The 57,671-nt window shown below is 41.3% G+C and carries 50 protein-coding genes; 28 read left to right on the forward strand and 22 right to left on the reverse strand.

Annotated elements, in window-relative coordinates:
* The first annotated feature begins 113 nt into the window (after positions 1 to 113).
* The 3 genes from H6G75_RS25425 (at position 114) to H6G75_RS25435 (ending at position 2,672) form a co-directional block, all read left to right on the forward strand.
* On the forward strand, positions 114 to 398 hold the full coding sequence (locus tag H6G75_RS25425) for a Uma2 family endonuclease (protein ID WP_190982704.1): 285 nt from the start codon (positions 114 to 116) through the stop codon (positions 396 to 398).
* A 164-nt stretch (positions 399 to 562) separates the two neighbouring features.
* The gene (locus H6G75_RS25430; protein ID WP_190982705.1) at positions 563 to 1,330 is read left to right on the forward strand and encodes a DUF1350 family protein; all 768 of its coding nucleotides are present in this window, start codon (positions 563 to 565) and stop codon (positions 1,328 to 1,330) included.
* Between the two features lie 205 nt (positions 1,331 to 1,535).
* Entirely contained in the window at positions 1,536 to 2,672 is a 1,137-nt protein-coding gene (locus H6G75_RS25435) for a SpoIIE family protein phosphatase (RefSeq protein ID WP_190982706.1), read from the forward strand.
* Here the strand turns inward: H6G75_RS25435 and H6G75_RS25440 are convergent, their stop codons facing one another.
* The 4 genes from H6G75_RS25440 to H6G75_RS25455 all read right to left on the reverse strand — a co-directional run bounded on the left by H6G75_RS25440 (position 2,673) and on the right by H6G75_RS25455 (position 5,157).
* Positions 2,673 to 2,999, reverse strand: coding sequence for an STAS domain-containing protein (locus H6G75_RS25440; RefSeq protein WP_062291568.1), 327 nt, complete (start codon positions 2,997 to 2,999; stop codon positions 2,673 to 2,675).
* 560 nt (positions 3,000 to 3,559) lie between these two features.
* The gene (gene grpE, locus H6G75_RS25445) at positions 3,560 to 4,222 is read right to left on the reverse strand and encodes a nucleotide exchange factor GrpE (RefSeq protein WP_190982707.1); all 663 of its coding nucleotides are present in this window, start codon (positions 4,220 to 4,222) and stop codon (positions 3,560 to 3,562) included.
* Positions 4,223 to 4,303: 81 nt separating this feature from the next.
* Positions 4,304 to 4,795: a Dps family protein gene (locus H6G75_RS25450; RefSeq protein WP_062291575.1), complete on the reverse strand. Its 492-nt coding sequence runs from the start codon at positions 4,793 to 4,795 to the stop codon at positions 4,304 to 4,306.
* A gap of 98 nt (positions 4,796 to 4,893) precedes the next feature.
* Positions 4,894 to 5,157, reverse strand: coding sequence for a ParB N-terminal domain-containing protein (locus tag H6G75_RS25455; RefSeq protein ID WP_190982708.1), 264 nt, complete (start codon positions 5,155 to 5,157; stop codon positions 4,894 to 4,896).
* Positions 5,158 to 5,272: 115 nt separating this feature from the next.
* Between H6G75_RS25455 and H6G75_RS25460 the strand changes: the two genes are divergently transcribed.
* Positions 5,273 to 6,940 carry a SpoIID/LytB domain-containing protein gene (locus tag H6G75_RS25460; RefSeq protein ID WP_190982709.1) on the forward strand — a complete coding sequence of 556 codons (1,668 nt, stop codon included), beginning with the start codon at positions 5,273 to 5,275 and terminating at the stop codon, positions 6,938 to 6,940.
* A 176-nt stretch (positions 6,941 to 7,116) separates the two neighbouring features.
* Here H6G75_RS25460 and H6G75_RS25465 read toward each other — a convergent pair whose 3' ends face one another.
* Together H6G75_RS25465 and H6G75_RS25470 are read right to left on the reverse strand one after the other, a co-directional pair.
* On the reverse strand, positions 7,117 to 7,413 hold the full coding sequence (locus H6G75_RS25465; protein WP_190982710.1) for a ferredoxin: 297 nt from the start codon (positions 7,411 to 7,413) through the stop codon (positions 7,117 to 7,119).
* Between the two features lie 413 nt (positions 7,414 to 7,826).
* Entirely contained in the window at positions 7,827 to 8,126 is a 300-nt protein-coding gene (locus H6G75_RS25470) for a ferredoxin (RefSeq protein ID WP_190982711.1), read from the reverse strand.
* A 384-nt stretch (positions 8,127 to 8,510) separates the two neighbouring features.
* Between H6G75_RS25470 and H6G75_RS25475 the strand changes: the two genes are divergently transcribed.
* Positions 8,511 to 9,485, forward strand: coding sequence for a Gfo/Idh/MocA family oxidoreductase (locus H6G75_RS25475; protein ID WP_190982712.1), 975 nt, complete (start codon positions 8,511 to 8,513; stop codon positions 9,483 to 9,485).
* 5 nt (positions 9,486 to 9,490) lie between these two features.
* Positions 9,491 to 10,261: a type I methionyl aminopeptidase gene (gene map, locus H6G75_RS25480; protein ID WP_190982713.1), complete on the forward strand. Its 771-nt coding sequence runs from the start codon at positions 9,491 to 9,493 to the stop codon at positions 10,259 to 10,261.
* A 128-nt stretch (positions 10,262 to 10,389) separates the two neighbouring features.
* Here the strand turns inward: map and H6G75_RS25485 are convergent, their stop codons facing one another.
* Positions 10,390 to 10,560 carry a hypothetical protein gene (locus tag H6G75_RS25485; protein WP_190982714.1) on the reverse strand — a complete coding sequence of 57 codons (171 nt, stop codon included), beginning with the start codon at positions 10,558 to 10,560 and terminating at the stop codon, positions 10,390 to 10,392.
* A 36-nt stretch (positions 10,561 to 10,596) separates the two neighbouring features.
* On the opposite strand from H6G75_RS25485, the gene pruA reads away from it, so the two are divergent.
* Both pruA and H6G75_RS25495 read left to right on the forward strand, forming a co-directional pair.
* The gene (gene pruA, locus H6G75_RS25490; RefSeq protein ID WP_190982715.1) at positions 10,597 to 13,578 is read left to right on the forward strand and encodes an L-glutamate gamma-semialdehyde dehydrogenase; all 2,982 of its coding nucleotides are present in this window, start codon (positions 10,597 to 10,599) and stop codon (positions 13,576 to 13,578) included.
* A 314-nt stretch (positions 13,579 to 13,892) separates the two neighbouring features.
* Positions 13,893 to 14,195, forward strand: a complete 303-nt coding sequence (locus H6G75_RS25495; protein ID WP_190982716.1) for a PadR family transcriptional regulator — start codon at positions 13,893 to 13,895, stop codon at positions 14,193 to 14,195.
* An 11-nt stretch (positions 14,196 to 14,206) separates the two neighbouring features.
* Here the strand turns inward: H6G75_RS25495 and H6G75_RS25500 are convergent, their stop codons facing one another.
* The gene (locus H6G75_RS25500; RefSeq protein WP_190982717.1) at positions 14,207 to 14,632 is read right to left on the reverse strand and encodes a fused DSP-PTPase phosphatase/NAD kinase-like protein; all 426 of its coding nucleotides are present in this window, start codon (positions 14,630 to 14,632) and stop codon (positions 14,207 to 14,209) included.
* Positions 14,633 to 14,760: 128 nt separating this feature from the next.
* Between H6G75_RS25500 and H6G75_RS25505 the strand changes: the two genes are divergently transcribed.
* The gene (locus tag H6G75_RS25505; RefSeq protein WP_190982718.1) at positions 14,761 to 15,975 is read left to right on the forward strand and encodes a chromate transporter; all 1,215 of its coding nucleotides are present in this window, start codon (positions 14,761 to 14,763) and stop codon (positions 15,973 to 15,975) included.
* Between the two features lie 165 nt (positions 15,976 to 16,140).
* On the opposite strand, the gene H6G75_RS25510 is transcribed toward H6G75_RS25505, so the two are convergent.
* The 4 genes from H6G75_RS25510 to H6G75_RS25525 form a co-directional block, all read right to left on the reverse strand.
* Positions 16,141 to 17,103 carry a ribonuclease Z gene (locus H6G75_RS25510; RefSeq protein ID WP_190982719.1) on the reverse strand — a complete coding sequence of 321 codons (963 nt, stop codon included), beginning with the start codon at positions 17,101 to 17,103 and terminating at the stop codon, positions 16,141 to 16,143.
* A 263-nt stretch (positions 17,104 to 17,366) separates the two neighbouring features.
* Complete coding sequence (locus tag H6G75_RS25515; RefSeq protein WP_190982720.1) at positions 17,367 to 17,798, reverse strand: hypothetical protein; 432 nt, start codon at positions 17,796 to 17,798, stop codon at positions 17,367 to 17,369.
* Positions 17,799 to 17,927: 129 nt separating this feature from the next.
* On the reverse strand, positions 17,928 to 18,485 hold the full coding sequence (gene cobU, locus H6G75_RS25520; protein WP_190982721.1) for a bifunctional adenosylcobinamide kinase/adenosylcobinamide-phosphate guanylyltransferase: 558 nt from the start codon (positions 18,483 to 18,485) through the stop codon (positions 17,928 to 17,930).
* A 181-nt stretch (positions 18,486 to 18,666) separates the two neighbouring features.
* Complete coding sequence (locus tag H6G75_RS25525) at positions 18,667 to 21,597, reverse strand: calcium-binding protein (RefSeq protein ID WP_190982722.1); 2,931 nt, start codon at positions 21,595 to 21,597, stop codon at positions 18,667 to 18,669.
* 349 nt (positions 21,598 to 21,946) lie between these two features.
* Here H6G75_RS25525 and H6G75_RS25530 point away from each other — a divergent pair, with 349 nt between their 5' ends.
* The 4 genes from H6G75_RS25530 to hpsU all read left to right on the forward strand — a co-directional run bounded on the left by H6G75_RS25530 (position 21,947) and on the right by hpsU (position 25,845).
* Positions 21,947 to 22,759, forward strand: a complete 813-nt coding sequence (locus tag H6G75_RS25530) for a hypothetical protein (RefSeq protein WP_190982723.1) — start codon at positions 21,947 to 21,949, stop codon at positions 22,757 to 22,759.
* Positions 22,760 to 23,063: 304 nt separating this feature from the next.
* Positions 23,064 to 23,996 carry a glycosyltransferase family 2 protein gene (locus tag H6G75_RS25535; protein ID WP_190982724.1) on the forward strand — a complete coding sequence of 311 codons (933 nt, stop codon included), beginning with the start codon at positions 23,064 to 23,066 and terminating at the stop codon, positions 23,994 to 23,996.
* A 15-nt stretch (positions 23,997 to 24,011) separates the two neighbouring features.
* Positions 24,012 to 24,953 carry a glycosyltransferase family 2 protein gene (locus H6G75_RS25540; protein WP_190982725.1) on the forward strand — a complete coding sequence of 314 codons (942 nt, stop codon included), beginning with the start codon at positions 24,012 to 24,014 and terminating at the stop codon, positions 24,951 to 24,953.
* Positions 24,954 to 25,254: 301 nt separating this feature from the next.
* Positions 25,255 to 25,845: a hormogonium polysaccharide biosynthesis acetyltransferase HpsU gene (gene hpsU, locus H6G75_RS25545; protein WP_190982726.1), complete on the forward strand. Its 591-nt coding sequence runs from the start codon at positions 25,255 to 25,257 to the stop codon at positions 25,843 to 25,845.
* A 105-nt stretch (positions 25,846 to 25,950) separates the two neighbouring features.
* Here hpsU and H6G75_RS25550 read toward each other — a convergent pair whose 3' ends face one another.
* The gene (locus H6G75_RS25550) at positions 25,951 to 30,816 is read right to left on the reverse strand and encodes a GAF domain-containing protein (protein ID WP_190982727.1); all 4,866 of its coding nucleotides are present in this window, start codon (positions 30,814 to 30,816) and stop codon (positions 25,951 to 25,953) included.
* 287 nt (positions 30,817 to 31,103) lie between these two features.
* Here H6G75_RS25550 and H6G75_RS25555 point away from each other — a divergent pair, with 287 nt between their 5' ends.
* Positions 31,104 to 32,549 carry a sensor histidine kinase KdpD gene (locus H6G75_RS25555; RefSeq protein WP_190982728.1) on the forward strand — a complete coding sequence of 482 codons (1,446 nt, stop codon included), beginning with the start codon at positions 31,104 to 31,106 and terminating at the stop codon, positions 32,547 to 32,549.
* On the opposite strand, the gene H6G75_RS25560 is transcribed toward H6G75_RS25555, so the two are convergent.
* The 4 genes from H6G75_RS25560 to H6G75_RS25575 form a co-directional block, all read right to left on the reverse strand.
* Complete coding sequence (locus tag H6G75_RS25560; protein WP_190982729.1) at positions 32,546 to 32,803, reverse strand: hypothetical protein; 258 nt, start codon at positions 32,801 to 32,803, stop codon at positions 32,546 to 32,548. The two genes, H6G75_RS25555 and H6G75_RS25560, sit on opposite strands and share 4 nt — an antisense overlap.
* A 210-nt stretch (positions 32,804 to 33,013) precedes the next feature.
* A complete protein-coding gene (locus H6G75_RS25565) occupies positions 33,014 to 34,279 on the reverse strand; it encodes a DUF4255 domain-containing protein (RefSeq protein ID WP_190982730.1) in 1,266 nt (421 codons plus the stop codon).
* Between the two features lie 101 nt (positions 34,280 to 34,380).
* A complete protein-coding gene (locus H6G75_RS25570) occupies positions 34,381 to 35,064 on the reverse strand; it encodes a response regulator transcription factor (RefSeq protein WP_190982731.1) in 684 nt (227 codons plus the stop codon).
* Between the two features lie 110 nt (positions 35,065 to 35,174).
* A complete protein-coding gene (locus H6G75_RS25575; protein WP_190982732.1) occupies positions 35,175 to 36,365 on the reverse strand; it encodes a sensor histidine kinase KdpD in 1,191 nt (396 codons plus the stop codon).
* Between the two features lie 445 nt (positions 36,366 to 36,810).
* Between H6G75_RS25575 and H6G75_RS25580 the strand changes: the two genes are divergently transcribed.
* The 14 genes from H6G75_RS25580 (at position 36,811) to H6G75_RS25640 (ending at position 51,596) form a co-directional block, all read left to right on the forward strand.
* Entirely contained in the window at positions 36,811 to 37,353 is a 543-nt protein-coding gene (locus H6G75_RS25580; RefSeq protein ID WP_190982733.1) for a Pvc16 family protein, read from the forward strand.
* 129 nt (positions 37,354 to 37,482) lie between these two features.
* Positions 37,483 to 39,150: a phage tail sheath C-terminal domain-containing protein gene (locus H6G75_RS25585; protein WP_190982734.1), complete on the forward strand. Its 1,668-nt coding sequence runs from the start codon at positions 37,483 to 37,485 to the stop codon at positions 39,148 to 39,150.
* Between the two features lie 87 nt (positions 39,151 to 39,237).
* Positions 39,238 to 39,723 (forward strand): phage tail protein, encoded by a 486-nt coding sequence (locus H6G75_RS25590; RefSeq protein WP_190982735.1) that lies wholly within the window; start codon positions 39,238 to 39,240, stop codon positions 39,721 to 39,723.
* 55 nt (positions 39,724 to 39,778) lie between these two features.
* Positions 39,779 to 40,243, forward strand: coding sequence for a phage tail protein (locus tag H6G75_RS25595; RefSeq protein WP_190592553.1), 465 nt, complete (start codon positions 39,779 to 39,781; stop codon positions 40,241 to 40,243).
* 222 nt (positions 40,244 to 40,465) lie between these two features.
* Positions 40,466 to 40,957 (forward strand): phage tail protein, encoded by a 492-nt coding sequence (locus H6G75_RS25600; RefSeq protein ID WP_190592554.1) that lies wholly within the window; start codon positions 40,466 to 40,468, stop codon positions 40,955 to 40,957.
* Between the two features lies 1 nt (position 40,958).
* Positions 40,959 to 41,267, forward strand: a complete 309-nt coding sequence (locus H6G75_RS25605) for a hypothetical protein (RefSeq protein WP_190592555.1) — start codon at positions 40,959 to 40,961, stop codon at positions 41,265 to 41,267.
* 41 nt (positions 41,268 to 41,308) lie between these two features.
* Positions 41,309 to 41,680, forward strand: a complete 372-nt coding sequence (locus H6G75_RS25610) for a phage tail assembly protein (protein ID WP_190982736.1) — start codon at positions 41,309 to 41,311, stop codon at positions 41,678 to 41,680.
* On the forward strand, positions 41,677 to 41,823 hold the full coding sequence (locus H6G75_RS33800; protein WP_313934910.1) for a DUF6760 family protein: 147 nt from the start codon (positions 41,677 to 41,679) through the stop codon (positions 41,821 to 41,823). Before H6G75_RS25610 ends, H6G75_RS33800 begins: the two co-directional genes overlap by 4 nt.
* Before the next feature lie 1,730 nt (positions 41,824 to 43,553).
* Positions 43,554 to 44,606: a response regulator gene (locus tag H6G75_RS25615; RefSeq protein ID WP_190982737.1), complete on the forward strand. Its 1,053-nt coding sequence runs from the start codon at positions 43,554 to 43,556 to the stop codon at positions 44,604 to 44,606.
* Between the two features lie 32 nt (positions 44,607 to 44,638).
* Positions 44,639 to 45,016, forward strand: a complete 378-nt coding sequence (locus H6G75_RS25620; RefSeq protein WP_190982738.1) for a PleD family two-component system response regulator — start codon at positions 44,639 to 44,641, stop codon at positions 45,014 to 45,016.
* A gap of 4 nt (positions 45,017 to 45,020) precedes the next feature.
* Positions 45,021 to 45,518 (forward strand): chemotaxis protein CheW, encoded by a 498-nt coding sequence (locus H6G75_RS25625; protein WP_190982739.1) that lies wholly within the window; start codon positions 45,021 to 45,023, stop codon positions 45,516 to 45,518.
* Between the two features lie 61 nt (positions 45,519 to 45,579).
* Entirely contained in the window at positions 45,580 to 47,874 is a 2,295-nt protein-coding gene (locus H6G75_RS25630; RefSeq protein ID WP_190982740.1) for a methyl-accepting chemotaxis protein, read from the forward strand.
* Positions 47,875 to 47,955: 81 nt separating this feature from the next.
* Positions 47,956 to 51,021, forward strand: a complete 3,066-nt coding sequence (locus H6G75_RS25635; RefSeq protein ID WP_190982741.1) for a hybrid sensor histidine kinase/response regulator — start codon at positions 47,956 to 47,958, stop codon at positions 51,019 to 51,021.
* Positions 51,022 to 51,317: 296 nt separating this feature from the next.
* Positions 51,318 to 51,596, forward strand: coding sequence for a hypothetical protein (locus H6G75_RS25640; protein WP_190982742.1), 279 nt, complete (start codon positions 51,318 to 51,320; stop codon positions 51,594 to 51,596).
* Between the two features lie 59 nt (positions 51,597 to 51,655).
* Here the strand turns inward: H6G75_RS25640 and H6G75_RS25645 are convergent, their stop codons facing one another.
* The 5 genes from H6G75_RS25645 to H6G75_RS25665 all read right to left on the reverse strand — a co-directional run bounded on the left by H6G75_RS25645 (position 51,656) and on the right by H6G75_RS25665 (position 57,668).
* Complete coding sequence (locus H6G75_RS25645) at positions 51,656 to 52,570, reverse strand: ion channel (protein WP_190982743.1); 915 nt, start codon at positions 52,568 to 52,570, stop codon at positions 51,656 to 51,658.
* Between the two features lie 275 nt (positions 52,571 to 52,845).
* On the reverse strand, positions 52,846 to 53,985 hold the full coding sequence (locus H6G75_RS25650; RefSeq protein WP_190982744.1) for a hypothetical protein: 1,140 nt from the start codon (positions 53,983 to 53,985) through the stop codon (positions 52,846 to 52,848).
* Positions 53,986 to 54,362: 377 nt separating this feature from the next.
* Entirely contained in the window at positions 54,363 to 55,223 is an 861-nt protein-coding gene (locus H6G75_RS25655) for a nitrate ABC transporter ATP-binding protein (protein ID WP_190982745.1), read from the reverse strand.
* A gap of 99 nt (positions 55,224 to 55,322) precedes the next feature.
* Positions 55,323 to 55,643 (reverse strand): hypothetical protein, encoded by a 321-nt coding sequence (locus H6G75_RS25660; protein WP_190982746.1) that lies wholly within the window; start codon positions 55,641 to 55,643, stop codon positions 55,323 to 55,325.
* A gap of 21 nt (positions 55,644 to 55,664) precedes the next feature.
* Positions 55,665 to 57,668, reverse strand: coding sequence for a nitrate ABC transporter ATP-binding protein (locus H6G75_RS25665; protein ID WP_190982747.1), 2,004 nt, complete (start codon positions 57,666 to 57,668; stop codon positions 55,665 to 55,667).
* Positions 57,669 to 57,671: the final 3 nt, after the last annotated feature.

The raw sequence follows: 57,671 nt of genomic DNA on the forward strand, positions 1-57,671 counted from the left end.
CCCAGAGTGATTAGTGTTCGTCGTTCGCGTAGCGTCTCGCAGAGAAGACGTTGGCGCAGCCATCGCCTGTTTATTCCTGATTTTCCTTCCTACATTGTTTGTCTAATTTGTCAATGCGTAACTCCTATGAACTTGATGAAACTCCTCCCATATTGGTAGTAGAAGTTGTCAGCGAATCGACTCAAACGACAGATTATCGCTACAAGCGTTCTGAGTATGCTGTACGCGGAATTCCTGAATATTGGATTGTTGATCATCTTCAACAGGTGGTAACAGTATGTACGTTATTAGAAGGTTTCTATGATGCTGTTCCATTTCGAGGAGAGGAACGGGTTATTTCTGCGACTTTCCCTGATTTGAATTTAAGTGCTGCACAAATTTTGGCAGGAAGGAACTGAGTTACATGAGTTGAGTAAATCTGCGATCGCACCTTTTTTCTTTTGCTCAGTCTGCAAAGCTCAGTATTTCTCTGATTTTAATTCTTGAATTCTGCTATGTTACCCCAGTGTCGCGGTTCCCAGTCTAATATAAAGAAGTGTAAATTAAGCGATCGCCTACAGGCATGGACTGGAAAGAAATTAGAGGTAACTGGGTACTGATTCCCAAAAATCCTATAGGTATTGTCCATTTTTTAGGGGGTGCTTTTGTGGCTACTGCACCGCACCTAACTTACCGCTGGTTACTGGAACAGGTAGCCAGTAAAGGATATCTTGTGATTGCGACTCCTTTTGTGAATACGTTAGATCATATAGCGATCGCCCAATCTGTTTTATTAAACTTTGAGCGCACTCTTGAACGCTTACACGACTCAGGTTTATTGCGTAAGCTGTATCTTCCTACTTACGGTATTGGACACAGTATGGGTTGTAAACTCCATTTACTCATCGGTAGTTTATATCCTGTAGAAAGAGCCGGAAATATCTTAATATCCTTTAATAATTATGCAGCTAGAGATGCTATTCCTTTAGTTGAGCAATTAAATTCTAGTTTGGCAATTGAGTTTACTCCCTCGCCATTAGAAACAAATAAGATTGTCCAAGAAGGTTATAAAATCCGCCGGAATTTACTAATTAAATTCAATAACGATAACCTCGATCAATCAGCAGCTTTAACCAAAATCTTACAGCAACGCTTTCCAGAAATGGTTACAGCACAAACCTTACCTGGAACTCATACAACTCCTCTCGGACAAGATATTCAATGGCAAATCGGTGCGTCATTTACTCCTTTTGATGCCTTGGGACAATGGTTTAAGCAAGAAGTTTATCGGGATTTACATCAGCTTAAGCGTGCTGTTCTCCTATGGATGAATCCTTTATCGCCACCTTAATTCTTGATATGTTCCAGATCAGATATAGCATTCATAAATCATACATTAACAACACGATACCCGATTTTTTTGAGAAGTCGGGTATCTGAGGCTAGGAAGTTTTACAAGTTACAGAAGATAACTTTAGTAACATTGAGAAAATTTAAATCTGTTAGTTTTCTGATTTTTTATGATATCAAATAATAATTAATTATATCAAAATTTTATGTTACAAATATTAGTAATCGATGATGATCCAACCATAAAAGTATTTCTCAAAAGGCTGTTAGAAAAACAAGGGTATGAGGTAATTACTGCCTGTAATGGAGAAGAAGGCATTGAGAAAGCGATCGCTTACCATCCAGCCCTAATTATTTGTGATTGGATTATGCCCGGATTAAATGGGCTAGAAGTGTGTAATTATATTAAGAATGATCCGAACTTATCCACCAGTTTTTTTATTTTATTAACCTCTTTAGATTCGGTTGCCGATCGAGTTAAGGGTTTAGATGCTGGGGCTGATGATTTTATCACTAAACCTATCGAGCAGAATGAATTAAAAGCTAGAGTTAGAGCAGGATTACGCCTACATCAATTAAGTCGAGATTTACAAATTCAAAAGCAGCTTTTAGAAACAGAATTAGCACAAGCGGCTGAATATGTGCGCTCACTTTTACCCTTACCAACCACGGAACCATTCAAAATTAATTCCTGCTTTATTCCTTCACGGCAATTAGGTGGTGATTGCTTTGATTATTATTGGTTAGATGATGATTATTTGGCAGTTTATTTATTAGATACAGCCGGACATGGACTGAAAGCGGCTCTCCCATCTATTTCGGTGTTAAATTTACTGCGATCGCGGGCTTTAAAAAGTTTAAATTACTATCAACCTAGTGATGTGCTGCGGGGATTAAATGAAACATTTCAAATAAATTATCAAAATGATAAATACTTTACAATTTGGTATGGAGTTTATCACCGAATTACCCAGCAGTTAGTTTATGCTAGTGCTGGACATCCACCAGCCGTGTTAGTATCTGGCAAATCACCGAAAAATACCGAAGTGCAACTATTGAGAACTCCTGGTATGCCAGTGGGGATGTTTCCCGAAGCAAAATATGTTGATGCTTGTTGTCAAATTGTCGACTTTAGTAATCTTTATATTTTTAGTGATGGAGCTTACGAAATCACTAAATCTGATGGAACTCTTTGGAGTTTAGATGGGTTAATTCAAATATTAGTAAGCATCCAAAATACTTTTGATTGCCCACTAGAACAAGTGTTAAATTACCTAATTGCTTTAAACTCCAAAGAGAATTTTGATGATGACTTATCAATCTTACAAATTCAATTTCACTAATTAATTTTTAGAAAGCACAACTTGATGAAATTCATCTTGGCTAGGAAAAATTTCAAAAACTTTATCCATACCAGTCAATTCAAATAAAATTCTCACTTGTTCATTAATCGAACAAAGCACTAATTTTGTGCCTGTAGCTCTTAATGTTTTGAAAGCTAAAACTAAAGCGCCCAAGGCTGAACTATCCATAAATGTGACATCTTGGCAGTCAACTAGCACAATTTTGGCACCAGTTTCTTGAAGTTCAGTAATATTTTCTCTAAGAGTTTGTGAATTGTTTGTGTTGATAATACCGTTAAGCTTCACAATTTGTACTTGATTATCCATAATATTTCCTCATTGTTGTATGAAAAGATGCTGATTTTGTTAGTATTATATACTAATAGACATTTTGAGCAAAAAACTAGCAAAATAAAAGTCATAATTACTAGTATTTGCTAAATTGATGTCACTACTTTTTCGAGGTGAGTGTTGATAATACATCTTCAATTCAACTTAAGAAGTATCCATAATTTCATTTATCAAGGTTAAGAAATACCCAAGCATTACTTTCTCTATTTGACCGTAACGTAAATTACAAAATTATCTTTTTGGAATTAAGTTGCTCCAAACTACCCTCAAAGAGTTAGATATAAGAACATAACTGAGAATTAAAAGTAAGTTTTGTATCAATCACACCAGAATACCTAGCAATCTTGTTTGATTTCTCAACTACTCCTTTAGGTAGAGAAGCAGGAATCTTAAAGTCAATAAAATCGTAAGTCCCTGAATAAATTTACGGAGATTTGCAGTAGCGATCGCCTAGACTTTATTAGTATTCCCAATATTTGTAATTTTTTTCACAAAAGTTAGTTCAGCAATTAATGAGGAATTTAAATATAATTGCGTCAACTTGACTCAATTAAACTAACTTTTGCTCGATAAAGCAGTTTATCGCCTTGTAAGTAACCACTGTAGCGGACTTTAACTAATTCGCCAGGCTTTACTGTTCCCGCCATTAATTGATGCCTCTGGGGATCATAGGGGATTTCTGCACCGATTGGTGCGATCGCTTCTATCCCCCAGGCTTGTAACAGTTTTTTGAGTGAGTTTTCGATTAATGGTAGTATCTTCACCGCTTCCAACTGGGGATTTTCCCGTGCTTTTTGAGCAGCAGCCGGAAATTGCAATAATAAAGATTCCAGCAGTTGCAAACTCGACTGCTGGAATTCTTGGAGTAATAACTCTCGTTGTTGTTTGATTTGTAATTGCGATCGCTGATATTCGGTCTTTAAATCAGCAATCTCTTGCAACATCTGTTGAGTCGATACTTGTTCAGCTTGATTCAACTCTCGTGATGAAAAAGCTGTCACCAGTTCATTTAAAGATACTTGGAGAACTGAAGTCAACTTTAACAACACATCCACTCTGATTTGTTCTACCTCTCCCCGCCGTAACCGCAATATTTGTCGTTCGGAGACACCAGTCGCTTTACTCAAAGCTTTAAAACTTGTAATCCCGACTTTTTGGGATAAATCTTGCAGTTTTTGCGTGAAATCAAGATTTGCCATCGCTCAGGAAAGAATAAAGGCTTAAGGATGAAGTATGAAACTCATACTTAAAAATACTTCACGCTCCATCCTTCACATTCCTTATTCTTCCAGCAAACTTCTCAACATCCAAGCAGTTTTTTCATGGACTTGCATCCGTTGAGTTAACAAATCGGCGGTTGGTTCGTCGTTGACTTCATCTACTATGGGAAAAATCGATCGCGCAGTTCGCACTACCGCTTCTTGTCCTTCCACCAGTAACTGAATCATATCCTTAGCTTTTGGTACCCCAGGGGTTTCGGGAATAGAACTGAGTTTGGCATATTCGCTATAAGTTCCAGGTGCAGGATAACCCAAAGCCCTGATGCGTTCAGCAATTAAATCTACGGCTAAAGCTAATTCTGTATACTGAGTCTCAAACATCAGGTGTAATGTTTGAAACATTGGCCCAGTAACATTCCAGTGGAAGTTATGGGTTTTGAGATACAGTGTGTAGGTGTCTGCCAATAGGCGGGACAATCCTTCGGCAATTTTGGTTCTATTTTCTTCGTCGATGCCAATATTTACATTTTTTACTGTTGCTTGAGATGACATAATTTTCTCCTAAACTTATTATTTGAGGATGAGGGGCTAAGAATGATGAAGTTTAAAGGCTGAATTATGAAATTTCATACTTCACACTTCATACTTCTTTACGCTAAGTGCATCTTGAGAACGCTGCGCGGAGCTTTACGGACTCTGGCTAATATGGTTTCTTGTCCTAAACGCTGACAAGCTTCATAACGATGGCAGCCAGAAAAGCCATAATATTGGCCGTCTACTTCTAAAACATCGATGGGTTCTTGCTGTCCAATCTCCGCAATCGATTCCATTAAGGCTTTAACCTTGTTGGGATCGTTGGCACGGGGTAGGGGACGTTTAATTTGATTTAAGGGAATTTCTTGGACTTTAGCCATCAGGAGTTAATCCAACTAATTCTGTTCTGTGCCTATAGATAAATCATAGTCGTTATGACTTTGATTTGCAAGTAATTTAGGTAGCTAAATTGGCAATGGTACTATTGGAGCATTCATGCGACAAAACCACTACGCTACAAAGCAAATGGTAACTCTGCCCCAGCGCAATACGAAAAGGCAGAATCAAGTCAAAGTCGAATTTTCGTTTTGGCGTTTGTCTTACACAGTAGTAACGACATTTTGCCTATTGGGGCTGACAGCCGCATCTGGGCCGGGAAGCAACAGCCAAGATGTAGAGTTAAGAGTCGGAATTATCCAGAGATTTGGCGAAAAATCCACAGCCAAGCTACAACTAGAACCGACAAAAGGCGATCGCTTGCGGTTAAGCTTTCCTCTAGGCAATAAGCAACAGACCATAGTCACCGACAAACCTGTAAAACTAGAAACAGTGATGCAAGCTGTAGCTAAACCTGTAGTTCAGGAAGTAGTGGTTTTAGGGACATACCGTACCTTTGAAACAGCAGAAGACAGTGCCAACAAATGGCGTTCTCAAGGGATAGCAGTAGAGATTTCCCAGCCAGAACGCTGGCAAGTTTGGGCCAAGCGGGATGTTTACAGCACAGCTTTATTGCGTCGCTTGCTATTTGAGAACTTGCAGGCATCTGGCGCAAAAATGGCATATATCGATACTAAAGTGCAGAAAGAAGTACCGCAGATCAGTTGGGTAGTTAATGGCAAACGTTACAACCCGATGAACTTAGCCATCCGCGCCGATAAAAACTTAATTCGCGTCAACAAAGGTGAAAAATCGGGAACTGGGCGGGTGTATGCGGGGCGACTGGCCTTGCAGCCCAATGCTTACGGCACATATACATTAGTCAATGAAGTCTCCTTAGAAACTTATTTACGTGGTGTTGTTCCCAACGAAATTGGTTCAGATGCACCAAAAGCAGCTTTAGAAGCCCAAGCAATTTTAGCTCGTACCTACGCTTTAAGAAATTTGCGGAGATTTGCTGTTGATAACTACCAATTATGTGCTGATACCCACTGTCAAGTTTATTATGGGCTGAGTGGGGCAACTAGCAAAACAGATCAAGCGATCGCTGCGACTAGAGGCATGGTAGTAACTTATAACAACCAATTAATTGATGCCTTGTATTCTTCTACCACTGGTGGTGTCACAGCCTTTTTTAGTGATGTTTGGAATGGGGAAGACCGTCCTTATTTAAAACCAGTAGTTGATACGCCGATTAATTTTTGGGACTTATCACAACAGAGTTTGGCTGATGAAAATAACTTCCGCAAATTTATTAACATGAAGCAAGGCTTTAATGAAAGCAACTGGGATGTGTTTCGTTGGAATAAAGAAACTTCCCTGGAAGATATAGCCAAAGATTTACAAAAATTCTTGCGTGTCAAAAACAGCCCCTACGCTAAATTTAAAACAATTGAAGCGATCGCAGTCACCAAGCGAAGTCACAGTGGGCGCATCCTCGATCTAGCAGTCAAAACCGATATTGGCATATTTACCTTACACAAAGACGAAGTACGCAGCGCCTTCGCTGCACCTGTGAGTACATTGTTTTACTTACAACCTTTAAATAAAGGTAAAGCCGAATTATGGGGTTACGCCTTTATTGGTGGGGGACTAGGACATGGTGTCGGTTTGAGTCAGACTGGCGCACAAAACTTGGCCAAACTAGGTTGGGAAACGTCAAAGATTCTTCAGTTTTACTATCCAGGGACGAAAATTCAAATCTTCAACGACAACATTAAGTTGTAAAACTTGCCAAGTCAGATCAACTCACACTTTAATGACCTAAGCAAGCAAAAGAAAAATACAGATTTGGTAGAAGGGTGTAAGGATGTAGGGGTGTATGTATTTAAAGCCCTTACACCCCATACCCTTATATCCCTACATCCAATCTGCACATCCAAACTTTGTGCGTAAATCCTCTATTAGTAGAGGTCTTCTTCTTTGTGAGTTTCGATTACAACGTCAGATGTAGGATAAGCTACACAAGTCAGAACATAGCCCTTTTCGATTTGATCGTCATCCAAGAAAGACTGATCAGATTGATCAACAGTACCAGAAACAAGTTTACCTGCACAGGTGGAGCAAGCACCAGCACGGCAAGAATAAGGTAAATCCAACCCTTTGTCTTCAGCAATATCTAGAATATATTCATCATCAGGAACTTCAATTTCAGTTTTATTACCTTCTTGATCGATCAGTGTAACTTTGTAAGTTGCCATTTCCGTATTCCTCTCTTTATGCTAACGGCAGTATAAGTTATGCTAAAGCAGTACTTACGGCTTAACTTATAGAATTAGCCGCTCATGAAAATTTACTTCAATTCTGATACTACGGGAAAAACTTAACTATATAACCGGAAATTCAACGCGATTAGTAATGAAATTTAGTCACATCAAAACAATAAGTTTAATTTATACCTGTTGAGCAACGAAATCAAATGGGTTCCTATAAAACTCGCCTCATTACCTTGCTATATGGTTAATGGCAACAATAGTTGATGAAAAAATAGGAACGCACCTTGTGATTAGAGTACGTTCCTAGTGATTATTATTTGCTCTAATACTCAAGTCCTTACGTTGTAGTTACACATCTCACTTAACCAATAACCTGTAAGGATTGTTAGAACCTAATCTTAGTAGAGTTCTTCTTCTGTGTGAGTTTGGATTGTAACGTCAGAGGTAGGATAAGCTACACAAGTTAGGACATATCCAGCCTCGATTTGATCGTCATCCAAGAAAGATTGATCGGACTGATCTACAGAACCAGAGATGATTTTACCTGCACAGGTGGAGCAAGCACCAGCACGGCAAGAGAAAGGTAAATCTAAGCCTTTTTCTTCAGCAATGTCTAAAATATATTCATCATCAGGAACTTCAATTGTTTCGTTTAAACCTTGCGATTCGTTGATCAGTGTAACTTTGTAAGTTGCCATTTCCGTATTCCTCTCTTTTATCAACGGCAGTATAAGTTATGCTAAAGCAGTACTTACGGCTTAACTTATAGGATTAGCCGGTCATGAAAATTTACTTCAATTCTGATACTACGGGAAAAACTCAACTATGTAACTGGAAATCCAACGCGATTAGTAATGAAATTTAGTCACATCAAAACAATAAGTTTAATTTATACTTTATCGTAAGAATCGAAGCGTGGGGAGTACGGATATTAGGGAACCGTGGACAAGCATTTAAACTCCGTTCGAGGCAACTATATTTTTTATCTACCTCCACGAATGAATTTAATTTTGTGCCACAACTTAGGTAATTGACCATTAACAATCATGTATAATTCAGAGGCAGTTTTGGGACAAGCATAAGTGCGCGTCGGCTTGGTAGGGACTGGGTATGCAGCAAAACTCAGAGCAGAAGCACTGCTGCAAGATGAGCGAACGCATCTCGTCGCGGTGGTTGGTCATACCCCAGAAACAACAGAAATCTTTGCAAAAGAATATCAAACCTCAGCTTTAAATTCTTGGCAAGAGTTAGTAGTACGGGAAGATGTGGACATGGTGGTGATCTCCACTGTCAATCGAGATCATGGAGCGATCGCCCGTGCCGCCCTCACCCACGGCAAACATGTAATTGTAGAATATCCTTTATCGATAGATTTAGCAGAAGCAACAGAACTGATTGCTTTAGCCAAAACCCAAAATAAATTGCTGCATGTAGAACATATAGAACTTTTGGGTGGCTTACACCAAGCTTTAAAACAAAACTTAGATCAAGTAGGGGATGTGTTTTATGTGCGCTACAGCACTATCAATCCTCAAAATCCGGCACCGCGTAAATGGACTTATAATCATGAATTATTTGGCTTTCCTTTAATTGGGGCAATTTCGCGGCTGCATCGTTTGATTGATTTGTTCGGACAAGTCTTTACAGTTAACTGTCATCAGCGATATTGGGCAGTAGAATCAGAGTACTACCAAAGCTGTATGTGTATGAGTCAACTGTGCTTTCACAGTGGATTGTTAGCACAGGTAATTTATGCCAAAGGGGAAACAATTTGGCAGCCAGAGCGCAAATTTGAAGTTCACGGCGAAAAAGGCGGTTTAATTTTTGATGGTAATACTGGATACTTAATTAAATCTGGAGAAACTACAGCAATAGATGTGGGAACGCGCCGGGGTTTGTTTGCCAAAGACACAACTATGGTCTTAGACCATCTTTTTGATGGTACTTCCTTGTATGTCACCCCAGAAGCAAGTTTATACACCCTCAAGGTGGCTGATGCTGCCCAAAGAGCAGCAAACACAGGGTTAACTATATTTTTGAATGATGCTTTAGATTAATGCCCATGAAAACCGAAACAATCGTTATATTATCCTCAAGAGAAATCGAAAAAATGCGTCGGGCAGGACGCTTGGCGGCTAAACTTCTAGAGCATCTGGAACCACTAGTAAAACCTGGGGTAAGTACACTGGAACTCAATGATGAAGCTGAACGTTGGACACAAGCCCACGGTGCAAAAAGCGCACCCCTTGGTTATAAAGGTTTCCCGAAATCAATTTGTACCAGTGTGAATGAGGTCATCTGTCATGGCATTCCCAATGCTAAACAAATCCTCAAAGACGGCGACATTATTAATATTGATGTTACGCCGATTGTAGATGGATATCACGGTGATACATCAAAAACATTTATTGTGGGTAATGCGTCTACTAAAACGCAAAAGTTGGTAGAAGTAACTCAAGAGTGCCTATATCTTGGGATTGCGGAAGTCAAACCAGGCGCAAAGGTTGGGGATATTGGCGCAGCAATTCAGGAGTATGCAGAATCTCAGGGTTTTTCTGTAGTGCGGGATTTTGTTGGACACGGCATTAGTAATATTTTCCATACAGCGCCGGACATACCCCATTATGGGACTCGTGGCAAAGGTAAGCGTCTTAGACCTGGAATGGTATTTACCATTGAGCCGATGATTAACGAAGGTACTTGGGAAGTAGAAATGTTGAGTGATGGTTGGACTGCTGTAACGCGCGATCGCAAGTTGTCAGCCCAATTTGAACATACAATTGTGGTGACAGAAGATGGGGTCGAAATTTTAACTCTGCCTGAAGCTGAGTAAAGCGCAACTAACAGAAGTTAGTAAACAGCGATTGTTTATCTTACTACTTGCTTTACCAACCTCAACGGGAGTCAGTCTGATTGAGATAAATTTTTAATTAGTGAATCAGTAAGTAAAATTTCCTAGTCCTATTTGCGTGAGGACAGATTAACTTCATCACCAGAGAAAAAACTTTGATGTTTGATGACAATTTTTCCATGCTTAACTAGTCCATAGCCGCTAATTCCTAGCCTCGAAAATGCAACAAAACTGGTAGCAACAAAATCTAAAAGCCACAATAGAAGACGCGGACTGTCCACAAACAGTTATGCACTAAATTAAGGAGATTACTATCTGTGGTATTACAAGTACAAACCAGCATCTACGAACCTAAAACCCAGGAAATTGCTAAACAACTGTTAACAGCTACCCAAGAAAATCGTTCATTTTTAGCTTCCTTGCGTGACCAGATGCGCTGGGATGATAAATTACTCGCTTGGGCGATGAGTAATCCTGGTTTACGGGTGCAACTTTTTCGTTTTATTGATACTCTGCCAGCATTACGCAGTAAGCCAGAAATTGCCGCGCATTTACAAGAATATTTAGGGGATGAAACTGTCGAATTGCCAGCCGCTTTGAAGGGGATGTTAAATTTTGCTAACCCCGATTCTATGCCGGGACAAGTGGCTGCAACAACTGTCTCGACTGCGGTTGAAACTCTAGCACATAAATATATTGCTGGCGAAAATATTAAACAAGTCATCAAAACAGTTGAACGCCTGCGGAAAGAAAAAATGGCGTTCACAATTGATTTACTTGGTGAAGCTGTAATTACAGAAGTCGAAGCGCAGTCTTATCAAGAACGCTATCAAGAATTAATTGCACAGTTGGTAGAAGCATCGAAAAATTGGACGCATATTCCGGCTATTGATGAAGCTGATGGCGAAAGGCTACCAAAAGTCCAAGTTTCTGTAAAATTAACGGCGTTTTATTCGCAATTCGACCCTTTAGATGCTAAGGGTAGTGAGGAAAGAGTTAGCGATCGCATTCGTAATTTATTACGTTATGCCAAAGAATTAGGCGCAGCTATTCATTTTGATATGGAACAGTATGCGTATAAAGATTTAACTCTGAATATTTTGCAAAAGTTATTGTTAGAAGATGAGTTTCGCCAACGTACAGATATAGGCATCACAATCCAAGCATACTTGCGTGATAGTGAGCAAGATGCGAGAAATGTGATTGCTTGGCTGAAACAGCGCGGATATCCGTTAACTATTCGCCTGGTGAAGGGTGCGTATTGGGATCAGGAAACTATCAAAGCTGCCCAGAAGCATTGGCCACAGCCTGTTTACAACGACAAGGTGGCGACAGATGCGAATTTTGAAGCCATAACCCAGTTGTTGCTAGAAAATCATCAATATGTCTATGCTGCCATAGGTAGTCATAATGTGCGATCGCAAGCACGGGCAATTGCCATAGCGGAAAGTTTAAAGGTTCCCCGCCGTTGTTTTGAAATGCAAGTTTTGTATGGGATGGGCGATAAGTTAGCTAAGGCTTTGGTGGATAAGGGTTATCGCGTTAGGGTTTATTGTCCTTACGGTGAATTATTACCGGGGATGGCGTATTTGATTCGGCGTTTGTTGGAGAATACGGCTAATAGTTCGTTTTTGCGGCAGAATTTGGAGAATCGGCCTGTGGAGGAACTACTAGCACCTCCGGATATGTCTCGCGCAAAGGCGCAAAGGCGCAAAGAAGAAGAGGATGGGAGATTTGAGGGTGCGGCGGATAGTGATTTTGCGGAGGACGAAAGGAGGAAGAAGGCGGCGCAGGCTTTTGAAGGTGTGCGTCGGGAGTTTGGGAAGAGTTATCTACCTCTAATTAATGGGGAGTATGTGAATACTCTGGAGGTGATTGATTCGGTTAATCCTTCTAATTACAGTCAGGTGATTGGTAAGGTTGGGTTGATTAGTGTGGAACAGGCGGAACAGGCGATGCAGGCGGCGAAGGCGGCGTTTCCTGGGTGGAGGAAAACGCCTGTGAAGCAACGGGCTGATATTTTACGCAAGGCGGGGGATTTGTTGGAACAACGTCGGGCGGAAATGTCGGCTTGGATAGTGTTAGAGGTGGGTAAGCCTGTTAAGGAAGCAGATGCAGAGGTTTCGGAGGCGATAGATTTTTGTCGTTACTACGCTGATGAGATGGAACGGTTGGAACAAGGTATTAATTATGACGTACCTGGAGAAACTAATCGTTATATTTACCAGCCACGGGGAATTGCGGTGGTGATTTCGCCGTGGAATTTTCCGTTGGCGATCGCCTGTGGAATGACTGTGGCTGCTTTGGTTACAGGTAATTGTACGCTGCTCAAACCTGCGGAAACATCTTCGATTATTACTGCCAAACTCACAGAAATTTTGGTTGAGGCGGGGATTCCTCAAGGCGTTTTTCAATACGTGCCTGGTAAGGGTTCGCAAGTCGGTGCTTATTTGGTAAGTCACCCTGATACTCATGTGATTGCTTTTACTGGTTCTCAAGAAGTGGGTTGTCGAATTTACTCAGAAGCGGCAACATTGAAGCCATTGCAAAGGCACATGAAGCGGGTAATTGCCGAGATGGGCGGTAAGAATGCCATCATTGTCGATGAAAGTGCTGATTTAGACCAAGCAGTTGTCGGGGTTGTGCAATCAGCCTTTGGTTACAGTGGGCAGAAATGCTCGGCTTGTTCGCGGGTGGTGGTTGTGGAATCAATCTACGATACTTTTGTGGCGAGGTTGGTTGAGGCGACAAAATCCTTAAATATTGGGGAAGCTGATTTACCAAGTACCCAAGTAGGGCCAGTGATTGATGCTAACGCCCGCGATCGCATCCGGGAGTATATTGAAAAAGGTAAGGCAGAAGCAAAACTAGCACTAGAGTTACCATCACCAGCCCAAGGTTATTTTATCGGCCCTGTTATCTTCAGTGAAGTGCCACCCGATGGCATCATTGCCCAACAAGAAATCTTCGGCCCTGTGTTAGCTGTAATTAAGGTGAAGGATTTTGCCGAAGCATTACAAGTTGCTAACGGGACAAATTACGCCTTAACTGGTGGTTTGTATTCCCGTACACCTTCCCATATTCAGCAAGCCCAAGAAGAATTTGAAGTCGGCAACTTGTACATTAATAGGAATATTACAGGGGCGATCGTGGCTCGCCAACCCTTCGGCGGCTTCAAACTTTCTGGCGTAGGTTCCAAAGCAGGTGGCCCTGACTACCTGCTACAGTTCCTCGAACCACGCACAATTACAGAAAACATTCAGCGCCAAGGTTTTGCACCTATCGAAGGCGCAGATTAATCTCGTCAACACACTCCACGCCTCCGGTTACTGAGCGACTTACCCTGAGCGCAGTTGTTCGAGCCGAAGTATGCGCCTGGAGTGTGAGCTAATCATAACGACATAATATGAGCATAAAAATCAGGTGGGTAATGCTCACCTGACTTTTTTGTTAGGTTCAGACTCAGTACTTGAAGGTATGTGTAAAATTCATCACCTACTGTCGATTTTGTTCTCCATCTAGATGCAGAGGATGTTGGTGTAGGAAAACCCAACAATACCTAGCTCAATATTAGGTGAAAATAAAATTTTGAATTTTACAAAAATATTGTCTGATGGATGGACGACAGTTTTACTCTAGCTTGATTCGACTTCACATTCTGCATCATGCAGTGAAAGAACCAATTTTTGGACTCGGCATTATTGAGGAATTGGCACGTCATGGCTATAAACTCAGTGCCGGAACAGTCTACCCAATGCTGCACGATATGGAATGTAAGGGATATTTATATTCTGTTGAGGAGAAATCAGGACGGCAGCACCGACGACTTTACCGAGCTACCGATTTAGGAAAAATTACCTTAGAAGATGCCAAACAAAAGGTAAGGGAATTATTTGGCGAATTGTTTGAGGAGTAGTGATATCATCCTCACGAAAGGTTTTCTAAAAACTGCTTGAGATGAGCTTGCTCTGGGTTGATACCCTGTTCTTTGGCTTTTGCCAAAACCTCTTCACGGTTAAGTTTTTGTTGAGTTGCAAAAGCAATCAGTGCCAGGGCGCTGGCTCGTCCACCTGCACCACAATGAAAATATACCGGAGTCGGCAATTCTTCTAGTTCTGAGAGAATTTTTGTCGTCAAATTATTGTCGGCTTCTGTTGATTTGAGTGGAATGTTGATATATTCCAGACCTGCGGCTTGAGCTTGTTGCTGTTCGTCATCTAAAACACCAACTTCATCAGGCGATCGCAAATTCACTACAGACTTATATCCCTCATCAGCCAGATGTTTTAGCGTCTCTGGGGTTGGTTGTCCACCCGCGAAAAACTCATTACTCACTTTTTTGATATCACTCATACATACTCCAACAAATCGATTGATTTACAGTATTTAATATTAACTGGATAGTAACATGGATTATTTCTAACGTTATCGAAATCCGATATATTAATTTTGTCACCATATCAAATTTTTGGAACACTACAGTGACACAAGAAGCTGAGGATATTCAGGAAGAGCAAGAAGAAAATTCCGCTAAGGCTCTGACTCAAAGGCAACAGAGGCAGCGATTAACTGAACTAGCAATAGTGTTTTTGCGGCTGGGGACGATCGCCTTTGGTGGCCCGGCTGCCCACATCGCCATGATGGACAATGAAGTAGTTAATCGTCGCCAATGGATGAGTCGAGACAAACTGTTAGATTTACTAGGGATTACAAATTTGATTCCTGGCCCCAACTCGACGGAATTAGCCATTCACATTGGTTATGAACGCGCCGGATGGCGTGGATTACTGGTTGCAGGAAGTTGTTTTATTTTGCCTGCTATGCTCATTGTTTGGGCATTAGCCGCCATTTATGCTCGCTATCAAACTGTTCCCCAGGTAGAATGGTTGCTTTATGGAATTAAACCAGTAATTATTGCTATCGTGCTTCAGGCTGTGTGGAATCTAGGTAGAAAAGCAGCCAAAGACTTACCGACAATCATTGCAGGGATAGCAGCGATCGCCGCATACTTTATGGGCATTAATGAAATTACCGTGCTGATTTTGCTAGGTATTGCTGTGATGCTAATTAAGAATTGGCAAACTAGAGGGCGCACAACAGGCGCATTCCTGTTGCCCTTGTCAGGTATGCTGGCGCAGGTTGGTAGTACAACAGCCGCAGTGACATCAGTTAGTTGGATCAGCGTCTTTATCTTCTTTCTCAAAATTGGGTGCGTTCTCTATGGCAGTGGTTACGTGTTGCTGGCATTTCTGCAACGAGATTTAGTAGAGCGTAACCAGTGGCTGACATCACAGCAGCTTTTAGATGCTGTGGCGATCGGGCAGTTTACACCGGGGCCTGTTTTCACCACTGCAACATTTATTGGTTATTTATTAGCAGGAAATATCGGGGCGATTGTTGCTACAATTGGCATTTTTTTACCAGCTTTTGTGCTGGTGTGGGTGGTGAACCCTTGGGTTACTAACTTACGGCAATCGCCTTGGGCTAGTGGATTTCTAGATGGTGTGAACGCAGCTTCTTTAGGATTAATGGCCGGAGTCAGCTACACATTAGGACGAGCCGCACTGGTGGATTGGTTAACAATTATTTTGGCAATTTTGAGTGCGATCGCTGTGTTTCGATTCAAAATCAATTCTGCTTGGTTAGTGCTGGCAGGCGGAGTTGTCGGACTTACATCACGCATATTATTAGGCTAGAGGTGTATTGCAGTAGAGCATATTCTACTAACTATATTTATCTAGGTTTTGACTACTCTTATTCAGAAATTCAGGGCGAAATTTTCTGATTTTTAGTACATTGTCATTATCTCTTGACTTAAGGTGATCACTTGATTAACTATTTGAAATCGTAACGCGATCGCATTAACTTACAGGTACTTCTTTTAACTCCACTTCTCGCCGTCGTGGCACATCATAAGTCATAAAATCATAAGCCATATCTGTCTTAGGAAAAATCGCCCGCGCTTCTTGAAGCAAATCTTTCAACTCTATGGGGTTGCCAGGAGCGTAGCGAGGACTAAAATGAGTCATGATTAACCGATGGGAACCAGCAGCTAAAGCTGTTTGTGCTGCCATTGTGGTTGTTGAATGTAATCTTTGAAAAGCCATCTCTGCGTCTTGATGAGCAAAGGTCGCTTCGTGAATTAACACATCCGCATCTTTAGCTAGTTCTACAGCCCCTTCCGTATAAATTGTATCTGTGCAGTAAGCAATTTTGCGGCCAATTTCTGTGGGGCCACAAAGTTCAGCACCGTTAATTACTCTCCCATCATCCAAAGTAACAGTTTCACCCCGTTTGAGTTGACCGTAAATCCGTCCCGCAGGAATTTGCAGTGCTTTGGCTTTTTCGACATCAAAACGTCCGGCGCGGTCTTTTTCAGCAACTCGATAACCAAATGCGGTAATGCGATGATGCAACTGGCCACAGGTGACAGTAAATTCCTGATCTTCGTAAATTACTCCCGGACGGATAGCATGAACTTTAATCGGGTAGGAAAAGTGTGTATGAGAATATTTTGATGCCGAATGGATGTATTCATTTAATCCCGGCGGCCCGTAAATATCAATTCTGTCCACATTGCCAGCTAAACCACAACTAGCCAACAAACCCATCAAGCCAAAAATATGGTCGCCGTGCAGATGGGTAATAAAAATTCGGGAAAGTTGACTGATTTTTAGGTCACTCCGCAAAATTTGGTGCTGAGTACCTTCACCACAATCGAATAACCATAGCTCTGCCCTTTGGGGTAATCTTAGGGCGACACTAGAGACATTACGCGATCGCGTTGGTACACCGGAACTTGTCCCTAAAAATGTTATCTGCACAGCGTTTTTTGTTTCCCTATGACTGATTTTGGCTCTTTGTTCTATATCGTGACATAACAGAATTCAGAATACAGAACCCAGAAGTCAGAATTGTGAAAGAGTTTGAAAACCTATATTCTCAAAATTGAAAAATTTCTCTCTGACAAACTCCTAATTTATTCATACTTCTGAATTCTGACTCCTGAATTCTTATATAAAAATACCGCAGTTTTGCTGATAAACCACGGTTACAAACCTTTTGTTATGAATTGCCTAACTCAAGTTTATTTACTGTTGGCGGAAAGATTTTCTAACAAGCGATCGCGAATTCCCATTAGTCTGGCTTGATTATCAATTGCCGAGCGTGGTGCTGGTAAATCAGTATTCGGCCAACCAGGTAAATCATTGCATGGGCAAGCTTCTGCGGGCATTCCTACGTTTCTCATTGGAACCGGCATATTGCAACGGCTACAAGGCGATACTTCCCATGCAGATGTCAGCAATTCTGCAATGGTTTCGTGAGTCCCTTCTAGATAACAATCACCTGATTCTGGCGAGATAATTTTCTGCCAACACTCTTCAAATTCCTGGCTATAGTGATCGCCTCTATATACGGGTTGAGGCAACAAGCTTGCTACCCCATTGCCAATCACTACTTTCTTACCCAACTGAAACCAGTAGGCAAGATACTTTTTTACATCTTCTGTGTTTGCCATACCACGATTGTACATTCGGCATGAGGAGACTTGGTTTGTATATAGTATTAATTTTCTATTAAAAATTTAACCCTCCATCGGTAGACAAAATAATAATCAAGCTCTCTTAATTTTTCTTAATTTAATGCTTTACAATTCCTCATTTATCGCTTTTGGTATTGGTGTACCCAACACACTCAAATTCAATATATGACCACCAACTACTAGATAAACGGTGTCGCAAACAATACCTAATTGACGCACCAAAGAACCCAGGCGATCGCGGAATTGTCTGCCAATGGGATAAGCCGGAACCACACCCCAACCAACTTCTTCCGCCACAAACAGCAGATCGGCGGCAACTAGTTGTACTGTTTCTAAAAACTCGGCAATTGTATTTTGCCAACTCATTTCATCTTCATCTAAAAGATTTGTCACCCAAGTTCCCAAAGAATCAACTAACAAACAACTCTGGGGTTTAGCATCAGCCAAAGTAGCTGATAACTCTCTAGGTACGGCTAAAGTTACCCAGTTTTGCGGACGGCGTTGTTGATGTGCCGAAATGCGTTTTTGCCATTCAGGATCATCAGGATTTTCTGTAGCAGTGGCAACATAAACTACTTGTTTACCTGACTGCTGGGCTAAGTATTCCGCCCATTCACTTTTCCCTGACCGAGCAGCACCTGTAATTAAAATGACTTTACCCACAAATTTTTCCTAGAAAATACTTAAGCAAAAAGATGTAGAATTTTACTTCTACATCCTTTCATTTTCCAATCCTTTGATCACAACTATTTGGAAGAGGCTAAAGAGGTATAGAGCAATACAGTTAAGTACAGCCTCACACCCATTCTTAACAGACAACCTCTGCACTTAAGTTCTATACCTGTTAAGCAATCACTAGAATGTCATTGGATGTCAGAGTTGGTGCGGGAGTGAGACTAGCAATTTGCTGTTGTGCAGCCCCACCATTACCGTCAATATCAAAGAATAGTCCACCAGTAATACTGTTATAAATAAATCTCTGATCTGCGGTTGTTGCACCTGTACCGACAAAGAACTGAAGGCTCGAAAGCACACCCAAGGATAGACCACCACCAAAACCAGAAGCAGAAACTGCGATTGTATCAGGAACAGAAGCAAAATCAGTGATGATATCTACACCTTCCTCAGGTTTTAAGAAAGTGAACTGATCATTGCCAATACCGCCAGTTAAGACATCTGCACCACTACCACCGATGAGATTATCATCACCAGCACCACCTACTAATACATCATTGCCAGCACCACCATTGAGAGTGTTGTTAGCAGCATTACCAGTAATGGTGTCATTATTCGCAGTACCTGTGACATTCTCAAAGTTACTGACAGTGAAATTGAGGCTAGTAGTTACACCACCAATCACCACATTGTTCACAGTCAAGCTATTGCTACCCAAGTTTGTGGTAATGGAGGTGCTACCCGTTGCTGCTGAGGCATTAATAGTATCATTCAGCAAGTTAGACGCAACGATCGCTTCAATACCATTTAACTGGTCAGTCCCTCCACCAGATTTGCTGACTGTACCTGTGGGGCCAAGAACAATGGATTGCCCTAGTCCACTGTAGTTTACCGTGTCAGTGCCGGCATCACCATTGAGGGTATCATTGCCACTACTACCACGCAACACATCATTGCCAGCACCACCACTGAGAATGTTGTTAGCAGCATTACCAGTAATGGTGTCATTATTAGCAGTACCTGTGACATTCTCAAAGTTGTTGACAGTGAAGTTGAGGTTGGTCGTCACACCACCAATCAATACATTATTCACTGTCAAACTATTTGTACCCAAGTTGGCGGTAATACTGACGCTACCTGTTGCTGTTGAGGCATTAATTGTATCGCCGAGTAAGGTAGAGGCTGTGATGGTTTCAATTCCGTTTAATTGGTCAGTCCCTCCACCAGATTTGCTGACTGTACCTGTGGGGCCGAGAACGATAGTTTGTCCCAACGCACTGTAGTCTGCTGTGTCAGTGCCTGCATCACCGTTGAGGTTATCATTGCCACTGCTACCACGCAACACATCATTACCAGCACCAGCACTGAGAATATTATTGCTATTATTGCCAGTGATGATGTCGTTGCCAGCAGTACCTGTGACATTCTCAAAGTTACTGACAGTGAAGTTGAGGTTGGTCGTCACACCACCAATCACCACATTGTTTACAGTCAAACGATTGGTACTCAAATTTGCTGTAATACTTACACCACTGCTTGCTGTCGAAGCATTAATAGTATCATTCAGCAAGTTAGACGCAACGATCGCTTCAATGCCATTTAACTGGTCAATCCCTCCACCGGATTTGCTGACTGTACCTGTGGGGCCTAGAACAATGGATTGACCCAATCCACTGTAGTTTACCGTGTCAGTGCCGGCATCACCGTTGAGGGCATCATTGCCATTACTACCACGCAACACATCATTGCCAGCACCACCATTGAGAATGTTGTTAGCAGCATTACCAGTAATGGTGTCATTATTAGCAGTACCTGTGACATTCTCAAAGTTGTTGACAGTGAAGTTGAGGTTGGTCGTCACACCACCAATCAATACATTATTCACTGTCAAACTATTTGTACCCAAGTTGGCGGTAATACTGACGCTACCTGTTGCTGTTGAGGCATTAATTGTATCGCCGAGTAAGGTAGAGGCTGTGATGGTTTCAATTCCGTTTAATTGGTCAGTCCCAAATCCACCGCCTTTGGTGACTGTACCTGTGGGGCCGAGAGTGATGGTTTGTCCCAGCGCACTGTAGTCTGCTGTGTCAGTACCTGCCTCACCGTTGAGGTTATCATTGCCACTGCTACCGCGCAATACATCATTGCCAGCACCACCATTGAGAGTGTTGTTAGCATTGTCACCAGTAATGCTGTCGTTTTGGTTTGTACCTCTAACATTCTCAAAACCACTGACTGTAAAATTAAGGGTTCCCAAACCAGGAACATTATTTACAATCAGGGAATTGGTTAATAAATTAACAGTTATAGAAGTTGGTGCGGTAGCATCTGACGCATCAATCCAGTCGTTGAGTGATGAAGTCGCAAAAATTCTCTCAATTTGAACTAGTTGGTCTGTACCAAAGCCAACTCCTTTGGTAACAATCCCAGTGGATTTTAAGGTGATTGCTTGGCTTAAAGCACTGTAGTCAGCTGTATCAATGCCAGTTTCACCATTCAGCAAACTGCTACCACTGGCATCTAATACATAAAAGTAATCATTACCAGTACCACCAATCAGATTATCACTGCCTGCATCATTAAATAAAATGTCATCGCCGCTTTCGCCAAAGACAGTATCGTTACCGACTCCACCAAGGAGGATATCATTGCCTTTGCCGCCAAACAGAAAGTCATTCCCACCTTCTCCGAATAACAGATCATTACCACCCAGACCAAAAATATAATCACGGGTGGCTTTACCGATCAAAATATCATTACGCTCAGTACCAAGAATGATGTGAACTAGCTTACTTACTAAAGTGGCTGTCTCAGAATTAGCAGCCAAGAATACTTTAAAGGCGATCGGGTCATTTGCGACATCAGGTGCAAACTTGACTACAAACTCAGTTGCAGCATCAATAGTAGTTTCAATAATTTCAGCAGGTGGATTGGCTAATCGAGTTGCTTCTACAACATCTGTCTTACTGAATAAACGAGCGAAATCCGCAGCAGCTATCTTGCCTGAAACTAATTCTTGACTCAAGGTATTCAGGTCGAATACAAGCGAGTTTGTCAAGACCTGATCTTGATTTATTAATAATTGCACAGGTGTAGTCATGTATTTGGATTTCCCTTGGTGAAATATGTCTTGAAATTTGACCTAAGACAAAAGACCTTAACAAATATAAATAAATCATTAAATTGTTCGGCATGAACGTTTGCTTAAATACATTGAATATGAATTTTTTGTGAAGAGATGTGCTGTAATCGCAAATTGCCATCAAAAACAGCTTCAAAGCCCTATACCTGGGGATGATAATTTTAGGTGTGTTTGTTGCAAATATCTTTTAAAAGATAAAATTAGCACCAGATTAATTTGTGCCAAAATTGGCAAAAGCCAAAACTCCCAACAAACCTTTGTGAAAAATTAAACACCACAAAGGGCAGCAAACTCACAGGATATGCTTATGAAAACAGGGCTAAAACGGATTGAAGCGACTCTACACGATCTCGGACATCGAGACAACGCCACAGTCGAAGCAGGAGATTCGCTAAAGCAGCCAGTATCTTTTAGAATTAGTGTTTCTAGCAAAGCGGCTACCCCAGATGTAGATATATCTGATGAGCAAAGTGTGACATCAGAACTCGCAGAAAACCTAGAGAGCAATTCTGAAAATGACAGCAGTGTTGAACAGCATTTATTTGCGGAAAATCCGGCTGTAGATACATTTTCTGCTAAAGAAATAGGTAATAAAACTCCCAGCCTACCCAAGTTTAAAACTCCTAGCTTTAGTAACCATCGCCACGGAGCTAACCCAGCCTTAGCCATGAATTTGCTGCAAGAAATTCAAATTCATGTAGCGGGTTGGCAACAAGAACTGCAACAAATCCTGCAACAAATCCAAGAGCTATATTTAGAAGGGCCGATAGTAAATGGTTGGTTAGAGTCTAATCCCAAAGAACCAGAACAGCCAGGAACCGCTACACTACGCCACGCCGAAGTTGACCGCTTGATGAACTATGTCGAAGAAATCTGCACTACTGGGAATAAAGACGCTTATCAATTTTCGCGTACAGGATATCGGCTATGTGGCTTGGATGGATCTGGTAAAGTTTGGTCACGTCCCTGTCCACCAGATCAAGTACCGACGGTGAGTATGGCGATCGCACGGCATCAAAAACTCCGGCAATTATTAGCACGCAAACAATATCTCGAAACCCGCCTGAGTCAATTAGCCGAAACTCTCGTAGTTTTACACAGCCATATTCAACAAGCTTAAAGAATTCAAGACGATTTCCGAAGAAACGCGGTTGGTGGGTTGGAATTTTTTGTTATAGATTAGCACAGAGCAGGCGACCGTTGGATAGAAGGCTGTAGTCTAAAATCCAAGGGTGACAACTTAAAAAAGAATACAGAATGCAGAATTCAGAATTCAGAAGCAATGAGTAATAGGTATAATCCTGCACTGATTGTTCATCCACTGAATCTTTGATGAGTGTGTGGTGTTTCACTGTTAATACAGTAACCATCCACCGCACTGCCTCCTCCTGAGTCCTGAATTCTCTGTTGTTAAACTTAATCCTATGTCAGACATCCAAATCTCTGCCATTATCTGTACTCACAATCGAGATACCTATTTAGGTGCAGCAATTGATAGCCTGTTGGCGCAGGACTTTGCCGCCGATTTTGAGGTGATAGTGGTAGATAACAACTCCAGCGATCGCACTCGCGAAGTTGTCGAACAAAGAGCCTGCAATCCCCGTTTAAAGTATATCTTTGAACCCACCACCGGCTTATCGGTTGCTCGGAACACTGGTGCTAAAGTTGCGCGTGCCGAAATTCTGGCTTATTTAGATGATGATGCTGTCGCCAGCGATCGCTGGTTGCAGGTATTGTATTCTGCCTATCAAAGCAACCCCAAACTAGCGATCGCGGGTGGCAAAGTCACACTTTTATGGCCGCCGACAGTTCAAGCACCTAAATGGCTATCTTCTGGGTTAGCCGGCAATTTGGGAGCTTATGATCTAGGTGACAAAATAGTTTATATCGATCAACCAGGCTTAACCCCTAGAGGCTTAAATTATTCCATCCGACAGAGCTTTTTGGCAGAAATTGGCGGTTTTGACCCCCATCTTGGTAGAGTTGGCAAAAACTTGTTATCTAATGAAGAATTGCAAATGACAGAATTTGCACTTCAGCATGGTTGGCAAGTTGCCTATTTGCCAGAAGCTTTAGTTGCTCATAACGTTGCACCCGAACGGCTCAATCGCTCTTGGTTTCTGAATCGTGGCTGGTGGCAAGGTATCAGTGAATGCTACCGAGAACAACTTGCAGGCAAAACGGGGAGCAGTCAGTTATTACGCGGTAGTGAGCGTTTGATTCGGGGTTTATATAAATCATTACAGTATTTTTCTGACCCAGCAGAACGCTTCGACAAACTTGTGTATACATATTGTCAAATAGGTTATTTAAATGCTGCTATTCAGGGTCTGCTGTCTACATCCCATAAAAAATAACAAATAACAACATATATGTCCTCTAAAATTCCAGTCTCCGTCTTAATTCCCGCCAAAAACGAAGAAGCCAATTTGCCGGCTTGTTTGACCAGTCTCCAAAGAGCAGATGAAATCTTTATTGTCGATTCTCAAAGCACTGATAAAAGCTTGGAAATTGCTAATAGTTACGGTGCTAATGTTGTACAGTTCCATTTCAATGGACGCTGGCCGAAAAAGAAAAATTGGTCTTTAGATAACTTACCTTTCCGTAACGAATGGGTACTAATTGTGGATTGCGATGAACGCATTACTCCCGAATTATGGGATGAAATTGCTCAAGCAATTCAAAATGAAGAATATAGCGGTTACTATCTCAATCGCCGCGTATTTTTCTTAGGTCAATGGATTCGTCACGGTGGAAAATATCCCGATTGGAATTTGCGTTTGTTTAAACACAAAGCTGGTCGTTACGAAAACCTCAACACCGAAGATATTCCCAACACTGGTGATAACGAAGTTCACGAACATGTAATTTTGCAAGGTAAAGTGGGATATCTAAACAATGATATGCTCCATGAAGACTTTCGTGATTTGTTCCACTGGCTAGAAAGACACAATCGCTATTCTAATTGGGAAGCGAGAGTTTATTACAATCTGCTCACTGGTCAGGGTGACACAGGTACAATTGGCGCTAACTTATTTGGTGATGCCGTTCAACGTAAACGTTTCCTCAAGAAAGTCTGGGTACATTTGCCTTTTAAACCAATTTTACGGTTTATTTTGTTCTATATTATTCAGCGTGGTTTTTTAGATGGCAGAGCCGGATATATTTATGGCCGTCTACTAAGTCAATATGAATATCAAATTGGCGTGAAACTGTATGAATTACGCAATTGTGGCGGTAAATTAAATACAGCCAATACTGCTAAATCTGCTCCGCCATCTCTCCCCCAAAAAATTGAGCAAACGGCAGTTTAAGAAGTATGAATTCTGAAATAAAGAAATCTGTCTAGTTTGCTGGATAAGGTGTCTGAAAAGTATTAAATATTTTGTTTGATCCCCCCTAGCCCCCCTTAAAAAGGGGGGAATTTATATTAAAGTCCCCCTTAAAAATGGGGATTTAGGGGGATCTATCAGTCTCAAATACAATACCAAAAAGTTTTCAGACATCCTCTAAAAGTAATTGATCATCGGTGCTTTATTTAGATGCGAGAGACTGGGAAAATCATACTACCCAGTCTCTTTAATTTATTGACGAATAACAAATAACCAATAACAAATGACAAATAACCAATCCTTTGTAGATTTACGCAAGTATGACCAATCCTGGTTTGATCGTGGTCGTCCAGGCTGGTATGTTTTGTTGTGGTGGTTTGTACAGGCGATCGCCTTTCCCTTAACTCCACATCCTTTTAATAGTTTGCGTTGTTCTTTGCTGCGACTATTTGGGGCGCGGATTGGTCAAGGTGTATTAATTCGGCCCACAGCCCGCTTTACTTATCCTTGGAAAGTTACCATCGGTGACTATAGTTGGATTGGTGATGATGTAGTTTTATACAGCTTAGATAAAATTAATATCGGTGAACACTGTGTGATTTCCCAAAAGACCTACTTATGTACAGGTAGCCACGACATCCAAGACCCGGCTTTTGGGTTAAAAACAGCACCAATTACTATTAATAATGGGGTATGGATTACAGCCGATTGTTTTGTTGGCCCTGGGGTAGAAATTGGTGCCAATGCTGTAATTGGCGCTCGTAGTACAGTATTTGCTAATATTCCCCCTGGGCAAGTTTGTTGGGGTAGTCCTTGTAAACCACAGTATGCCCGGTTGAAAAATTCAGCCAATTCATCAGAAAGTTTGGATTGACAAAATTTAAACTCAAGTTCCTGATCTCCCTTGTCTTCCTTGTCCCCCTTGTCTCCTACTGCTCCCCCTAGCGATATTTTTAGTTGAAAGTCCCCTGACATAAAACTAAATTACCTCTTCACCGGTGAAAAACTTTTTAATCAAGGCTGCTAGTTGCTTGAGTTTGACAGGTTTGCTGAGGTAGTCGTTAGCGCCTGCGGCTATACAGCGATCGCGATCGCCACTCATAGCCAGGGCTGTCAGGGCAATAATGGGAGTATTGATGAATTCAGGATCTTGGCGAATTTGCCTCATTGCTTCTAAACCATCCATTCCTGGCATTTGAATATCCATCAAAATTAAGTCAGGATGGTGTGCTTTTGTCGAGTCAATGGCTTCTTGACCATTTTTCGCCAGTACAATGCGATACCCCTTGGCTTCGAGGTAGCTAGAAACTGTACTAATATTGGCTTCGTTATCTTCTACCAACAATATGAGGGGGGTAAGACTTGATGATTCATCAGTGGTGCAGCAACAAGCTTCTGGAGTATTAATTACTTGATAATTGGTTGTGAGTTCCGGTACTAGATCAGAAATAGGATCACAGGGCAGATCGATTGTAAAACAACTACCCATACCTAATTCACTTGTCAGTCCCACCCGGCCACCGTGAAGTTCGACAATTTGTTTGACTAATGCCAGCCCTAAACCTGTACCTGTATATTGACGATTTAAGGCACTGTCAATCTGTACAAAAGGCTGAAATAGTTTCTGGATATTTTCTGGTGAAATTCCAATGCCAGTATCTTGGATGGCGAAGTGCAAGAAGTGTTGCATCGTTGCATCGCTAGTTAACATTGGGCAAGAAATTTGCGTCACTTCCAAGGTGATGCGTCCACCATCTGGAGTAAATTTGACGGCATTGTTCAGCAGATTCAACAACACTTGACGAATCCGCCGTTCATCTACAAGTATTTCTGGGAGATTAATTGGCAATTTCAGTTCGACTTGAATTTGCTTGCGTAATGCTTGCTGTTTAATAAATGCCAGACTTGATTGGCACAGATGATTGACTGAAGTCAAGCGATAGTCAAGTTTGATCTGTCCAGCTTCAATTTTGGCTAAATCTAAAATATCGTTAATCAACTCTAGTAAATGGGAACCACTGCGCTCAATAGTTTGTAATGCTTTGAGTTGTTGCTCATTGATAATCCCAAATACTTCCTCTTGTAGCCCTTCAGTCATCCCCAAAATGGCATTGAGAGGAGTACGGAGTTCATGACTCATGTTGGCTAAAAATTCATCTTTGAGACGGGTAGCGCGAGCTAGTTCTTCGTTGGAAATTGCTAGTTTTTGGTTGCTTTCAGTGAGTTTTGCTTCTGCTTGCTGGCGTTCGGCAAGTTCTAGTTGTAATTGTTGAAATAAACTCGCTTGCTGAATTGCGATCGCTAACTGATTGGCAATTTGTTGTATGAGTTGTGCTTCCGAGTCTTTCCAAACGCGTTTTTCTTGGCAAGCATGAACCACTAAAACTCCCCAGAGTTTGTTATTGGCCCAAGGAGTTACCCAGCGATGATATTCGCTGTCTCGCACTTCTTGAAGAATTGGTGCGACGATTTTGGACTGAATTTGACCTGTCTGGGAGTATTCTACTAAGCAATTTGTCCAGATATCTTGCATAACATCGGGGACAATGCGCGGCTTGCCTTGCCAGTAATAATCTAGGATTTCTTGAGACCAAGTTTCATCTTCCCAGTGTTGGTCTTTGAGTCTCGGCAATCCCTCAGATATAGCTTCTTCGACAATTTGGCTCTTACCGTTAGCAAACAGCCGGAAGACGATCACACGATCGCAGTGTAATACCTCTTTCACTTGTTGAGTTACCGTTGCCAGGATTTCGTTAATATCTAAAGATTCCCGAATTTTTTGGACGATAATTTCCAGGGTTTCTTGTCGCCGCAGTTGCAACGCAATTTTAGCTTCGGCTTGTTGGCGGACTAACAATTCCGCCTGAATTTGTTCGTAGAGATTGGCTTGTTGAATGGCGATCGCTAACTGGTAGGACAATTCTTGGGTAAACTCAATCTCAGACTGTCGCCAAGAGCGAGTTGTGCCACATTGATGAATACACAACAAACCCCACAATTCATCACCACACAGTAAGGGCATCACCAAATTGCTCCGCACCTGAAACTCAGCCAAGATATCGCTGTGACAGGTACTCATTCCACCTTTATAAATATCATCAACCGCAAAAAATCGACCTTTAGCATAGAGATATGAATAATTTTTGCCAAAGCAGTGATCATGTATGGGAATGGCGACGACTGAACTAAAACGCTCACCTACTGATTCCGCCACAAATTCGCCATCGTTATAGCTGGAGTTGGGATAAAACTTGAAAATACACACCCGATCAGCCTGAATCACCTGGCGGATTTCCAGACAAGCAGTATTGAAAATCGTTTGCAAGTCTAAAGATTCACGAATCCTTTGGGAAATTTCTCGCAGTAATTTTTCCCGTTGTATTTGGAGATAAATTGTTTTCTCGGCTTGTTTACGAGCGGTAATATCTCGAAAGATACCTTGTGTGGCGATCGGCAGTCCATTTTGCAATTGACTATTAACATTCCCTTCAACAATAATTTCTCGCCCTTCTTTGGTGAGAAATCTGGTTTCGATCCCTAAACACAAAGTTCCCGCAAACAAGCTGTGCATTGCTGTCTGGAAATATGCCAATTCATCGGGATGAATAACTTGGAAAATCGATAATTGCTCTAAGTCGGTATCATCATATTCCAAGGTTTCTTTCCAAGCTCGATTCACAAATAAAATGCGACCATCAGGGGCAATGCTTTGAATTAAATCGGTGGCGTTATCAAAGAAATCTCGCAATTGTGCCTCTCGCGTTTGCAGTTCTTGGGTGCGCTGTGCAATTTTCTGCTCTAAGTCTTGGTTCAACCGATGTAGTGCATGATTGGCGGCTTTGCGTTGTAATTCTGCGGCTGCCCTGGCTGCAAATACTTGGAGAATTGGGATGGCTTCAGCATATTGATTTTCCTGGATGGGTTGTAAATCGAGAATGCAAAGAGTCCCAATTGCATTACCTTGATCATCTTTGAGGGCAATTCCTAGATAACTCTCGGCTTGTATATTTGCTAAGTCTAAATTGTCAGGGAAAAATGCCTGGACTTGGCTTTGGCAATAAAATTCACCGTTGTTGAGGGCATATTCGCAGGGAGTTAAAGCAGAATTGTAAGCAATGGTGGGTTGTAAGGCTCCTTTTGCCCAAAAGCCCAAGGTATGTAGTTGATTATCGAGTTTCTCGGTAACAAGCACATAGGAGACATTTAAAGCTTCGGCAATGTGGCTGACTAAGGCGGGAAAAAATTCCTCACCAGTGACGGCGGCTGTACCTTCAACCAATTTTTGTAAAGTCAATTCAATGCGTTGCCGATCGCGCAGTTCATCTTGGAGTTGTTGGTGGGTTGTGGCTTGCTGAAGTGCGATCGCTAAATGCACTGATAACATTTGCAAAAGTTCAACTTCTTCTGGTTGCCACTCACGGGTATGTTTTTCTGTCGCATTCAGCAACCCCCACAATTGATCACCGCACAAAAGTGGCACTAAAATTTTGGCTCTTGTTTGCAGGCGAATCAACATCTCGCGGTGACAGTCAGATATTTGGGTTGTGTAGATATCTGAGATAACACGAATTTTTCCCTGGCGATAACTATCGGTGTTAGTTAGCGGAAAGCAGGGGTCATGAATTTGTTCACCCACCAGTGATAGCGATGAGTTGGTAGACTCGGCAACCACTATCATTTGCCCATCAACATCAAATTGCCAAATATTGACGCGATCGCAACCCAATAAATGCTGTACCTTTTCGACTGTAGTATTTAAAATTGTTTGCAAACTCAAAGATGAGCGAATTTGAGCAGTGATCTCTGCAATTAATTTCTCCTGTCTAACCTTAGCTTGCAGGGCGCTAGTGCGTAAGTCAACTTGTTGTTCTAGTTCAACGGTGCGACTTTCTAAAATAGCCAGATGTTCTGCTTCTAACTGCACCACCCGTTTTTCTAGTATTGCTGCTAAATTGTAGAGTTCCAAGGGGTTGAGAGCTTGTAGCAGATTGCTTTGGGTAACAATTCCCAAGAGTTCACCTTGTTTGCCAATAACTGCCAATCTTCTAATTAAGCGTTGTTCCATGATTTGCTGCACCACCAACAAAGAATCATGGGGTTTTACCGTAAACATTGGTGAACTCATGACTATCTGCGCTAGGCAATGTTTTAAGTTCAAGCCCAAAGCTTGAAACTGCACAATGTCACGCTCGGTAATAATTCCCAGCGGAAATTGTAGCGGTTGAATTGGGCTACCACCAGTGTCTACAATCATTACCGAACTAATCTGATGTTGAGACATTAGTTGGGCGATCGCTAACATTGAACTATCAGGAGAGGCACAAATGACCTCTGTGATCATCACCTCCGACACCAACCGCAACCGCAATAAATCCACCGGACGACAAGCATGACTCAGACTTTCATGAGTTACTAACCCTATCACCTGCTCCTGCCCATTCAAAATCGGTATATGGCGGATATGGTACTGTTGGAGCAAATTCACTGCCGAAAGTAAATCTGTAAAATCAGATTCGTGTAGGGTGACGACTGGAGAAATCATCACTTCCCGAATTGCCAAATTTGCTAAAGAATGCTGTTCTGCACTCAACCGCACAACATCTCTTTCTGTGAAGATACCGATTAAGCTGCCATCTTCTACTATTAACACGCAACTAGAGCGTGCCTCTAGATATAACTTATCTAGTTGCCCATCCTGACTTTGAGTAGTATCACAAATATTTCGGATACCACTCATTTGGGTAATTACTTCTGTTACCAATGTCTCTGGTTTGACTATGAGCGGATGAGGCACGATCGCAGATTTCAGTTCTGATGCCGTGAAAGATGTTGTTTGGTTAAGCATTCATGTATTGAGCAAGGAATTGATGCTTTATTGTTCCCATTACTATCTAGTTTTATCTATGGCATTTTTCGGGATTTTCATTTCCGTCAAACACATTCTCTTCCTGTAACCTATAACCTATAACCTGTAACCTGTAACCTATAAAATGTAATGTAAAATTTTCCTAGTTGACGGGGAAATTGCGCCCATCTTGTTCGGTTATACGACTGTCTGTTGTACACAAATGACTATAACCTCTTAAGTAGTAGTCAAAATTTAGTCGCTCTTCAACCAAGGGGTGAAAACCTGTGTACGAATGGATCTTGCCAAGTCTGAGTGAAGTTTTAGCCGACAGTCAATCAACTATGGCTGAATGTTCACCAGCCAAGGCAGAGCGACAGTGGCGCACGAGTTTAGCAGCAACAGAACATTTATTAATTGAGAGTTTAGCAACAACTTCTCCGGCTTTATCAGCATTAGTATTAGCTGCACCAGCACCTTTATTTAGTCAACCTGTATTAACTCAAAACATCCAGACGGTTACTTTTACAGCCAAGCCGTTTAACCCTTTGGCTTTGATGCCGTTTCAAATGCCAACCACAACCACGGTAGCCGAAGAAAATTCTTTTCAAGAAGCTGTGCTGCCGATACTACCTGCTGATCCCCTAGTTGCCGAGCAGTTTTGTTTGGTATTTACCGAGAAATTCCGATTAGTCTTGGTTTTGGCAGAATGCAAAAATGGCAACAAAAGATTTTCCTTTTCCTTTGAACCCCAGATAGTTCAGCAAGCATGGCGAGCGATCGGAGCGCGGGTGATGCTGGCTAATCCTGACTTTTGCGCGGAACTTGATGGATTAGTGCAGCAATATGCACCAGTAGCGCCTGATTATCGTATTGCGATGCAGTTTAGTCAGTTGCTACTTCAAGAATTGCCAGAACCAGAAGTTGCTAAAGAGTCGGAAACTGCAACCAATATACCTCATCCCCAAGAGCCAATTTCCAATCCTCAACACCCAGTCCCAGATGTTGAATTGCTGCAAGCTTTTGCTCATGAGGTTCGCACTCCCTTAACTACCATTCGCACCATGACACGTCTGCTACTGAAGCGGCGTGACTTGCCTGCGGCTGTGGTGAACCGCTTAGAAATTATTGATCATGAGTGTACTGAGCAAATTGATCGGATGGAGTTGCTGTTCAAGGCGGCAGAATTAGAAACTTGTGCTGCTACAAAAGCGGCTAATACTCATCTTACGCCGATGTCTCTGCATCAAGTTCTGCAACAGAGTATTCCTCGTTGGCAACAAGCTGCATCTCGACGCAACCTCACCTTAGAAGTGGTGGTTCCCCAACAATTGCCCACAGTAGTCAGTAATCCAACAATGTTAGACCGGGTACTGACGGGATTGATGGAAAATTTTACCCGTAGCTTACCTGCTGGGAGCCATATTCAAGTGCAAGTTATTCCTGCCGGCGATCAACTCAAGCTGCAATTATCACCGCAACTCCAGTGCCAAGACTCAGAAGCGGCAGATACATTTGTTACACCACCGATTCGGAAAGCTCTGGGTCAATTGCTGATGTTTCAGCCAGAGACAGGGACAATTAGTTTAAATTTAAATGCCACTAAACACTTGTTCCAAGCGATTGGCGGTAAGTTGATTGTGCGTCAAAGACCGCAATATGGCGAAGTGTTGACGATTTTCTTACCTTTAGAAGTTAGCCATCAGCAAAAGTTAGAAATGAGAAAAAATTAGTGGATAAATAGGCAGGCGATCGCAATTATTGGTTTTTGAGTAAATCGCCTGCGTTCACGGCTGATAATAATGAGGGGACTGGAGATATTTGTCATCAAACGAGCGATCGCACTTTCTTTGGCAGCATCGCTACTATCACTTTCCTCACAATCTAATAGTAGTGCGCTGTTGGTGAGCATAGATTCTCGATCCCACAGTCGCAATAAATCATTGATTTCGTTGGTTCGCAGGTTAGTAATTGCACCTGCTGACATAATGTATAAATTAAGTTTAAGTAACTGACAAGCTACAGAGGCGATCGCTTTTTTACTACTTAAGTAGAGCGGTGCAAATAAACCGAACTATGTAACGAAAAGTAAATCGGCTTGAAAACCTCTTTCCTCCTGCCTTGCCATAACGACAATTTTTAACACCGACCTACTTATAGCAGCCTGCATAATTATGTTGTAAGTAACATAGAAAATTTAAGAAATAACAACTACTGGCCCGATATACTGTTCAAATGTTGGACTGTTCGAGTCTGTATCAACTGTGAATAAACTTTCTGCACCATCTACAATCAACCGGACTAGATAATTCCCTGGTAAACAATCATGAATTGCAAAGGTAATTGAGTTGGAACTATTACGGCGATTTTTGGTTTGCTCAGTAGAATAACCAGTAAGTTGGGTGAGGGAAAGTTCTGTTAAAACTAAGGTTACTTGTTGTGTTTTCTCAATATTCAAGTTAACAGTAATAGTTATATCAGCCGATCGCGGTTCATTGCCTCTACCATGTACATTAGATACAGTGATGTCTAAAATAGTCGGGCGTAACAAGAAAGGTACAACATTAGAACTCACCTTGCTTTGGGGATGAATTACTTGTAAACTCTGAACACCAGCCCTCAGAGATTCTACTGCGATAGTAGCTAGATTTAAGATAATTTGCTTGTCTGTCACCTCTTGGGGAGTGGTTGTGATATCACCGATGCGGACTTGGGTAATATCTGCGCTTAATTTGTTTCCTTGAATTAATAAGGTACTGTCAGCCAGAATTAAGGATGTAGCTGCATATTGAGTTTGCCAAATTTTTGCTAGTTCTTCTACTACTTTGATTTGGGCGATCGCAGGTTGATATGGTGTAACATGACGCTGAAGATTGCGAACAGGTAAGGGTTTTTTCGGAAGTTCGCCGCTATCGATTAAGACCACACTGGCTTTATAAGCTAATGATAGAGCGTAGGGTGTTTGAAAAAATACCGTCCAAATTTTCGAGATTTCTTCGATATTCAAATCAACGGGAGAAATGGCGATCGCTTCTACTTGTTCGGCTAAATTAGAATCAGCTAAAAACGTAAAAGTTGCATCGCTGACGGTTTCCTGAATCATTGCTTGGGTAAGAATCGATTTGCTGTTGAAGGTGCGAACGACACTACCAATTAGGCGCTGCGGTTCTAGTTCTACATCATTCCCGTAACAAGTCAGCAAGTAGTACAAATCTAAACCTGTTTGCTGTCGCTTAGTATATTTCTCATCAGAATAGCGTTGTCTTAAATCAGCACTCCGCCAAGCACTATTCAGCAGAATATCGTAAAGATAGATGTTTACTCCTGCTTCTGGTGTAGCATTATTCAGGCGGTCTGGTCTGACGGTTGTTACCCGCGCACCATCCACATCTACTTGAACACTGGCTTGCAATGTTCTTTGCAAAGTTGCGGTGACAGTGGCGATGGCTAAATGGTTACTCATTTGTTATTGGTCATTTGTTATTAGTCATTTGTCATTTGTTATTTGTTAAAAGCGAAAAAACTCTATAGTCATATTCACACTTCACACTTCACACTTCAGTTCTATGGACAAACCAAACCGAGTTTTAAGGCTTTGACAATGGCTTGGGTGCGGCTGGTGACGCTTAATTTTTCAAAGATTGCTGTTAAGTGTGCTTTGACTGTGGCGACTGTAATATATAAATGTCCTGCGATTTGTTCGTTAGAAGCACCTTGTACTAACCAATTTAAAACTTCTTGTTCTCTTTCGGTGAGATGAATACAATGATTGCCAAAGTTTAATGAATTGCCTGTGTAGTAGTGAAATAATCTAAAGAAGGCAGTGGCGACGGCTGGTGGTAAATAAACTTGATGATTAATTACAGTATTGATGGCTTCACACAATTGCGTTGCTAATTGGTCTTTAAATACATAACCACAAGCGCCGGCCTGCATAGCACGAAATATCCATTCATCTTGTTGATGAGCAGATAATATTAATACTTTGCCGTTATAAGATAATTCTCCTAGACGGTTTAGGGCGGTAATGCCGTCTTCTGGTGGTAATTCTAAATCTAGTAAGATTAAGGCTGGATGTTGTTCAACAGTTAATTTTAGTGCTTGTTCAACAGATGCAGCTTCTCCAATGACATTCAATCCTAGACTGCTACTACTTGTATAAAAGTTTAATAAGGTACGGATACCTTGACGAAAATGCGGTTCGTCATCAACAAGTAAAATCGAGATTACCTCTTTTTTAGAATTCATGGTAGTGTGCCTGGGATGTTAAAGAAATGTCTGAAATCTGAGTCAGCCAACCATCTGAAATTGTGAAAAACTGTCAATATTAAGTTTGTTTACTGTTGACTTTTACCTTTTTACTTTTGCCTTTTATAAGGTAATGTAAAGGAAAATTGAGCGCCACCTGTGGGGAGATTTTCTGCCCATAAGTTGCCTTGATGTGCCAAGATAATTTTTTGTGCGATCGCGAGTCCTAAACCTGTACCACCTACACGCCGAGAATAATAAGGCTTAAATATTTGCTTCAATTCCTCCGGTGCAATTCCCGAACCGCGATCGCAAATTTCTATTATTACTTCATGACTATAGGTGTACCAATTGCAAGTTATTGTCCCACCACATGGACTAAAATGAATCGCATTTCCTAATAAATTATCAAACACCTGTTTCATCTGCCAGTTATCTACGGTGACATATACAGGTTGCTGCGGATAGTTAATTGTTAAGTTTTTTTCTGCTAATAAGTGTTGTAAACTTTGAACACATTCCCCAATAATTGTTTGCAAATTATATTTTTTTAAATTTAGGTTTGCCCGTTGTCCACGGTAAAGCAAATCAGTTAATTTAGCACTTAGTTCATCTACTTTTTGCCGAATTAGGAGAGCTTGTTCTTGTAAACTCTCCTCTGGTAATGCCAAACGCAGATTTTCAGCATAGAGATTAATCAATGCTAAAGGATTTCGCAATTGATGTTCGGCTTGCCCGAGAATTTGAGATAAAGCTAAGATTTCTTGTTGTTGTTGCGATCGCTCTCGACAAATTGCTAAATAATTACTGAGTATTTGAGCATTACCCAGCAGTAATTGTTGCTGTTCCACAGACAGCAACTTGTGAGTACATATCAATATATATTCGCCAATAGCCAAACTCTGTCTACTAATTCGGCAAACATAACTATGATAAACATCTGATACTGTTAATTCCGTAACTTTCAAAACTGGTAAATCATCTCGCCACCAAGTTTCTGCTTGCAAATATGCCAAATCTGGAGATAATTTTCCAGATACAAAGGAATTTGTGGTCAAATCCTGTGGAATCTGCACAGAGCATAACTTTTCTGAGCTATACTCATCCACTATATGACGTTTTTCTTCTTCTAAATCGTGATAAACAATCCAGATAGCCGCAATCGGGAATAAGGTCTTTAATTGTTGAATAGTCAGCCGACAAATTTGATGAAAATTTAACTCTGGTAGTTTATTTTCTGAACTGTTTACCAACAAAGGTAGCGGCAATTGAGAGGTTAATTTTTGTGTAGCCACCCTCATCCTGTTTTACACTCCGAAACACTCTAAACCACTAAGAAGCATGAGAAATGCTACCCAATCTCAAATATTTTTGCTTGGAGAAATTATGCTTCTTACTGTATAAATACGGACGAGATTAGCTTACTCTACAGCTTGTAAATTTGGGAGATTTAAAACAATAATTTTACAATATCGACCAAAGTCTAATAAACGCTAGACATCTAGATCCCTAAGCTAGAAAGAGTTAGCCCAATAGTGGCAAATTAGCCAACAAAAAAGCCTAATTCCAAGGTTTATTTTGTGCTGTCAGCCCTCCACCTTCCGTAAGTTCGGTAGCAAAGTAGTTACTTTCTGCTTGCGGAACTCTGGTAAGAACGCTTCAACCTCCGTAGATTCATGCTGGCGGTAAAAATCTACCAGCCAGAGTAATTAAGGGAGCATTTCAGTCACCCTGCTGTTGTGTTTTATGATCCCAGCTGCTACCCAGACTTTAGCCAAAATTTTAGCTGGCGGGATTTCCCTGCTCAGTACAGAGCAAATTGATTTCAACCATCCTGGTGTGAAACAGAATATTAACCCTAGGCTGAATTTATATTGTTACAACATTCAAGAAAGTGTTGACAAACAACAGTCTAATTGTCAGCAACCCGCAGACAAAAGGAAATTACTCTTATTAACACCAAGGTGGTTTGATGTCTCATTTTTGGTAAGTGCTTGGGATTTCACAAGTTTGAGTGAACAGCGTATCTTATCCGAGGCATTAATACTACTTTTGCATCATCACTCATTACGAGAAGAAGTACTGGCTCCAGCACTGCGAGGTCATGGCGAATTAGCAATGACCGTTTCTGCTATTCATCCTTTGGATGCTGCGGCTTTGTGGAATGCTCTAGGAGTACCATTACGTCCAGCTTTGTATGTGACATTAACAATTCCCCTAAACCTGGATAGTAATTTTGTCACTCAGCCAAGTTTGATTGACTGTTCAAAATCAACAAAAAAAGTATGAAGTAAGAAGGCAGGAGGCAGGAGGCAGAAGGCAGAAGGCAGAAAGAAAACATGATTTTAATTTCGGACTTCACACTTCAGACTTCACACTTCAGACTTCACGCTTCAAAAAATAGGAAAACCAAGTGTTATGCCAAGATTAGATTATTTTGCACCTGGTGTCTACGTTGAAGAAGTAGACCGAGGTAGTCGCCCCATAGAAGGGGTAAGTACGAATATCGCCGGCTTTATCGGTTTTACCGAAGATGTCAGAGGCGATGCGGAATTGTTTAAACCGATGCTGGTGACATCGTGGAACGAATATTTAGAATACTTTGCTAAACAAGGTTCTGATGGTTACACCGATTTTGATGCTTATTTACCTTTTGCAGTAAATGGTTGGTTTCTCAATGGCGGTGGACGTTGTTGGGTAGCGAGTATTGGTACGAAACTTCCTGGTTCTCAGCCACCACCACCAGAAGAAACCGCCTTAAAAATTCGCACCACTGGGAACCGTCCTGCTTTAAGTTTTGCCCTCAAGCCAGCTGAAGATGATGATGATGGTGCAGAAGGTAGAATTAACGTTTCTGTAACTGAAAGTGAACCGCGTCCGCCAGAAAGCCCAGAAGCAGAACCACCCGCAAATAGTGGTGAATTTTTCAAAGTCATAATTAGCCGCAATGGTGAAATTCTGGAAGAATACGACCACTTATCTATGAACCCACAAATTGATGCGGCTGTGGGTAGTTATGCGGTGACAGCGTTGCAAGACTCGCAATTTGTCACAGTTGCAGACTTGGAAACACCAGGACAACCCCTGTCTCGTCGTCCTGCTAACGGTAATTACGAAGTCAGTCCGCCGCCAGTAGTTTCCACCCCTGACCGTTTCCCCAGAGATGTGCAAGGTGTCAGAGACGATCGCACCGGGATGCAAGGTATCTTTGAAATTGATGAAGTTACCATGATTGCTTTCCCTGACTTGATGCGGGCTTATCAAAACGGCATCTTGGATTTGGATCAAGTCCACGGCATCATGGAAGCGATGGTGAGTCTGTGTGAAAATACTGCCCCTAACCGGATGGTAGTATTAGACCCGCCCCCATGTAAAGGTGGTGGTGCGGCTGTGCCTCCCACCCAGGTGAAGCCCCAGCATATGGCTCAGTGGTTGAGTGCATTTAATAGGCGATCGCAATTTGCCGCCCTCTACTATCCTTGGATTAAAGTCCCCAACCCCCGCAACGGTGGCAGACCCATTTTAATTCCTCCCGCCGGTCACATGCTGGGCGTTTGGTGTCGCACTGATGAAACTCGCGGTGTCTACAAAGCACCCGCCAACGATACACCCAGAGGAGTCATTGGATTAGCCTACGAAACCAACCTGCGCGAACAAGAATTACTCAACCCCCTGGGTATTAACTGTATCCGTACTTTCCCCAACCGTGGTATCCGCATTTGGGGCGCTCGCACATTGGTAGAACCAGATAACGTCCAGTGGCGTTATATCAGCGTCCGTCGCTTGATGAGCTATATCGAGAAATCCGTAGAACTCGGTACTCAATGGGTAGTCTTTGAACCCAACGACCAAGATTTATGGGCGCGTGTGACTCGTACCGTCAGTAACTTCCTAGAAAGACTCTGGCGGGAAGGTGCTTTATTTGGCGCTTCGGCGGCGGAAGCCTTTTATGTCAAATGCGACTCCAGCATCAATACCCACGAAACCATGATGTTGGGGCGGTTGTATATCGAAGTTGGTGTTTGTCCTGTACGTCCGGCGGAATTTGTCATCTTCCGCTTTAGTCAATGGTCTCCTAACCAATAAAAGTAGGTGCAGAGGTGTAAGGGAAACCATACTCCCCTACACCCTCACACCCTTATACCCTCTATTGCAAACTAAGGAACTACAAAGATGCCTGAATTAAAACCAATTGCTGCTAGTAACTTTTACTTTGAAATTGATGGCATGACCGATATGGCTTTTAGCAAAATTGGCGGTGTCAAATTTGAAGCTAAAGTCAAAGGTCAAGATAAACCTTTAATGTCTACAAAAGGCGGTGTTACTGTCAGACAAATTAACTCTGCTGGATTTGAAGGACTATTTACAATTGACGTTTCTACCCTCATGAGTGGAGATAGTGATAGCACCAGCAAAAAAATGTATGAGTGGTTCAAAAAATGTATGCCCAAAACTGAAAAAGGCGAAGGCAAATGGGCAGACAGTAAAAAAACAGGCTCAATAGTTGCCTACGATACTGATGGTAATGAAGTAATGCGTTGGGAATTAAAAGAAGCTTGGCCTTCGCAATACAAAATCGGAGATTTAGATGTGAATGGCAACGATTATATTGAAGAAACTTACACCTTAACTTGTGAAAATATGAATCGCAAAAAATAGATTTTGCCTAATTTTTAGTTAATTAATTATTACCAATTTATCTGGAGGTTGATTTATGCCAGAGTATATCTCTAATGCCAAGTTTTACTGGGAAGCTGACGGACTGACGGAAATTTTGATTCAGAAAATCAGTGGTATGCAAATGAAAATGATAGTTGCAGGTGGAGATGCACCTATTGGTGTCACTAAGGATGGTAAAACTCAAACCCAAGCTACTATCGGTGGTGTAGAATGCTCAGAAATCACCATTGAGTGTGTAGCAACTGCTGATTCTAAACAACTGCTTGATTGGTATAACAAATGCCATGCTGAAGCTCTTTCAGGTGGTAAATCAGAAGGACGCAAGAGCCGGAAATTAGGTAAACTTTCTATCTACGATGGCGAGCAAGAAAAAATTCAATACGAATTTACAGATGTCTTTCCTACCAGCTACGGAACAGGCGATTTTACAGCAGGTAGTGGTGATTTATTAACCGAAACAGTCACCGTTGGTTTTACTTATTTTGAAAGGAAGAAGTAAGTAGAAGGCAGGAGGCACTCCGGCAAAGCCGGAGAAGTCAAAAGTAAAAAACCAAAAGTCAAAAGTATTCTTCATTTTTGCCTTTTGACTTTTGCCTTTTTACTTACCGCTACGCGGTTGAAGCAGGAGGCAGGTAAAAATAACGTTATTTTAAATTTATATCCGCGTCTTCTTCTTACCCTCATCTACTTCAATATCAAGTCTTTTAAAAACCTAAATTTTATGGCTGACTTTCCCGAAATTTTGACGAATAGCCGATTTTATCTGGAATTAAAGCTTACTGGTAGCCAAGAACCTGTAGATGGCTATTTTATGGAATGCCAAGGTTTTCAAACTACACAAAAAGTAATAGAAATTTCCGAAGTTACTCCCCAAACTTGGGGTAAAAGTGGTAATACAAGTGGTAGAATTATCACTACAAAAATCCCTGGTAATATATCTTATTCTAATATTGTGTTACGGCGTGGTTTAACTATTTCTATGACTATGTGGAATTGGTTAGCGGCTGTACAAGAAAGTAAATGGGGTGACGAAAGACGTGATGGTTCTTTGGTCATTTATAATCAAGCTGCGGAAGAAAAATTTAGATTAGAATTTAAAAATGCTTGGCCTGCTAATTATAAAATTAATGATGTGAGTGCCTCTGGTAGTGAACATGAAATTGAAGAAATAGAAGTAGTAGTAGAAGAATTAAAACGAGTAAAAGTAGCATAGAATGTTGCAAACTGAATTTGAATTTACTTTACCGAAAGGGTATCTTGATGCAGATGGTAATTTACACCGTAAAGGTGTGATGCGTTTATCCAGAGCGATGGATGAAATTATTCCTTTACGTGACCCCCGTGTAAAATCAAATCCAGCTTATGCAACAGTCATTATTTTATCTCGCGTCATTACTAAATTAGGTGCTTTAGATGAAGTGACACCTGCGGTTGTGGAAGATTTTTTTGCCTGTGATTTAAGCTATTTACAAAATTTTTATCGTCAAATTAATGAATTAGAAGAAGTGGGGAGTGGTGAGTAGGGAGTAGAAGAAAATCACAAATGACAAATAACAAGTGACTAATGACAAACATTTATACAGAATTTAACTTTACCCTTCCTAGAGGTTTATTAGATGCTGAGGGGAATTTACATCGCCAAGGTGTGATGCGGTTGGCGACAGCAAAGGATGAAATAATTGTCCACAAAAATCGGGCTGCTCAGGAAAATACAATTTATGCTGCAATTGTTATGCTCTCACAAGTAATTACTCGTTTGGGCGATTTAACAGAAGTTACTCCGAGTTTACTGGAAAATCTTTTTTCTAAAGATTTGGCATATTTGCGAGAGTTTTACAATCGAATTAATCAGCAAGGTGATGCAGAAATTCCTGTCCACTGTCCCCAATGTCAGACTAAGTTTCAAGTGGAGTTGGCTTTAGCGGGGGAATCATAGGCTACCCCTCAGATTTACTACACGAGGAGGTAGCCTGTATTGCGTTTCATTTCCATTGGAGTTTAGCAGATATTCTCACTTTAGAACATTCTGAGCGTCAACGCTGGGTGAATGAAATCGGTAAAATAGTGCAGCCAGAATAACTGAGAAAGTTTATATCATACAAGCAAATTTTTGGGTACATACTTTAGGAAGATGCCCCAATATTTAACTCAGTCTAAATTTATTTTGGTGTGTCAAATAACTGCTTTCTACAGAGGTTTAGCCTTGAGCTAAACCTTTTTTATAATTGATATTTTTTAAAAACTAACTGCTACAAAATATTAGGTTATTTCAGAATAAATATTACCATAAATATCCGAAGAAGCTAAATTTTTTCTATCCTGAGACAGATAGGTGAAATAAATTATGCTCAAAATTAATAGAGCAATTATCAATCATTGATAAACATCTCTCTTCCTTGTCTATTATGTCCTCCTTGTCTTCGTAGTTCACATATCATAGTTTCTAATTTTTGTACACAACTAGAAGGAAGATGAACTGCATCTACTAAAGAGATAAATTATCTAGGTATGGTAAACACCTGGTATATATGGGCTTGGTTAATGTCCAAGCCTTTTTCATATTTTTGAGACAAATAAATTTCTCTTCAAATTAGTAATTATTAAAATATTTACTGGATTTATATTATGTATTATGTCCGCATTTTATGTGTTATTTGAATATGGCTTATTTTAGCTATAATCTCATATCAATTTGTCTGTTGTTTAGGTACATCCTCAAGATAGATGAAGTGTCAAGAGGAAAGTAATAAATTAATTTAGTACGTTGTTAAGCACAGCAATTTTTAAGGTTTGGCTCTTGACCAAACCTTTTTTGTGACTTCATTTTTTGAATAAAATTTTATGGTTATTTATAAATAGTTTAAGCATAAAAAATAACTGTTGATTTGGGCAATATCAGTTATTTAATCATTTGTATACATCCTTTAGAGAGATGAACTAACGGATGACCTGAGATAAATTAAGCTTGGTGTAGTAAATGCTTGGTATACATAAAGGCTTGGTTCACCCAAGCCTTTTTTTGTACATTTTTTCAGCATCATATTATTACAAAATCTTATCGTATTGGTTTGGCGATCGCATATAAGTCAAAAGTGTAAAAACTCTCTACAGCTTGTTTGGGATGTCATCTACTCACCCCCAACCTGAATCTCTCTATCAGTTACACCGAAAAAATTTGCTTAAAAATATTGTGTCAGTAACTTTGTCTGGGTTTACCAAAAATTGTTGAAATACTTACATTTTGTCATATAGTACTACGTGTCAGGCTAAGAGCCTAGCAAGTAAACTGTTGAAGTTTCATTAAGAAAACCAATATTGGGACTTTCCGTGGGAATTATATGGACAATTGCACTAACAAAGACTAGAGGTGATTGCATCCAATGAATTTATGTAAATTCCCGGTAATCTTACTTAACTAAACATTACATTATGTCTGATTTGGGCAAAGCTGATTTTTTTTAAGTGTAACTACTGAGAAAAATCTAGTTAAATTTTGCTAATTTAGCAGTGTTCTTTAAGATTTGCTTATCTAAAAGTTGATGAAAAGCAAGGGGATAGTTTTCATGTTTACTGTTTATAAAGTTAACTCTCCTGACGCTGATCAAGTTCAACGGCAGTAATTAATTTAACTTTTCATTACTCATATAAATAAAGATGTAAATGCCAAAAGCCATAGCATCAAGTTACGATACCCCAAATTTAAACTTTAGTATTTGTAGTATTCTTGACACAAACACTGAGTTGTCTGGAGAAGAGTAACTAAACCACGTACGAATTTATATGACGCGTCTTGAATTTAGCTTAAGTAAATGCAAAATCTAACTCCTATGAGTAGTCATCGGTTAATCCAAAAACTACATCCATTATCTTTATTAGCACAGCTAACTAGTCGGCGTGCGACGGGTTGCTTACGTGTATTTACGGGTTCAACCTCATGGTCAATTCATCTTGAAGAAGGTAAACTTACTTATGCTTCTTCATCTGATAAGGTGTTTGAGAGGCTTGATAATCAGTTACGGCGCTTGAGTTTAAATATTCCCGCTCTCAACAGTGCGACTCGTGTACAAATGCGACTGATGTTTGAACCAGCCAACGAAAGTCTGTCAATTCCATATCCAGATTACCAAGCTATTTGTTGGTTAGTAGAACAGCGTTACATTAGTTCCATGCAAGCAGCTACTTTAGTAGACGAATTAGCTAAAGAGGTGCTGGAATCATTTTTAATTTTAAAAGAAGGAACCTACGAATTTTATCCTGATAGTTCATGGAATGAACTACCGAAATTCTGCCAGTTAGATTTGCGTTTACTAGTGGAATATTGTCAAAGACAATTACGACATCGTTACCATGTGCAGCAACCAACCAATGCTGCTAAAGGTTCACCAGTTTTACCAGCAATCAATTCACTATCGCATAACAAGACATTAACAAAAAATAACAATATTGACTCTGGTGAAAATAGCAATCAGAAACATATCAAGTCACGGGAAAGAAGTAGTTTATATACAGTAGCCTGCATTGATGATAGTCAAACTGTGTTAAATTCGATCAAATTATTTTTAGATGAAAATACCTTTTTGGTAGTGACAATTAATGATCCTGTTAAGGCATTAATGCAGATTCTCCGCAGTAAGCCTGACTTGATTTTGTTAGATGTCGAAATGCCCAACTTAGATGGATATGAACTTTGTTCATTATTACGTAGGCATTCAGCATTTAAAAATATACCTATCATTATGGTGACGGGAAGGACAGGATTTATTGATAGAGCGAAAGCTAAAATGGTCAGATCATCGGGATATTTGACTAAGCCTTTTACTCAATCAGAATTACTGAAAATTGTGTTTAAACATATTAAATAATACTGTCTTTCCGACAATAAGGAGAATGAGGAGTGAGTTTGACTTTGGTTGGCACAATTTTAATTGTTGAAGATTCGCCCAGCGAACTAGAATTGATGAGCCATTATCTCAAAGAAAGTGGCTATAACGTGATCAAAGCCAGTGGTGCAAAAGAAGCTTTAGAGCAAGCTATTGCACAAACACCAGATGTAATTGTAACTGATGTTGTTATGCCAGGAATGAGTGGTTTTGAGTTATGCCGTTCCCTGAAAAAAAATCCAGAAACCCAAAAGTTACCCATAGTTATTTGTAGCTCAAAAAATCTCGAAATTGATAGATTATGGGCTATGAAACAAGGTGCAGATGTGTATCTGACTAAACCATACACCAGAGAACAGTTATTAAGAGCTATTAAATCAGTGGTGCTTTAAATCAATGAATCATCCTAACGTCATCCTTGCGGAAAAACCTCTCCAAAATAATCTAGGAGATGGCTATTTAAAGTTTCAGCTAAATCAACAAACGGCGGCAATATTAGCAATGAATCACACTCAAGAAGCTGTGATTTTGCCTGTAGAAGCAATAACTCCAATGCCCAATATGCCAGGATGTATTTTAGGCTTAATGAATTGGCGCAGTCGGATAATTTGGGCAATTGATTTACCCCGAATGCTCAATTTAGAAGCGATAGATACAAGAAGGCAACAGTATAATGTCATTGTGATTAAGGTAGAATCACTGCTTTTAGGTTTAGTTGTACAAGAAATCAAAGGAACAACTAAAATTTTGGTTGATGAAATTCATTCTCCAATTGGGCAAGTAGCATCTAGTTTAGTTCCTTATTTGCGTGGATGTGTTGTGCAGCAAGAAGAAATTTTACTGGCATTAGATGCACAAGCAATTGTACAATCTTCTATTCTCCGCAGTGATTAAGTTATCTGGTAACGGATAGCTTTAAATATTTTTTGATGTACCTATGCAGGAGAAGTTCAGAATGTTTAATAAGACTGACACGGCTAAGAGTGGTGATAGAAAAAATCGTGCTTCGTTAATTGCATCTACCAAGATTTCTGCGAATAAAATACCCCTGAAGGCTAGTTCTCAGATAGCGAATTCTGATGGAGAAACACAGCCAAATTTAGGTGGACAGTTAAAAAGGCTGAGTTTAGAAACAAAAGCAACAATTTTAGCGATCGCCATCAGTACTATACCAGCCTTATTCATTGGTGCGATCGCCTACCATTTAACTAGTAAATCCTTAACCAAGCAAATTACCCAATCTCAAACGACAGAAGCTGTTGATTTAACTGAAAAAATTAACCGCTTTATGTCTGACAGGTATGGAGATATTCAAATACTGGCTAACTCGCCTTTATTTGCCAATGGCAACCTCACCAGCAAGACTAATAATCAAGAAAAGCAAGCATTACTTGATAAAATCCTCACCAATTATCAAAATTATAATAGTATTGCTGTCTTTGATACCGAAGGTAATGTCATTGTTCAATCTTCAGGCGAACCAATAGATAACCAAAAAGACAACAGTTATTTTCAGGCGACGCTGCTAAAAGATACGGCTGTCATTATGCAGCCAGAAAAATCTACTGATATTTATCTTGCTGCCCCAATTAAAAATAGCATCACAGGCAAAACTTTAGGCATAGTGAGAACCAGTCTGCCCACCAAAGCTTTAGCCGAAACCATCAAAAACTATACTGTTAATGGTTATCAATATGTTTTAGTAGATAATTCTGGCAAAGTTTTCTTAAGTTCACGCCCAGAATTATTAGGCAAAGAAGCAAAAGCTGAGTATCCTGGTTTAGCCAAAATTCTCGCCACCAATAATCTTGCTACACTCACAACCGTTCCCCGCAACCATCCTAAACGGCAATTAATTAGTTACGTCCCAGCACCCAAAATTGCAGGTTTATCTGATTTAAATTGGCAAGTATTACTCACCAATGATGCGGCAATTTTATATGGTACACAACAGCAATTGTTGTGGATTGTCACGATTGGTACAGCCTTGATTGGACTGATTGTAGCAGCGATCGCAGCTTGGTTGGCCAAACGTACCACACAGCCCATCATCAATGCCACAGCCGCCGTCGCTAAACTCGGACAAGGTGAACTCAACACCCGTCTCGCCTCCGAAAGAGAAGATGAGTTAGGCGTATTAAGTGCCAATATTGATCACATGGCTGCCAAATTGCAGGTGTTAGTCAACGAACAAACCGAAATTGACCACACCAAAACCCTAATTCAAGCCACATCCCCAGAAGAACGCCCCACACAAGAAGCCTTACAACTGCAACTCTTAGAACTACTCAACGATATAGAAGGTGCAGCTAGAGGTGACTTAACAGTCCGCGCTGATGTTACAGATGGCGAAATTGGGACTGTAGCCGACTTTTTCAACTCTATTGTCGAGAGTCTGCGAGATATCGTCACCCAAGTTAAACAAGCCGCCACCCAAGTCAACACCGCCATTGGTTCCAACGAAACAGCTATTCGCAAACTTGCAGACGAAGCATTGGTACAAGCCGAGGAAATTAACCGCGCCTTAGATGCTGTGGATAATATGACTCATTCTATGCAAGCGGTGGCTAATAGTGCCGAACAAGCCGCTACCGTGGCGAATAACGCCGCCCAAAATGCTTCTAAGAGTGAAGAAGCGATGTATTTAACAGTGCAGAATATTCTGTCTCTGCGGGAAACTGTCGGCGAAACCGCCCAGAAAGTCAAACGTTTAGGCGAGTCTTCCCAACAAATTTCTCGCGTCGTTTCTTTAATTAATCAAATTGCGATGCAAACCAACTTACTCGCCATCAACGCAGGTATCGAAGCCGCCCGTGCTGGTGAAGAAGGACAAGGTTTTGCTGTGGTAGCCGAAGAAGTAGGTGAGTTAGCCGCCCGTAGCGCCGCAGCCACCCAAGAAATTGAACAAATTGTCGAGAACATTCAACGGGAAACTAGCGCCGTTGTGCAGGCGATAGAAATTGGTACTACCCAAGTTGGTGAAGGTGCGCGGGTAGTGGAAGAAGCCAAACAAAATCTCGGTCAGATTTTTGATGTTTCTCGTCAAATTGATTCTTTAGTACAGTCTATTTCTTCTGCAACCGCATCTCAAGTGCAAACATCGCAAACGGTGAGCTTGTTAATGAAAGAAATCGCTGCCATTTCTCAGCGTACCAGAGATTCTTCTAGCTCTGTTTGCCAATCTCTCAAACAAACTGTTGAGATTTCTCATAAGTTGCAAGAGACTGTTGAGACTTTTAAAGTGAATTGATTTTGTCATTTGTCATTTGTTCTTTGTTTACGAATGACAAATGACAAGTGACTAATGACCAATAAATAATTATTAAAAACAATGTCACAAGATAAAGAATTAGAAATCCAGATGCAATTTCTGGAAGAAGCGACAGATTACCTCAATACCTTGGAGGGAGTCTTGCTGGAAATTGATACCAGCCATCGCATAGATTTAGAAAAAATTAATGGCGCACTCCGGGCTGCCCACTCCATTAAAGGTGGTGCAGCAATGATGGGATTTCGGGTGTTAAGTGATTTAGCACACCGTTTAGAAGATGCTTTTAAAGTTTTAAAAACCCACAAAACTTCTCTAGAAATTGACCAACAATTGCAAAGTTTATTGCTTTCGGCAATTGATTGGATGCGGCAAATTGTCGACTTACTCTCAACTCAAAGTGCTATAGAAGAAGAATGGTTAACAAGTTTTTGTTATCCAATTTTTGATGAACTACATCAACGTTTGGGTGATCCTACTCCCGAAGATGCGACAACAATGTTGTCCCCAGAAGATGGGCAGAATATTATTCCTTTATTATTTGAAACCGAAGTCGAAGGTTGTTTGCAACGTTTAGAATCTGTTTTGGCTGATAGTCAACAACCTTGTTTGCAAGAAGAAGTGGCTATTATGGCCGCTGAATTAGGCGGTTTAGGAGAAATGCTGCAATTGTCAGCCTTTAGCCAATTGTGTGATTCTATTAAACAAACTATCGAATCTGCGGCACCAGAACGCATCTCAGGCATTGCTCAAATTGCATTGCAAACATGGCGGCGATCGCAAGCTTTAGTTTTAACCAATCAACTCGACAGTCTACCTAGAGCCATTGAGTTGAGTGAAATACCAACTACTTCCACAACTTATAATCAAACCGCGCCACTGTCAACCGCAGATGCGATCGCTCAATTCTTGGCTACAGATAACGGCATTTACCCAGAAATAGAATTTGTCGAAACACCCATAATTCACCCAGAACCTGAAATAGTCACCAGTAATTTGATACCTTTAGAGGCAGAGATTTCTGCTGTCAATCTGCCGGAAATCAACAATCTTATTGCTGAACATAAAAATGAACCAATTACTCCTAATAAAGACCGCGAACATGCTGAAAATACAGTCCGAGTTCCTAGCAGACAACTAGAACAAATTAATGATTTATTTAGTGAACTAATTGTGCAGAGAAATGGTCTGCATTCGCAACTTGAAAAATTACGTAACCTCTCACGCAATCTCGGACAGCGAGTGCAGAATCTGGATCGGGAAAATCAAGAATTACGCATAGCATATAACCGCGTGCTATCAGCTAGTATCCGGCAAAATAACGGTTCAGAAACAGATACTCAGCAACGCCAGTCCGCTCAAGTCGGGGAACCCGCCCACGCGGCTGGCTCCTCAGCAATCAGCGAGAAGTTGCGTGCGGGGGTTCCCCCCGTTGAGCAAACTTCGGTGACTCAGCAATTATCCACTACTCATAACTCTCTCCAAGAAATTCATTTGCGATCGCAAGATATCGCCGAAACAATTGTTCAAGTGCAAGAAGTCTCCACCGACATTCAATTAAGTGTCGATGATGCTGACCAAATTGCTCGCAAATTAAACAAAACATCCAAGCAATTACAAACCAAACTCAATCAAGTGCGGATGCGGCCAATCTCCGAGTTAGTTGAGCGGTTTCCCAGAGCCATCCGCGACTTAAATGTCGAGTATGGCAAGAATGTCCAGCTAAAAATTGAAGGTGGCAATACTTTAATTGAACGCAGCATTTTAGAAGCATTAAATGACCCCTTAATGCACTTATTAAGAAATGCTTTTGATCATGGCATTGAAGAACCAGCCACCCGCCGCAACTTAGGTAAACCAGAACAAGGATTAATCGAAATTCACGCCATTCATCGCAGCAATCGGACTATTATTAGTATGCGCGATGATGGACGCGGAATCTCTTTAGAAAAAATCCGTTCCCGTGCCTTAACAATGGGGTTAGATAGTTCACTATTAGAAAGTGCTAGTGATGATGAACTACTATCGCTAATCTTTGAACCAGGGTTTAGTACCTCCGAAAAAGTCACCGCCTTATCTGGCCGTGGTGTAGGGATGGATGTGGTACGCAACAACCTGAAACTAGTGCGTGGCGATATTACAGTTGATACTGAACCCGGCGTTGGTACGACTTTCACCTTATCAGTACCGTTTACCTTATCTGTAGCAAGAGTGCTGTTAGTCGAAACGGGTAAAATATTGCTGGCATTTCCCACCGATGTGGTATCCGAAATATTTTTACTCCAAAGCGATCGCATCATCTCAATGGGAGGTAGCGAAGTCCTCAACTGGCAAGGTACAATGCTGCCATTGATTCGCCTAGGACAATATCTGCAATTTAATTGTCCCCGCTACGACAGTCCTGAACTGGAAACTCCCGCCGCTATTAACGCCAGCAGTGTCTTAATCGTTAAAGGTAACAATCAAACCGTCGCCATTCAAGTAGACCGTTGTTGGGGTGAACAAGAAGTTGCTATCCGTCAAGTTGAAGGAAATATACCTTTACCAGAAGGCTTTAGTAACTGCACAATTCTTGGTGATGGCCGAGTCGTGGCATTAGTCAGTGCGAATGAATTACTCTATTGGATTGCTACCAATCAAAATACCCCGAAAAACAATCAATTACCCGCTGTCAGATTAAAAACACCATTCCTGTTCGTTGACAGTGAAAAACTCGCAGCCTTACCAGCCAAACCCAAAGGCAAGATTTTAATCATTGATGACTCCATTAATGTCCGCCGTTTCTTAGCACTGACTCTAGAAAAAGGTGGCTATCAAGTAGAACAAGCAAAAGATGGTCAAGACGCTTTAGAAAAACTCGAAACAGGTTTGCAAATTGCCGCCGTCATTTGTGATATTGAAATGCCACGCCTTGACGGGTATGGATTTTTAGGCAAAGTCAAAAACAATGGTGATTTTAAAAATATCCCCGTTGCTATGCTGACTTCCCGCAGTAGCGATAAACATAAACAACTAGCAATGCAGCTAGGTGCTAGAGCCTATTTTTCTAAACCTTACAACGAACAAGAACTACTCCGTACCCTAGAACAACTCATTGGTAATGTAGCAGAAAGCGCAGCTTCTAATTAAATCTAAAAAATATTTTTAGGGTTCTATCCCACTAGATACCCGGCTTCTCAACGAAGTCGGGTATTTGTCTGAAATCGTCTCTAACTGAGACAAATTGCATAATAGACGCTAAATACTCTGTTAGATAGACAGTAAATCTTGAGTGAAGTACACCATTTTACTCTCAAATTCTAGAGATAGTTAGCACCGTCTAACAATTCCAAATACCTGTATCTGTGCTTACTTTGTCTTTACACAATATGTGCTAAAGTTTCTCAACTACTGGTTTTTATTAAATTCGCAAAATTTAAAGAATTATGGCAGAGCAATCAGACTTTCTCTCCAATCTCTCTGATTTTCTTTATCCTCGCAGTTGTTATTACGGTCAATTCAAACCAGAATACCTACTCTTTAACGCGAGTCTACAAGAATTTGCTCAAAGAGTTAGCTACATTAGTAACTTGCAAACTAACGGTAAACTTTCACCAGAAGAAGCTTACCAGCAAATTAAGACTTTGTGGAAACAATTAAAAAGTGCAAAAAAACAACTAGAAATTACCAAAGAGGCATTTAGTAGCAATAATCCTCAACAATAATACATCACTTTTAATAAAAGCTTTTTGTTCCTCTGGGTTGAAACCCATAGCACTCGGCTTTACTCCAACGGTAAAACATCATGGAAATGGTTGTAGTCGATGTAACGATGTCCCTCAGATGTGTGATGCAGGATATCGACAAATCGATGATTCCATAAAATCTCATTAGTCCCATAGCTATGACGTGCATGAACAACTTGTGCCACTGTTTCATCAATGCCTGTTAAAGAGATCATCAATACACTATTGGCTTGACTTAAAGATTCGGGTGTCACACCATATAAAGGACTAGATTCATCAATGACGTGCATAACTGACCAACTTAAGGCAAAGCCAGGGGTTTGCTGTCGTACAAGTTTGAGGTCATAAATGCGTCGCATAAACTCACCTTCGGCGGTAATTTCATCACGCATTAGATAAACCCGCATCTGCGCTTCCAAAATTAAATTACGTCGCTGGTTGGCGCTGCGAAACATGAGAGTAGGGGCTTGTTCATAGGGAACAATGACAGCCACACGGCTAAAAATGACACGGGCTGTTGGCCGAGAAAACCGCGCAAAGGCCAACCCCGTCATCATGGCAATTCCCATCACACCTGCGATCGCCTCAATTGTCACAATAATATTGGCATAATTTGTCTTGGGATACATTGCCCCGTAACCAATAGATGCCAGAGTTTGCACACTAAAGAAAAAAACATCTAAAAAAGACCCAGGACGGGCATTAGCAATGCAATCTCCGCCTAATAAATACGCCAAAGCAAATAGGGTATTAATAGCTACATAAAAAACAAAAATTACTAGTACAAATCCAGACCAGGGAATTGTCAAGAGTAAATGGTAGGGATCGCGCCAATAGGAGTGCCAAACACCTAAACCCATAATCTCAACATTCCCATTGCGATACTTGAGGTGGACAATGGGTTGTGAACGCTGTCGTTGCTGGCGTGCAGGTTTTTTAAATTGAAATTTCATTGGTGTAGATATAGCGGTTCTTATCCTAGTGAGCTATAAGCAATAATAATTAACCGCAGATAAACGCAGATGACAACAGATGAATTTGTACATCTATAGCGGTAGTCAGATATGTTAGGGCAATTTGAAAACTTGAACGCCAGGCATAGTAAGACTTTCCCTCCTGTCTCCTGCTATATAGACTAGGAAATGCTATAAAAACAATCTGATTTATGCAAGAGGTTTATCAAATCCCATTAAAAAGGGTGTTAAAAATTTTAACCGAAATGTATTTCTTACACCCCATTCTCAACTACCGATTCCTCACTCCCCAAATCTAAAACAGTAATATCCAACTCTTGGTTATGAGTTTCTACAACGGGTTTTCGGATTCTGTAAGGAATTTCTTCGATCGCCAAGTTTTCGTTGTCGAGGTCATCGTAAATTAGCTGCAAATGTTTTTCATTCAGATGATGAATGATTTTACCACTGTATTTACTGGCATCGGCACCTAAACCTTGGATACGAATTAAACCATTAAATACAGTTGCCCTGGCTAAATAAATTACTGGGTCATCACGGAAGGGGAGATTGACGGTAGTTGTAGCGGTGAGATGCGCCATCCCTCTTTCATCCATTTCTTTGCCTAAAGCTATGGCCGTTTTTTCCAGTCCGCGAATAGCGACGATCGCAGCTGCCACAGCCATTGTAATATCTGTACCATCGTCAGCTAAAATCTTCTGGAATGAGAGAAACTCGTAATTTTCCTCGCCGATGTCACGGCGTAGGCGTTGATGGACGATGTTGCGGGGATTGAAATGTGTCAGTGCGCCGACAATCGCCCCACAAGCCGCACGAGGTTCGCGCCACAAAGATTCTTGGGTTTTGCCGTAGATGAGTTGTTCGCCTAAATCTAAACGTCCGACATGGGTTTTTAAATCAAGGGCAGCCAGAATAAAAGATTGGGGATTACCTGCATAAATTTGGCTACGCCAAGTTTCATCTAATTGATGGGCGATGGTAACGTGGGCTAAGGTTGCGCCATCATCAGTACCGCCACCAGTGGGGAAAAACGTCTCTGTTTTTAACTCACCAATTTCTGATAAAGTGGCAAAGCGGGAAGCAACCACATCACGATAAGTTCTGGTTGACTCGCCTTGGTGAATGCGATCGCCACAGTTAGTATATGCCAATGTGGTGACAACACTGGGTAAACTCAAATCGGCCGCACAAGCTTTTAAATCCGAAATACTCGCCCCAGCAAATTGTAATTCATCTCGGAGTATTTGCAGACCATTCACCAGAGTATAGCGATCGCTGACAATTTCATTTAAGTAAATACTTTTTGCACTATCCTCTTGTCCAAATCTGGCAGATAGTTTCCAAAACTTGTCAATTCTGGCACTCGCTAAAGATGGATCAAATGCTGAAAACATAAGTATTTGGCGGTAATAACGGGGTAAAGAAGAAGTCAGGAGTCAGAGGTGTAATTTCAACCTGCCACTGTATAGAATTTATGATGAATTTCGGCCTTTAGTTTATATGTAAACAATTTGTGCTGAATTTTGATCCCAAATTTCTAGAGATTTTGTATACACCGTCTCTACAATTACTCCGGTTGGTGAATCTCGACACTTCGACAAGCTCAGTGCATCGCTTCGCTCGATTACCGCGCAGTCGAACCGGTTGGTGAGCGTAGTCGAACCACTGCATTCTCTCTTCAAAGATAAAAAAGAAAGCAAAAGATAAAAGGTAAAATAACTTACCCTTTATCTTTTGCTATATAGCTAACCTTTGTCGTCGGGAGAAACTCTTAACCCACATCATCGTGAGCAAAACGGTTGAAGAGGAAGTCTAAGGCATAGTTACGCAGCTTGTAATATTGTGGATCTTCCATGATGCGGGCGCGATCGCGGGGCCGAGAAAAAGGAATTTCCATGACTTCACCAATTTTTGCGTGAGGGCCATTGGTCATCATCACTAATTTGTCTGCTAAAAATAACGCCTCATCAATATCATGGGTAATCATTAACACTGTGCAACGGTTATCATTCCAAATTTTCAGCAGTTCTTCTTGTAATTCTTCTTTAGTAATCGCATCTAACGCCCCGAAAGGTTCATCTAAAATCAGCACCTTGGGACGAATTGCCAAAGCCCGCGCAATGGAAACGCGCTGTCTCATCCCGCCAGACATTTGCATTGGCTTTTTCTCCATTGCGTCAGCCAGCCCCACCATAGCCAAATGATCACGGACAATTGCTCTTTTTTCCGCTTCCATTTTGTTGGGGTAAACTGCATTCACCGCTAAGTAGATATTTTCAAACGCAGTCCGCCAAGGTAACAGGGCGTAGTTTTGAAACACAACCATCCGGTCTGGGCCTGGTTTGGTGATGGGTTGACCTTCCAGTAAAACTTGCCCAGTTGTGGGAAAGTTAAAACCAGACACCATGTTGAGCAGTGTAGACTTGCCACAACCAGAGTGACCAATCACACAAATAAATTCACCTTGGTTTACCTGGAGATTCACCCCATCTAGTACAGTAAAGGGGCCTTTCTTCGTGGGGTAAACTTTGCTGACATCTCTAATTTCGAGGAAAGCTCTGCTGTTATCTGTCAATGTTGGTAAGGGTTTTCTAGAAGTACTGGTGACGGTGGACAAATTGCGGTTTTGCATGGCGGGGAATGAGGGGTGAAGGGTGAAGTAGGTTGGGGGGAATGTAGCGTGACGTTTTAATTTTTGTTTGATCCCCCCAACCCCCCTTAAAAAGGGGGGCTAATCATCTTTTTTGATTACCCCCTTTTTAAAGGGGTCGCCGTAGGCGGGGGGATCTTCAACGATGAAGTTCAGAACTTGGTGAATGAACCTTTTATCTTCAACGATGAGGTTTTGAGGTTCATTGTTTAACCTTTGAGGTTCGACGATGAGGTTCTGAGCTTGGTGAATGAACCTTTTATCTTCAACGATGAAGTTCCAAGGCTCATCATTCAACCTTTTATCCTCAACGATGAAGATCCAAGGTTCATCGTTTAATTTTTGAGGCTCATTGTTGAACCTTTTATGTTCAACGATGAGGTTCTGAGGTTCATCGTTCAAGCTCAGAGGCTCAACTGTCAGTTACGCAACTCTTCTAGTGGGTGAATCAAGAATAACTTCAGCAATGGAAAAGTCGCGTTTAATGTGCAAGCTGTTGAGGTAGGCAATAGGATCATCAGCGTTAAAGGGAGTACCATCAAATAATTGAATGGGTTGGCGAGTGTAGCTGATATCTAAACCTAATTCCCTGGCGGCAGTACTGAAAACGCGCACCCGACAAATTCGTTCCACAACTTCTACCCAATTTCTGGGGAAGGGAGTATCACCCCAACGCGCCAACTGAGTCATAATCCAAATTTGTTCTGTGCGGCTGGGGCGGTTAATAGCCGACTCAGAGTAAAACTGGTGGTGGGCGTAGTCCCGTAAGGGATGGTCTAAGTCACAAGTCAGGTTATTCGGGTCTTCTAGCTGGATGTAGTCTAAATCAGTGCTGACGTAATCTCTTCCCGCCACAATTCTTCTAACTTCTTCGGTGTTTTGGGGATCTGCACAGTATTGGCAAGCTTCTAACAACGCTTTGGTTAAAGCAATATGGGTGTTAGGATACATTTCTGCCCAATCTTCCCGCACACCGAGAACTTTACCGGGGTGTCCTAACCAAACTTCTAAGTCTGTGGCGATGGTAAAGCCGACATTTTCCACGGCGGCGCGGTAATTCCAAGGTTCACCCACACAGTAACCGTCAATACTCTTGTTTTGCAAGTCAGCGACCATCTGGGCGGGTGGAATAATGTGCATATCCACATCCGTATCTGGGTCAATACCACCAGCCGCCAACCAATAACGTAGCAACATATTGTGCATGGAGGCGGGATGGACTACGCCCATTGTGTGGCGTTGTTCGCGGGTGCGGAGTAAGTAATTTTTGAAGTCTGATAAGGTGCGGACACCTTCATCATAAAAGCGTTTGGCTAAGGTAATGGCGTTACCATTGCGGGTCATAGTGAGGGCGGTAACAACGGGCAGGGGTTGGTTTTTATACCCGCCCAAGGTTAACCACATGGGCATCCCGGAAGGCATTTGGGCTGCATCTATATAACCACCAGTGATACCATCTACAATACCCCGCCAGCTAGTTTCCCGGACTAAGTTAACTTCATCTAAACCATGCTTGGCAAAGAAACCTTTTTCTTTGGCGACAGCGAGGGGGGCGCAGGCGGTGAGGGGTAGGAAGCCAATTTCTAAGTTAACTTTTTCTAAACCGTGGCGAGAAATGGCGGCTGTTTTCCGCGCCCGAATTTTCTTAATGCGTTTTTGCTGGTTGAGGAAGTAAATCATCTCACTCCGCAAGCTGTAGTAGCTTGGGTGTTCGACAACTTCCATCCGTTTACGGGGACGGGGGATATCTACTTCTAAGATGTCGCCAATTTTCGATTCGGGGCCGTTGGTCAACATGACAATTCTGTCAGACAACAGCACAGCTTCATCTACGTCGTGAGTCACCATTACCGCAGTGACTTCATTTTCTTCGCAGATTTGCATTAACTGTTCTTGTAAGTTACCCCGTGTTAGAGCATCTAACGCTCCAAAGGGTTCATCTAACAGTAATAGTTTAGGACGGATTGCCAAGGCGCGTGCGATCGCTACCCGTTGTTTCTGTCCCCCCGATAACATTCCTGGCTGTTTGTCGGCGTGGGGACGCAAACCTACCATATCTATATGTTTTTCAACAATTGCCTTGCGTTCTGCCGCAGGTAAACCATTCATTACCGAGTCTACCGCCAAGGCAATATTTTCTCTCACTGTCCGCCAAGGTAACAGCGAATAATTTTGGAATACCACCATCCGGTCTGGCCCTGGCTTGGTGATTTTTTGTCCTTGCAGCGTCACCACACCATCAGTCGGCAAATCCAAACCCGCAATCATATTTAATAATGTGGATTTACCGCAACCAGAGTGACCAATTAAAGAAACAAACTCACCTTTTTTAATTTGTAGGTCAATACCTTTTAAAGCAATATATTGACCGCCGCCACTTAAATTAAATACCTTATCAATTTGATCAACAGCAACAAATACTGACATGGC

It is taken from the genome of Nostoc sp. FACHB-280 (assembly GCF_014697615.1).
Lineage (GTDB): Bacteria > Cyanobacteriota > Cyanobacteriia > Cyanobacteriales > Nostocaceae > Nostoc_B.

What these genes read in the sequence shown, in the direction of transcription:
- H6G75_RS25430 (WP_190982705.1), top strand. Translation starts at nt 563, where the DNA reads ATGGACTGGAAAGAAATTAGAGGTAACTGGGTACTGATTCCCAAAAAT.
- H6G75_RS25550 (WP_190982727.1), bottom strand. Translation starts at nt 30,816, where the DNA reads ATGCTTAACCAAACAACATCTTTCACGGCATCAGAACTGAAATCTGCG.
- H6G75_RS25630 (WP_190982740.1), top strand. Translation starts at nt 45,580, where the DNA reads ATGTTTAATAAGACTGACACGGCTAAGAGTGGTGATAGAAAAAATCGT.
- H6G75_RS25525 (WP_190982722.1), bottom strand. Translation starts at nt 21,597, where the DNA reads ATGACTACACCTGTGCAATTATTAATAAATCAAGATCAGGTCTTGACA.
- H6G75_RS25440 (WP_062291568.1), bottom strand. Translation starts at nt 2,999, where the DNA reads ATGGATAATCAAGTACAAATTGTGAAGCTTAACGGTATTATCAACACA.
- H6G75_RS25600 (WP_190592554.1), top strand. Translation starts at nt 40,466, where the DNA reads ATGGCTGACTTTCCCGAAATTTTGACGAATAGCCGATTTTATCTGGAA.
- H6G75_RS25665 (WP_190982747.1), bottom strand. Translation starts at nt 57,668, where the DNA reads ATGTCAGTATTTGTTGCTGTTGATCAAATTGATAAGGTATTTAATTTA.
- H6G75_RS25495 (WP_190982716.1), top strand. Translation starts at nt 13,893, where the DNA reads ATGGATGGACGACAGTTTTACTCTAGCTTGATTCGACTTCACATTCTG.
- hpsU (WP_190982726.1), top strand. Translation starts at nt 25,255, where the DNA reads ATGACAAATAACCAATCCTTTGTAGATTTACGCAAGTATGACCAATCC.
- H6G75_RS25655 (WP_190982745.1), bottom strand. Translation starts at nt 55,223, where the DNA reads ATGCAAAACCGCAATTTGTCCACCGTCACCAGTACTTCTAGAAAACCC.
- grpE (WP_190982707.1), bottom strand. Translation starts at nt 4,222, where the DNA reads ATGGCAAATCTTGATTTCACGCAAAAACTGCAAGATTTATCCCAAAAA.
- H6G75_RS25465 (WP_190982710.1), bottom strand. Translation starts at nt 7,413, where the DNA reads ATGGCAACTTACAAAGTTACACTGATCGATCAAGAAGGTAATAAAACT.
- H6G75_RS25585 (WP_190982734.1), top strand. Translation starts at nt 37,483, where the DNA reads ATGCCAAGATTAGATTATTTTGCACCTGGTGTCTACGTTGAAGAAGTA.
- H6G75_RS25580 (WP_190982733.1), top strand. Translation starts at nt 36,811, where the DNA reads ATGATCCCAGCTGCTACCCAGACTTTAGCCAAAATTTTAGCTGGCGGG.
- H6G75_RS25625 (WP_190982739.1), top strand. Translation starts at nt 45,021, where the DNA reads ATGAATCATCCTAACGTCATCCTTGCGGAAAAACCTCTCCAAAATAAT.
- H6G75_RS25455 (WP_190982708.1), bottom strand. Translation starts at nt 5,157, where the DNA reads ATGGCTAAAGTCCAAGAAATTCCCTTAAATCAAATTAAACGTCCCCTA.
- H6G75_RS25590 (WP_190982735.1), top strand. Translation starts at nt 39,238, where the DNA reads ATGCCTGAATTAAAACCAATTGCTGCTAGTAACTTTTACTTTGAAATT.
- H6G75_RS25640 (WP_190982742.1), top strand. Translation starts at nt 51,318, where the DNA reads ATGGCAGAGCAATCAGACTTTCTCTCCAATCTCTCTGATTTTCTTTAT.
- H6G75_RS25650 (WP_190982744.1), bottom strand. Translation starts at nt 53,985, where the DNA reads ATGTTTTCAGCATTTGATCCATCTTTAGCGAGTGCCAGAATTGACAAG.
- H6G75_RS25605 (WP_190592555.1), top strand. Translation starts at nt 40,959, where the DNA reads ATGTTGCAAACTGAATTTGAATTTACTTTACCGAAAGGGTATCTTGAT.
- H6G75_RS25540 (WP_190982725.1), top strand. Translation starts at nt 24,012, where the DNA reads ATGTCCTCTAAAATTCCAGTCTCCGTCTTAATTCCCGCCAAAAACGAA.
- H6G75_RS25500 (WP_190982717.1), bottom strand. Translation starts at nt 14,632, where the DNA reads ATGAGTGATATCAAAAAAGTGAGTAATGAGTTTTTCGCGGGTGGACAA.
- H6G75_RS25515 (WP_190982720.1), bottom strand. Translation starts at nt 17,798, where the DNA reads ATGGCAAACACAGAAGATGTAAAAAAGTATCTTGCCTACTGGTTTCAG.
- H6G75_RS25435 (WP_190982706.1), top strand. Translation starts at nt 1,536, where the DNA reads ATGTTACAAATATTAGTAATCGATGATGATCCAACCATAAAAGTATTT.
- H6G75_RS25575 (WP_190982732.1), bottom strand. Translation starts at nt 36,365, where the DNA reads ATGAGGGTGGCTACACAAAAATTAACCTCTCAATTGCCGCTACCTTTG.
- H6G75_RS25595 (WP_190592553.1), top strand. Translation starts at nt 39,779, where the DNA reads ATGCCAGAGTATATCTCTAATGCCAAGTTTTACTGGGAAGCTGACGGA.
- H6G75_RS25530 (WP_190982723.1), top strand. Translation starts at nt 21,947, where the DNA reads ATGAAAACAGGGCTAAAACGGATTGAAGCGACTCTACACGATCTCGGA.
- H6G75_RS25425 (WP_190982704.1), top strand. Translation starts at nt 114, where the DNA reads ATGCGTAACTCCTATGAACTTGATGAAACTCCTCCCATATTGGTAGTA.
- map (WP_190982713.1), top strand. Translation starts at nt 9,491, where the DNA reads ATGAAAACCGAAACAATCGTTATATTATCCTCAAGAGAAATCGAAAAA.
- H6G75_RS25570 (WP_190982731.1), bottom strand. Translation starts at nt 35,064, where the DNA reads ATGAATTCTAAAAAAGAGGTAATCTCGATTTTACTTGTTGATGACGAA.
- H6G75_RS25610 (WP_190982736.1), top strand. Translation starts at nt 41,309, where the DNA reads ATGACAAACATTTATACAGAATTTAACTTTACCCTTCCTAGAGGTTTA.
- H6G75_RS25560 (WP_190982729.1), bottom strand. Translation starts at nt 32,803, where the DNA reads ATGTCAGCAGGTGCAATTACTAACCTGCGAACCAACGAAATCAATGAT.
- H6G75_RS25535 (WP_190982724.1), top strand. Translation starts at nt 23,064, where the DNA reads ATGTCAGACATCCAAATCTCTGCCATTATCTGTACTCACAATCGAGAT.
- H6G75_RS25565 (WP_190982730.1), bottom strand. Translation starts at nt 34,279, where the DNA reads ATGAGTAACCATTTAGCCATCGCCACTGTCACCGCAACTTTGCAAAGA.
- H6G75_RS25615 (WP_190982737.1), top strand. Translation starts at nt 43,554, where the DNA reads ATGCAAAATCTAACTCCTATGAGTAGTCATCGGTTAATCCAAAAACTA.
- H6G75_RS25460 (WP_190982709.1), top strand. Translation starts at nt 5,273, where the DNA reads ATGCGACAAAACCACTACGCTACAAAGCAAATGGTAACTCTGCCCCAG.
- H6G75_RS25645 (WP_190982743.1), bottom strand. Translation starts at nt 52,570, where the DNA reads ATGAAATTTCAATTTAAAAAACCTGCACGCCAGCAACGACAGCGTTCA.
- H6G75_RS25635 (WP_190982741.1), top strand. Translation starts at nt 47,956, where the DNA reads ATGTCACAAGATAAAGAATTAGAAATCCAGATGCAATTTCTGGAAGAA.
- H6G75_RS25450 (WP_062291575.1), bottom strand. Translation starts at nt 4,795, where the DNA reads ATGTCATCTCAAGCAACAGTAAAAAATGTAAATATTGGCATCGACGAA.
- H6G75_RS25470 (WP_190982711.1), bottom strand. Translation starts at nt 8,126, where the DNA reads ATGGCAACTTACAAAGTTACACTGATCAACGAATCGCAAGGTTTAAAC.